Origin of the sequence: Streptomyces sp. PU-14G, assembly GCF_041028275.1 — a bacterium.
GTDB lineage: Bacteria > Actinomycetota > Actinomycetes > Streptomycetales > Streptomycetaceae > Streptomyces.
The window spans coordinates 1-56,417 of sequence record NZ_JASKYT010000002.1 but is presented as its reverse complement, the minus strand read 5'-3'; the positions used below and the strand labels follow the sequence as shown (position 1 = coordinate 56,417).

49 protein-coding genes and 5 pseudogenes (1 of these 54 running past the window's edge) are annotated in these 56,417 nt (G+C 70.4%); 33 read left to right on the top strand and 21 right to left on the bottom strand.

Annotation, left to right across the window (positions count from 1 at the left end):
• Positions 1-1,426, bottom strand: partial view of an ABC transporter substrate-binding protein gene (locus AB8Z75_RS00685; protein ID WP_369199333.1) — the 5' portion only. Its footprint begins 113 nt before the window's first position; the window shows 1,426 of its 1,539 coding nt (coding positions 1-1,426); its start codon is at positions 1,424-1,426; its stop codon lies off the left edge, out of view.
• 190 nt (positions 1,427-1,616) lie between these two features.
• On the opposite strand from AB8Z75_RS00685, the gene AB8Z75_RS00680 reads away from it, so the two are divergent.
• The gene (locus tag AB8Z75_RS00680; RefSeq protein WP_369199332.1) at positions 1,617-2,084 is read left to right on the top strand and encodes a GNAT family N-acetyltransferase; all 468 of its coding nucleotides are present in this window, start codon (positions 1,617-1,619) and stop codon (positions 2,082-2,084) included.
• 192 nt (positions 2,085-2,276) lie between these two features.
• Here the strand turns inward: AB8Z75_RS00680 and AB8Z75_RS00675 are convergent, their stop codons facing one another.
• A complete protein-coding gene (locus AB8Z75_RS00675) occupies positions 2,277-3,401 on the bottom strand; it encodes an FAD-dependent oxidoreductase (protein WP_369199331.1) in 1,125 nt (374 codons plus the stop codon).
• 335 nt (positions 3,402-3,736) lie between these two features.
• Here AB8Z75_RS00675 and AB8Z75_RS00670 point away from each other — a divergent pair, with 335 nt between their 5' ends.
• Positions 3,737-4,288: a putative immunity protein gene (locus AB8Z75_RS00670; RefSeq protein WP_369199330.1), complete on the top strand. Its 552-nt coding sequence runs from the start codon at positions 3,737-3,739 to the stop codon at positions 4,286-4,288.
• Positions 4,289-4,847: 559 nt separating this feature from the next.
• Here AB8Z75_RS00670 and AB8Z75_RS00665 read toward each other — a convergent pair.
• Positions 4,848-5,999 (bottom strand): cytochrome P450, encoded by a 1,152-nt coding sequence (locus tag AB8Z75_RS00665; protein ID WP_369199329.1) that lies wholly within the window; start codon positions 5,997-5,999, stop codon positions 4,848-4,850.
• A gap of 849 nt (positions 6,000-6,848) precedes the next feature.
• Here AB8Z75_RS00665 and AB8Z75_RS00660 point away from each other — a divergent pair.
• Complete coding sequence (locus AB8Z75_RS00660) at positions 6,849-7,385, top strand: hypothetical protein (protein ID WP_369199328.1); 537 nt, start codon at positions 6,849-6,851, stop codon at positions 7,383-7,385.
• Positions 7,386-7,782: 397 nt separating this feature from the next.
• Here AB8Z75_RS00660 and AB8Z75_RS00655 read toward each other — a convergent pair whose 3' ends face one another.
• Positions 7,783-8,463, bottom strand: a complete 681-nt coding sequence (locus AB8Z75_RS00655) for a TetR/AcrR family transcriptional regulator (RefSeq protein ID WP_369199327.1) — start codon at positions 8,461-8,463, stop codon at positions 7,783-7,785.
• Between the two features lie 110 nt (positions 8,464-8,573).
• Between AB8Z75_RS00655 and AB8Z75_RS00650 the strand changes: the two genes are divergently transcribed.
• From AB8Z75_RS00650 to AB8Z75_RS00625, 6 genes are all read left to right on the top strand, one after another.
• Positions 8,574-9,248, top strand: coding sequence for a peroxiredoxin-like family protein (locus AB8Z75_RS00650; protein ID WP_369199326.1), 675 nt, complete (start codon positions 8,574-8,576; stop codon positions 9,246-9,248).
• Between the two features lie 268 nt (positions 9,249-9,516).
• The gene (locus tag AB8Z75_RS00645) at positions 9,517-10,158 is read left to right on the top strand and encodes a glyoxalase (protein WP_369199325.1); all 642 of its coding nucleotides are present in this window, start codon (positions 9,517-9,519) and stop codon (positions 10,156-10,158) included.
• A gap of 143 nt (positions 10,159-10,301) precedes the next feature.
• Entirely contained in the window at positions 10,302-11,327 is a 1,026-nt protein-coding gene (locus tag AB8Z75_RS00640; protein WP_369199324.1) for a P1 family peptidase, read from the top strand.
• A 416-nt stretch (positions 11,328-11,743) separates the two neighbouring features.
• On the top strand, positions 11,744-11,890 hold the full coding sequence (locus tag AB8Z75_RS00635; protein ID WP_369199323.1) for a hypothetical protein: 147 nt from the start codon (positions 11,744-11,746) through the stop codon (positions 11,888-11,890).
• 76 nt (positions 11,891-11,966) lie between these two features.
• Entirely contained in the window at positions 11,967-13,466 is a 1,500-nt protein-coding gene (locus AB8Z75_RS00630) for a sensor histidine kinase (protein WP_369199322.1), read from the top strand.
• A gap of 20 nt (positions 13,467-13,486) precedes the next feature.
• Positions 13,487-14,140 (top strand): response regulator, encoded by a 654-nt coding sequence (locus AB8Z75_RS00625; protein WP_369199321.1) that lies wholly within the window; start codon positions 13,487-13,489, stop codon positions 14,138-14,140.
• A gap of 43 nt (positions 14,141-14,183) precedes the next feature.
• Here AB8Z75_RS00625 and AB8Z75_RS00620 read toward each other — a convergent pair whose 3' ends face one another.
• Positions 14,184-14,708: a hypothetical protein gene (locus tag AB8Z75_RS00620; protein WP_369199320.1), complete on the bottom strand. Its 525-nt coding sequence runs from the start codon at positions 14,706-14,708 to the stop codon at positions 14,184-14,186.
• A 504-nt stretch (positions 14,709-15,212) separates the two neighbouring features.
• Between AB8Z75_RS00620 and AB8Z75_RS00615 the strand changes: the two genes are divergently transcribed.
• Positions 15,213-16,310, top strand: coding sequence for an ArsR/SmtB family transcription factor (locus AB8Z75_RS00615; RefSeq protein WP_369199319.1), 1,098 nt, complete (start codon positions 15,213-15,215; stop codon positions 16,308-16,310).
• A gap of 158 nt (positions 16,311-16,468) precedes the next feature.
• Here AB8Z75_RS00615 and AB8Z75_RS00610 read toward each other — a convergent pair whose 3' ends face one another.
• Complete coding sequence (locus AB8Z75_RS00610; RefSeq protein ID WP_369199318.1) at positions 16,469-18,148, bottom strand: class I adenylate-forming enzyme family protein; 1,680 nt, start codon at positions 18,146-18,148, stop codon at positions 16,469-16,471.
• A gap of 1,498 nt (positions 18,149-19,646) precedes the next feature.
• Here AB8Z75_RS00610 and AB8Z75_RS00605 point away from each other — a divergent pair.
• The 10 genes from AB8Z75_RS00605 (at position 19,647) to AB8Z75_RS00560 (ending at position 32,142) form a co-directional block, all read left to right on the top strand.
• Complete coding sequence (locus AB8Z75_RS00605; RefSeq protein ID WP_369199317.1) at positions 19,647-21,008, top strand: cytochrome P450; 1,362 nt, start codon at positions 19,647-19,649, stop codon at positions 21,006-21,008.
• 105 nt (positions 21,009-21,113) lie between these two features.
• A complete protein-coding gene (locus tag AB8Z75_RS00600) occupies positions 21,114-22,160 on the top strand; it encodes a methyltransferase (RefSeq protein ID WP_369199316.1) in 1,047 nt (348 codons plus the stop codon).
• Positions 22,161-22,375: 215 nt separating this feature from the next.
• A complete protein-coding gene (locus AB8Z75_RS00595) occupies positions 22,376-24,085 on the top strand; it encodes an NAD(P)/FAD-dependent oxidoreductase (protein WP_369199315.1) in 1,710 nt (569 codons plus the stop codon).
• A 114-nt stretch (positions 24,086-24,199) separates the two neighbouring features.
• Positions 24,200-25,294, top strand: a complete 1,095-nt coding sequence (locus AB8Z75_RS00590; RefSeq protein WP_369199314.1) for a hypothetical protein — start codon at positions 24,200-24,202, stop codon at positions 25,292-25,294.
• Positions 25,287-26,750: an acyl-CoA reductase gene (locus AB8Z75_RS00585; RefSeq protein ID WP_369199313.1), complete on the top strand. Its 1,464-nt coding sequence runs from the start codon at positions 25,287-25,289 to the stop codon at positions 26,748-26,750. Before AB8Z75_RS00590 ends, AB8Z75_RS00585 begins: the two co-directional genes overlap by 8 nt.
• Entirely contained in the window at positions 26,747-27,997 is a 1,251-nt protein-coding gene (locus AB8Z75_RS00580) for a LeuA family protein (RefSeq protein ID WP_369199312.1), read from the top strand. Before AB8Z75_RS00585 ends, AB8Z75_RS00580 begins: the two co-directional genes overlap by 4 nt.
• Positions 27,994-29,268 carry an aconitase/3-isopropylmalate dehydratase large subunit family protein gene (locus AB8Z75_RS00575; protein WP_369199311.1) on the top strand — a complete coding sequence of 425 codons (1,275 nt, stop codon included), beginning with the start codon at positions 27,994-27,996 and terminating at the stop codon, positions 29,266-29,268. The genes AB8Z75_RS00580 and AB8Z75_RS00575 overlap by 4 nt, the downstream gene beginning before the upstream one ends.
• Positions 29,265-29,771 carry a hypothetical protein gene (locus AB8Z75_RS00570; protein WP_369199310.1) on the top strand — a complete coding sequence of 169 codons (507 nt, stop codon included), beginning with the start codon at positions 29,265-29,267 and terminating at the stop codon, positions 29,769-29,771. Before AB8Z75_RS00575 ends, AB8Z75_RS00570 begins: the two co-directional genes overlap by 4 nt.
• 2 nt (positions 29,772-29,773) lie before the next feature.
• A complete protein-coding gene (locus AB8Z75_RS00565) occupies positions 29,774-30,778 on the top strand; it encodes an extracellular solute-binding protein (protein ID WP_369199309.1) in 1,005 nt (334 codons plus the stop codon).
• A 74-nt stretch (positions 30,779-30,852) separates the two neighbouring features.
• Positions 30,853-32,142 (top strand): cytochrome P450, encoded by a 1,290-nt coding sequence (locus AB8Z75_RS00560; RefSeq protein ID WP_369199308.1) that lies wholly within the window; start codon positions 30,853-30,855, stop codon positions 32,140-32,142.
• A gap of 175 nt (positions 32,143-32,317) precedes the next feature.
• Here AB8Z75_RS00560 and AB8Z75_RS00555 read toward each other — a convergent pair whose 3' ends face one another.
• On the bottom strand, positions 32,318-33,004 hold the full coding sequence (locus tag AB8Z75_RS00555) for a ribonuclease H (RefSeq protein WP_369199343.1): 687 nt from the start codon (positions 33,002-33,004) through the stop codon (positions 32,318-32,320).
• A 479-nt stretch (positions 33,005-33,483) separates the two neighbouring features.
• On the opposite strand from AB8Z75_RS00555, the gene AB8Z75_RS00550 reads away from it, so the two are divergent.
• The gene (locus AB8Z75_RS00550; protein ID WP_369199307.1) at positions 33,484-34,104 is read left to right on the top strand and encodes a DUF3592 domain-containing protein; all 621 of its coding nucleotides are present in this window, start codon (positions 33,484-33,486) and stop codon (positions 34,102-34,104) included.
• Here the strand turns inward: AB8Z75_RS00550 and AB8Z75_RS00545 are convergent.
• Together AB8Z75_RS00545 and AB8Z75_RS00540 are read right to left on the bottom strand one after the other, a co-directional pair.
• A pseudogene (locus AB8Z75_RS00545) lies at positions 34,101-34,382 on the bottom strand (IS630 family transposase); the annotation flags it as partial. The gene AB8Z75_RS00550 and the pseudogene AB8Z75_RS00545 overlap by 4 nt on opposite strands.
• Positions 34,383-34,585: 203 nt before the next feature.
• On the bottom strand, positions 34,586-36,199 hold the full coding sequence (locus tag AB8Z75_RS00540; protein ID WP_369199306.1) for a tetratricopeptide repeat protein: 1,614 nt from the start codon (positions 36,197-36,199) through the stop codon (positions 34,586-34,588).
• Positions 36,200-36,389: 190 nt separating this feature from the next.
• Here AB8Z75_RS00540 and AB8Z75_RS00535 point away from each other — a divergent pair.
• A pseudogene (locus AB8Z75_RS00535) lies at positions 36,390-36,623 on the top strand (winged helix-turn-helix transcriptional regulator); the annotation flags it as partial.
• 9 nt (positions 36,624-36,632) lie between these two features.
• Here AB8Z75_RS00535 and AB8Z75_RS00530 read toward each other — a convergent pair.
• Both AB8Z75_RS00530 and AB8Z75_RS00525 read right to left on the bottom strand, forming a co-directional pair.
• Positions 36,633-36,815, bottom strand: a pseudogene (locus AB8Z75_RS00530) (IS5/IS1182 family transposase); the annotation flags it as partial.
• A gap of 224 nt (positions 36,816-37,039) precedes the next feature.
• A complete protein-coding gene (locus AB8Z75_RS00525) occupies positions 37,040-37,438 on the bottom strand; it encodes a cupin domain-containing protein (RefSeq protein WP_369199305.1) in 399 nt (132 codons plus the stop codon).
• Positions 37,439-37,600: 162 nt separating this feature from the next.
• On the opposite strand from AB8Z75_RS00525, the pseudogene AB8Z75_RS00520 reads away from it, so the two are divergent.
• Together AB8Z75_RS00520 and AB8Z75_RS00515 are read left to right on the top strand one after the other, a co-directional pair.
• A pseudogene (locus tag AB8Z75_RS00520) lies at positions 37,601-38,031 on the top strand (Rrf2 family transcriptional regulator).
• A gap of 511 nt (positions 38,032-38,542) precedes the next feature.
• A complete protein-coding gene (locus AB8Z75_RS00515; RefSeq protein ID WP_369199304.1) occupies positions 38,543-38,860 on the top strand; it encodes a hypothetical protein in 318 nt (105 codons plus the stop codon).
• A gap of 260 nt (positions 38,861-39,120) precedes the next feature.
• On the opposite strand, the gene bla is transcribed toward AB8Z75_RS00515, so the two are convergent.
• Both bla and wrbA read right to left on the bottom strand, forming a co-directional pair.
• Positions 39,121-40,062: a class A beta-lactamase gene (bla, locus tag AB8Z75_RS00510; RefSeq protein WP_369199303.1), complete on the bottom strand. Its 942-nt coding sequence runs from the start codon at positions 40,060-40,062 to the stop codon at positions 39,121-39,123.
• Positions 40,063-40,447: 385 nt separating this feature from the next.
• Positions 40,448-41,059, bottom strand: a complete 612-nt coding sequence (gene wrbA / locus AB8Z75_RS00505; protein WP_369199302.1) for an NAD(P)H:quinone oxidoreductase — start codon at positions 41,057-41,059, stop codon at positions 40,448-40,450.
• Positions 41,060-41,216: 157 nt separating this feature from the next.
• On the opposite strand from wrbA, the gene sigJ reads away from it, so the two are divergent.
• Complete coding sequence (gene sigJ / locus AB8Z75_RS00500) at positions 41,217-42,194, top strand: RNA polymerase sigma factor SigJ (RefSeq protein ID WP_369199301.1); 978 nt, start codon at positions 41,217-41,219, stop codon at positions 42,192-42,194.
• 272 nt (positions 42,195-42,466) lie between these two features.
• Here sigJ and AB8Z75_RS00495 read toward each other — a convergent pair whose 3' ends face one another.
• Positions 42,467-42,940, bottom strand: a complete 474-nt coding sequence (locus AB8Z75_RS00495; RefSeq protein ID WP_369199300.1) for a hypothetical protein — start codon at positions 42,938-42,940, stop codon at positions 42,467-42,469.
• A gap of 309 nt (positions 42,941-43,249) precedes the next feature.
• Here AB8Z75_RS00495 and AB8Z75_RS00490 point away from each other — a divergent pair, with 309 nt between their 5' ends.
• Entirely contained in the window at positions 43,250-43,879 is a 630-nt protein-coding gene (locus tag AB8Z75_RS00490; RefSeq protein ID WP_369199299.1) for a hypothetical protein, read from the top strand.
• 197 nt (positions 43,880-44,076) lie between these two features.
• Here AB8Z75_RS00490 and AB8Z75_RS00485 read toward each other — a convergent pair whose 3' ends face one another.
• Complete coding sequence (locus AB8Z75_RS00485) at positions 44,077-44,463, bottom strand: VOC family protein (RefSeq protein ID WP_369199298.1); 387 nt, start codon at positions 44,461-44,463, stop codon at positions 44,077-44,079.
• Positions 44,460-44,753: an ArsR/SmtB family transcription factor gene (locus tag AB8Z75_RS00480; RefSeq protein WP_369199297.1), complete on the bottom strand. Its 294-nt coding sequence runs from the start codon at positions 44,751-44,753 to the stop codon at positions 44,460-44,462. Before AB8Z75_RS00480 ends, AB8Z75_RS00485 begins: the two co-directional genes overlap by 4 nt.
• A gap of 452 nt (positions 44,754-45,205) precedes the next feature.
• On the opposite strand from AB8Z75_RS00480, the gene AB8Z75_RS00475 reads away from it, so the two are divergent.
• Positions 45,206-45,463, top strand: coding sequence for a hypothetical protein (locus AB8Z75_RS00475; RefSeq protein ID WP_369199296.1), 258 nt, complete (start codon positions 45,206-45,208; stop codon positions 45,461-45,463).
• Between the two features lie 612 nt (positions 45,464-46,075).
• Positions 46,076-46,648 (top strand): hypothetical protein, encoded by a 573-nt coding sequence (locus AB8Z75_RS00470; RefSeq protein ID WP_369199295.1) that lies wholly within the window; start codon positions 46,076-46,078, stop codon positions 46,646-46,648.
• Here AB8Z75_RS00470 and AB8Z75_RS00465 read toward each other — a convergent pair.
• Together AB8Z75_RS00465 and AB8Z75_RS00460 are read right to left on the bottom strand one after the other, a co-directional pair.
• Positions 46,621-47,805 carry a serine hydrolase domain-containing protein gene (locus AB8Z75_RS00465; RefSeq protein WP_369199294.1) on the bottom strand — a complete coding sequence of 395 codons (1,185 nt, stop codon included), beginning with the start codon at positions 47,803-47,805 and terminating at the stop codon, positions 46,621-46,623. The two genes, AB8Z75_RS00470 and AB8Z75_RS00465, sit on opposite strands and share 28 nt — an antisense overlap.
• A gap of 136 nt (positions 47,806-47,941) precedes the next feature.
• Entirely contained in the window at positions 47,942-48,634 is a 693-nt protein-coding gene (locus AB8Z75_RS00460; RefSeq protein WP_369199293.1) for a haloacid dehalogenase type II, read from the bottom strand.
• 81 nt (positions 48,635-48,715) lie between these two features.
• On the opposite strand from AB8Z75_RS00460, the gene AB8Z75_RS00455 reads away from it, so the two are divergent.
• On the top strand, positions 48,716-49,270 hold the full coding sequence (locus tag AB8Z75_RS00455) for an ABATE domain-containing protein (protein WP_369199292.1): 555 nt from the start codon (positions 48,716-48,718) through the stop codon (positions 49,268-49,270).
• 135 nt (positions 49,271-49,405) lie between these two features.
• Here the strand turns inward: AB8Z75_RS00455 and AB8Z75_RS00450 are convergent, their stop codons facing one another.
• A complete protein-coding gene (locus AB8Z75_RS00450; protein WP_369199291.1) occupies positions 49,406-50,464 on the bottom strand; it encodes a DUF3048 domain-containing protein in 1,059 nt (352 codons plus the stop codon).
• 546 nt (positions 50,465-51,010) lie between these two features.
• Between AB8Z75_RS00450 and AB8Z75_RS00445 the strand changes: the two genes are divergently transcribed.
• Complete coding sequence (locus AB8Z75_RS00445) at positions 51,011-51,949, top strand: D-alanyl-D-alanine carboxypeptidase family protein (protein ID WP_369199290.1); 939 nt, start codon at positions 51,011-51,013, stop codon at positions 51,947-51,949.
• 306 nt (positions 51,950-52,255) lie between these two features.
• A complete protein-coding gene (locus AB8Z75_RS00440; protein ID WP_369199289.1) occupies positions 52,256-52,927 on the top strand; it encodes a chitinase in 672 nt (223 codons plus the stop codon).
• A 340-nt stretch (positions 52,928-53,267) separates the two neighbouring features.
• Here AB8Z75_RS00440 and AB8Z75_RS00435 read toward each other — a convergent pair whose 3' ends face one another.
• Positions 53,268-53,867, bottom strand: a complete 600-nt coding sequence (locus AB8Z75_RS00435; protein WP_369199288.1) for a hypothetical protein — start codon at positions 53,865-53,867, stop codon at positions 53,268-53,270.
• Between the two features lie 211 nt (positions 53,868-54,078).
• On the opposite strand from AB8Z75_RS00435, the gene AB8Z75_RS00430 reads away from it, so the two are divergent.
• Positions 54,079-54,345 carry a hypothetical protein gene (locus AB8Z75_RS00430; protein ID WP_369199287.1) on the top strand — a complete coding sequence of 89 codons (267 nt, stop codon included), beginning with the start codon at positions 54,079-54,081 and terminating at the stop codon, positions 54,343-54,345.
• Positions 54,346-54,527: 182 nt separating this feature from the next.
• On the opposite strand, the gene AB8Z75_RS00425 is transcribed toward AB8Z75_RS00430, so the two are convergent.
• Positions 54,528-55,817 carry an MFS transporter gene (locus tag AB8Z75_RS00425; RefSeq protein WP_369199286.1) on the bottom strand — a complete coding sequence of 430 codons (1,290 nt, stop codon included), beginning with the start codon at positions 55,815-55,817 and terminating at the stop codon, positions 54,528-54,530.
• A 442-nt stretch (positions 55,818-56,259) separates the two neighbouring features.
• Here AB8Z75_RS00425 and AB8Z75_RS00420 point away from each other — a divergent pair.
• Positions 56,260-56,417: pseudogene (locus AB8Z75_RS00420) on the top strand (MBL fold metallo-hydrolase); the annotation flags it as partial.

Sequence of the window (56,417 nt, the reverse complement as noted above, 5' to 3'; positions counted from 1 at the left end):
GCACCAGTCCGCCCTCGTCTCGGATGGTGCGTTGGAGCGCGCCGTAGGCGCGGCTGCGTTCGGCCTCCCTCTTGATGCCTTGGGCGTGCACGAATTCCTCGTCGAAGTCGGGGTGCTGCCAGGCGCTGGCGTTCTGCGGAGACCCCTTCAACAGCCGCTCGGAGATGTAGGTGGGTATGGGCATGGCTCCGCACCTGTGGTTGCCGATGTCGCCGGTGGTGAGCTGGTCGGTGTTGTACGTTTCCGGCGGCCCTGAGACGACCTCGACCCTGAGCCCTGCCTCCCCGGCCATGTCGGCGAACAGATGGGCGGCGTTGACGAACCCGTCGACCACGGTGGAGGTGTAGAAGGTGAGCCGCCGGTTGAGGAGGCCGCTGCGGCGGGCGAGCCGACGCGCCTGGGCGAGGTTCTGCTCGCGCTGCGGCAGGTGGGAGGGGTAGTAGGCGTAACCCTTGCCGTACAGGTCGTTGCCGGGCTCGGCGCGGTTGCCCGAGACGACCTCGATGAGCCGCTCGCGGTCCACGAGGAGCTTGACCGCCATGGCGGCGTCGGGGTCGTCGAAAGGCGGCCGGTCGGTCTTGAGGGCGAAGCCGTCGACGCCGCTGAGCGGGGTCGACACCAGTGTGACGCGGGAGTTGCCCTCAATCAGTCGTGCGAACGTGGGGCTCATCTCGTGTGCGTAGTCGATCTCACCGGCTTGGACGGCGCTGCCGCGCGCCTCTGACGCGGCCGACAGTATCCGCAACTCGTCGAGGTACGGCGCGCCGGCCCAGTGGTCGTCGAAGCGGTGGGCGGTGAAGGAACGGCCGGCCTGGAAGGACCCGAACCGGAACGCACCGGTGCCCACCGGCTTGCGCGGGTTCTGGTAGCCACGCCGGACGATCAGCGCGCCGGTGACCGCGAGCAGCGAGGGGAACTCGGCGCTGGGTTTCTTCAACCGCAGCTCCACGGTCTCCTTGCCCACCGCGCGGCAGCGTCCGAGATCGAGGGTGGACAGCGAGTTGGCCGCGAGATGGTCGGCGGCGTTCGGGTCGAGAATGCGGTGGAGGCTGTAGAGCACGTCCTCGGGCTCCAGCCGGTGGCCATCGTGGAAGACGGCCTCCCGCAACCTGAAGCGCCACACCGTCGAGTCGCCGCTGGACTCCCAGCCGCGGGCCAGTCGCGGCACGGGGCGCAGCGTCGGACCGAGTTCCACGAGTTTGTCGAACATCGCCTTGTGGCGGGCGATGTCCACGAACTGCCGCTGCTTGTGGGGGTCGAGTGTCTCCTTCGCACCGGCGCCGGGGAAGGCCGCGCGCAGCACGCCGCCGCGCCGCGGACGGGTGGCCCCGGCCGACGCTGACCCGTCACAGCCCGACAGCAGCACCGCCGCGCAGCCGCCGCCCGCCAGCCCGAGCAGGTGCCGACGGGTGCGCTCCTCGGGCACGGAACCGCCCCCCTTATTGCGCATCATATGCAAGTGCGGATTCTGATCATTGCATCCCGCACGGACCGGGGCAAGGTGCCCAGGCCGGCGTCGTCCGGATGCGTCACGCCCCGACGGGACGCCGTTCCACGCCGTTCCACGCCGTTCCACGCCGTTGGCACGCTGCGTCCCATGGATCACGATGCATCCCATGGATGACGAGAACCCCGGCGCGCTCCACGTGGGCCGCGCGGGCGCAGCGGACTGGGCCGCGCTGGCCGCGATCGATGCCGTCGCGGCAGCAGGCGACCGCGCACGACGAGACAGCATCCCGCGCTGGTGCGAACGCGGTGTGGTCCTCCTGGCCCGTGACTCGTCCGGGCCGCTGGGATACAGCGTGCTGGAGTACAGCTTCTTCGAGCAGGGCTTCGTCACCATGCTGACGGTCGCCCCCCACGCCCGCCGAAGGGGCGTGGGAGCGCATCTCCTCGTGGCCGCCGAGGCCGCGTGCTCCACCGAGAAGCTGTTCACCTCGACCAACGTCTCCAACCACCCCATGCAGCGTCTGCTGCGACGCGCAGGGTGGCTCCCGGTCGGTCTGCTCCACGGCCTCGACGAGGGAGACCCCGAACTCTTCTACCTCCGCCCGAATACCCGACCGCACGCGGCAGGCAGTTGAACGCCGTCGGCGGCGGGCAAGCCGAGGACGTGTGCCTGCCTGGTGGAACAGCAGGCAGGGCCGCGGCCGGCCGCGCGAAGAACGCACGGCCGTGCGAGGGACGGTCGCGGTGACCGTCCCACGCACGGTGACCGAGCCGCTGAGGCGCGCAGAGCGGGTATGACCGTCACCGCGGTGGCCTCGGTCAGCGGGTCACGGGGTCCGCTCGCCCTGGGCGAAGAAGTCGATCACCTCCTGGAGCGCGGGATTGTCGGGGGTTTCGGCCTCGGCTTCGGCGACCGCGGCGCTACGAGAGAACATGGCTCGCTCATATACGGTCACGGCGGTATCGATGTCGTCGGGGTGTGCGGCGAGGGCCTCACCGAGTTCGGCACCGTCCAGCATGGCCAGATTGGCGCCCTCGCCGTTCGGGGGCATGAGGTGGGCGGCGTCGCCGACGAGGGTCACTCCCGGCACCCGTTCCCACCGGTGCCCGACCGGCAGCGTGTAGAGGGGGCGCAGGACCGGTCCGGTGTCGCTGTCGGTGATCAGGGCGGTGAGTTCCGGGGCCCAACCGTCGAATTCCCGCACGATCCGCGCGGTAGCCGAGGCGGGGTCCGTGAAGTCGATGCCCGCGAACCAGCTCTGCGGCTCGGACAGCATCACGTAGGTATGGAGGTTGCCGTCCTTCTCCCGGTGGGCCCCGATCTGCCGCTCACCCGGCTCAAGCGCGAACATCGACCCGCCACCGACCGTCTTGGCGACGGCGGGGTGCCGTGTGTCCGCGTCGAACAGGTAGGTCTCGACGAACGAGGCGCCGGTGTACTCGGGCACGGCGTCGGAGAGCAGCGGCCGGACCCGCGACCACGCACCGTCCGCACCGACCAGCAGGCTTGTGACAGCGGTGCTCCCGTCGGCGAAGGTCACCTCGTGACGGCCCGCTCCCAGACCACGCACACCGCTGACCTTGTGGCCCCATCGGACGGTGCCGTCCGGGAGCCGGTCGAGCAGCAGTTGCCGCAAGTCGCCGCGCTGGACCTCAGGGCGTCCGCCCGTACCGTCGTCGGCTTGGTCGAACAGGACCTGGCCCTCGCGGTCGAGTACCCGTGTCGCCTGCCGGCCCTCCAGGACGATGCCGTGGAACTCCTCCATCAGGCCGGCCGCTTGCACGGCCAGTTGGCCGTTGTAGTCGTGGATGTCGAGCATCCCGCCCTGCGAACGCGCCGCCGGTGAGGATTCCGCCTCATAGACGGTGGCCGGTATGCCGTGTATGTGGAGGACCCGGGCGAGCGTGAGGCCGCCGAGCCCCGCGCCGATGATCGTGACGTGACTGGTCATGCTGATCTCCTCGTTTGCCGTAGCCCTGCCGGACGGACACTCAGCAGGCTCTACGGCGAGGTTCCGCTGCCCGGTCGACAAACCTCCGACGCGCGGCCGACAGCCGGCCGACAGCCTCGACACGCGACCGACACCGCGGCGACGGCGCACACGGGGCGGGCCGTGGCCGCCGTCGTGCCGACTTCCGCCGCCACCGCCTGCACGGACGTCCGTGACAGCTCGCCCGCCCAAAGCTCCGACGCGGTCGCCCCTTGTACGCGGGCGAGCTTGGCGGTGGCAGAGGGGTGGGTGGGAGCGTTCTTCGTGTCGCGCGCACCCGTGCGATGCTCGACGCCATGACGGGAACCGTGTCCGGTGACTTCGAGCTGACCATGGACGAGCTGCGGGTCGTCGCACGCTACGTGGCGCAGACCGCCCACGAAGTCCTCCCCGTGTTCGAGAAGACCGCCCCCGGAGATTCCCGGCCCCGCGCGGCCCTCGATGCCGCGTGGGAGTTCGTCAACGGCGCGAACAGGACGAAGCTGCAGCGCGTCGCCTCCTTGGACGCACACCGGGCAGCGAAGGAAGCTCCCACCGAAGCCTCACGCCTCGCCGCGCGTGCCGCCGGAGACGCCGCGTCTGCCGCGTACCTCCACCCGATCGCGAAAGCCCACCAGGTCGGTCACATCCTGCGCGCCGCCGCGAGCGCGGCACGTATCGCCGAAATCGGCGCGGGTGGCGATCCCGAAGCCGGGAACAGGGCGATCGAGCAGGCCCGGCAGCGCGCCACACCGGCCTTGACCGAGGTTCTTCATCGGTTCCCCCCGGCACCGGCCGGCACGAACCGTGTCGCACGGCTGATGGCCGCACTGGACGCTTCACTGCGCGCCGGGCCGGGCAAGTCCTGAACGGTCTCCGCGGGCCTTCCGGCAGCGGGTCGACGCATAGACCCAGGCGCTGGAGGAGCGCCATCCAGGCGCTGGAGCAGTGCCCTTCGGCCATCGCTTCGCAGGTCGGCGTCTGCCCGAGCGCCACGCCCTCGACGAGACCGGCGCCCTCGGGGATCCGACGGCCCGAGCCGTGTCAGCGCCGGCGGCGGTGATCCGGCCCTCCGGGCGGCGGCCGAAACGCCGTGCCGGTGCGCCGGCGGGCCACCCGGATGCCGCGCATGACGAACTCGCAAGGGGCCAGGACGTACCGCCCGTCGGGCGGGCGGCTTCCTGCCCGTTCACGGGCGGCTTCCTGCGCGTTCAGTGCACTGGCTGCCGGTCCTCGCGCGGACCGGGGGCTACTCCGGCGCGTGCGCACGGCGCGGTGAAGACGGCCTCCACCTTCTGCCACAGGGCCCGGCGGGGGAAAGGCCCGGACGCCCGAGGCGTCCGGGCCGGTGTGCCCTCGTCAGTACCAGTACCAGCGTCGGGCTGGCTTGTTGGTGAAGACGCGTCGCATCGTCGCGGCCATGGCTGATCACCCCCTTCTCGTGTCGTGTGCGGGCGGGTGGTCCGGGGTGCGGTGCAGGATGAACGGTCGCGGCACGTTGCCCTCCGACATGGCGGCGCGTGTGTCACCGCCGGTGACAGCGAGGTAGGCGTGGTCGGTGAGGGCGGCCAGCGACTCGGTGAGCAGCGTGTGTGCCACCGCCGCGCCGGCGCAGCTGAAAGGCCCCATGCCGAAGGGGACGTACGGGCCGTGCTCGCTGTCGCCGGCCCAGCGTTCAGGCCGGAAGGTGTCAGGGGAATCCCAGTGGCGTTCGTCATGGTGCAGCAGGTATGGGCAGACGGAGAGCAGCTCACCGGGCGGGAAGACAGTGCCGCCGAGCTCCACGGCGCGCGGGAGGGTGCGTCCGAGCATCCAGGGCACCGGGCGGTGCCTCAGCGCCTCGCGCACGACATGATCGATCGGCCAGGGCCACGGGGCGGGCCTGGTGTGGTGCAGGCAGGCCAGCAGCACGGCCCATGCCAGCGCGGCGCTGACGGGTGCCATGATCGCCCGGAACATCATCAGGTGCAGGTCGGCCACTTTCCGGTCGGACATCTCCGCTTCCGGGCACACCGCGAGCACCGCGTCCAGCATGTCACGCGGTTCGCCGGCAGTCTGCCTGCGGCGGCGATGTGCCTCCTCGGCGACGGCGGTCACCAGCCGGGCCCGCACCAGCTCCGCACGGGCCCGCTGCCACACATGCGGCGGGCGCACCGCCACGCCCCCGTGGGCGGCCTGCCGCATCAGCTCACGGCTGCCGCCCGGTGTGCCGGGGTGCAGCAGCACGTCCGCCAGGCAGCGGTAGACCAGCCGCGTGCCGGCGTCCGGCCACCGGCTGCCCGGCGGCAGAGTGGCCACCGCCTCAGGCAACGCGGCACGGTAGCGCGGCAGGCCGGCTCGCAGCAGGCCGCGCACCGCGCGGCCGAGCTCCACCTGCGCACCGCGGGCGGGCAGCAGCTCGCCGAAGAAGACCGACCCACCCGTGTGGTACTCCGGATCCCGCAGCAATGTCTGCGCCAGCCCGCTGTCGCGGACACACCAGCCACCCCAGGGAAGCCGCATCACCTCCGCCGTGCTGTCGCGGCTCAACTCCTCGATGCAGGCGAGGGGGTCCCGCCGCAAGCGGGTCCTGTATCCCATCCTCATCCCCCCACCTCCGGAGGCGCTACGCACACACCCCACTCGCGACGCCTGTGCATCGCTCCCACTGCACCGCCGAAGGGTTCCGCACAGCCGCCGCACCAAGTCCGGTGATCGTCTTCAGGCATAACGACAGTCCCTTGCAGCAGAAGTCCGTGTACCGCGAGCGCAACCGGAGCGCCCCGAGAGGAGCGAACCGCTCCCGGGTGGGGCCCCGCTGACGCCTCTCGCTCAGCCCCATGGCCGACTGCACTCACGTTGGTAATTCCACACGGTTGTTGAGCTATGCCCGCATTGCCCCGATGGTGTAAGCGCACGCCGGTACCCCGACCTGCCGCATACCGCCCCCATGACACGAGGTCGCGCCTGCGGCTACGCCCGGCGCACGCCGCCTTCCTCGGCAGCGCCGTCTCCGTCGGGCGCAGGGTCGGACGGCGCCCAGCGGGCCGGATCGGAGACGGGTGCTGAGGAGGGCCGCGTCGCCTGCCGTCGGCAGAAGTTGCTGCCGTTCGGCGCCCCGGCCCGAAATGCCTCTCGAACAGGGGTGCTCGCCTGAGTGATCGCCGCCGTTCACAGGGCACATGGGGCGGCCTCGCCCCGAGCATGTGCTCCGGCCGGGACACATCCGGCCAGACAGAGGCCGTGGAGGTGAGTGCGCTGCGACAGAAGACCGACAACCAGCAAGCACGGTGCCGTCCCCGGCCGGTGCTCCATGAGCCGGCAAACGGTCACCTGGGGAAATTCGGGAGTTTGCCGACGAGGGGGGACGCAGACCCTAGAGTGAACGCGGCACCCCACAGCAACGGAATGACGTGGTCGCGTACCGCGGCCCGCACGCGGAGGAATCCTGTGTCATCGTCCTACGACCCCCAGTTCGCTCCCGCCGGCGACGTGGGTGCGGCGCTCATGATGGTCGACTCCCGCCTCAAGAGCATCCACGAAGGAAAGGACGCGAACGACCCGGAACAGAAAGCGCTCGTCGAACAGTTGACGGCGTCGCTGGGCCGCAAGGGGGCCAGGGACCTGCTGGATGGCGCGTGCACGCTCATCTACATGTTCATGAGGTGGCTGCGGGAGGCCCACGAGGACCACGACAAGGACGTCATCGAGTACGTGGTGCCCAACCTCGTGGCCACGATGCGCATGATGCCCAAGAGCGTACGCCCCGAGGCCATCCCCACCATGGCCGGCCTCGTCATCGCAGCGGGCACCGGCCTGAGCCCCAACCTGTGGCGCAAGCAATACGGAGAGTGGACGCCGGAGGAGATGAACCCCCTGGAAGTCACCACCTTTCTCCTCGCGGAACACATCAACCGCATCACCGACGACCCGGACTTCGCCACCCGCATGATCGCCGAAGCCCTGTCCGCCGTGGACGAGGAGTGACGGCATACCGCACTTCGCGGCCCCGCGGTCTTCGCGGCCCCGCGGTCTTCGCGACCCCGCGGTCTTCGCGAGAGCACCACCGGGCTGGACCGCCCGGTGGGCTCCACGTCCGCGCGGACGGACCAGCACTCGGCCGGCGCTGGAGGAAGGGGCCCAGAGGAAGGGGCCCAGAGGAAAGGCCCCGCATGAACGGCCCCGCATGAACGGCCTCGCATGAACGGCCTCGCTCCGGGCCGGACATGCTCCCGTTCCGGTTGGACGCGGGTTCACGGTGAGCGCTGTTCTCAAGTCCGGGCTCACGCCGACGGCCGAGGAGACCACCGGCCGCCCGGCGCGTACGTTCGCACAGCGGGCCGGGAACGCGGCGCTTCGTCGCTCCGCGAGACGCTACGGGGCCTCACCGCTCAGCAGCCGCCTGGTCCGCGCGCGCATCCCGGTCGGTGGTGAGCGACTCGATACGGTCAAGGACCGTATCGAGAGCCGCCCGCATGGGAGCGGTGTCCCGGCGCAACTGGGAGAGCAGGATGCCGCCTTGAAGGGCGGACAGGAGCGCCAGCGCCAGCTCTTTGGGATCGGCGCCGGGACGCAGCTCCCCGCGTTCGTGCATGGTGGTGAGCCCGGTGCGCAGGGCCATCTCCCAACGGGCGAACCCCGCAGCCAGCTGCGCGCGTGCGGAGCCGCCGGTTTCGGCCAGTTCGCCTGCGAGAGAGCCGAGCGGGCAGCCGCCCTCGCAGTCGTGCGCGCGCTGCAACTCCACGACGTGGTCGCGCCATGCGCGCAGGGCTGCCATCGATTCCAGCCGCCCGAGAACGGGCTGCTGGGCCTCCAGGACGAGGTCGGTGGCGTGCCCGATGACAGCCCGTACGAGCGCGGGTTTGTCCTCGAAGTAATGGTAGATCTGCGACGCGCTCACACCCGCTGCCGCGCGTACGTCGTCGGTACGCGTACCGGCCACGCTCGTCTCGGTCATCAGCCGTGCGGCAGCGTCGACAATACGGGCACGGGTGGCCTGCCCCTTCCGGGTGAGCCGCGCGGGCGGGCGGCTCAGGGCAGCTGAGTCATCGTCGCGGGCGTTCATGGCACAACGGTAGCGGGGAGCGGCTGCGGGGCACCGAACTCACCGCGCGCGATTGACACTTCGCTCCGTACGACCCCAGACTGGAATCACCACTCCAGAAAGGGCGAGCCATGACCGGCCGGACCTACGCAGAGCAGGTGTCCGAGTTCCACGCACGTGCGGGCGAGCGGATCCCCGAGGAGCAACGTCCTGCCTACGCCGTTCTCCGCGCCGAACAGGAACGACTCGACGCCGAAGGCGTACCGGCCGGTGCCGCGAAGCCCGGCACGCCGTTGCCCGACGGCGCGCTCATCGACCCGGCGGGCGCGCCCACCACACTGGCCGCGGCGTGCGGCGGCCGACCCGCCGTACTGGTGCTCTACCGCGGCGCCTGGTGTCCGTACTGCAACCTGGCGCTCCGCACGTACCAGCGGGAACTTCTCCCCGAGCTCACCTCACGCGGGATGGAGCTGATCGCCGTCAGCCCCCAGCGGCCGGACGGATCCCTGACCACCCAGGAGGTCAACGAACTCAGCTTCACGGTCCTGTCCGACCCCGGTAACCAGATCGGACGTGCGCTGGGAGTCATGAACACCTGGTCCCAGCAGGCCCGGCAGGCCGTGACCGCTGTCGTCACGGAGGTCTCGGCGGCCAACGGCGACGGTACCGACGACGTCCCCATGCCCACTGTCGTCCTGGTCGACGCACGCGGTGTCATCCGCTGGCTCGACGTCCACCCGGACTATTCACGCCGCACCGAGCCCGCCGACATCATCGAGGCGCTCAAGGTGCTGGACCGAGGGTGAGCCGGAGGCGGCCGGCAGCGGACAACCGCGTCGCCTGCGGGGTTCCCGGCCTCCGCGCCGCCGGCCTCCGCGCCACCGGCCTCCCGCAGGGGTGCGACGGCGCGCTCGCGGTACGCGGCGGACGTGCGCTGCCGGCCGGTCCCGCCCCGAATGGCGGCGGGCGTGAGCGGCGGCCCCGACGTGCGGGGTGAGCGGCGGCGAGGCAGGCGACGAGACCGGTCAGGAATCGAGAAGCCTCCGGTCGCCGGGAGAACCTAGCGTGAGGGCCATGACAACCACCGCATCCCCCGTGTCCCTCACATCCGTCACCCTCGAGGTGGACGACACCGAGGCCGCCCGGCGCTTCTACACCGCTTTCGGTGTGGAACCCCACGTGCGCCTGCGGGAGTCCGAGACGTCCTCCGCCGGCTTCCGCGGTTTCACGCTGGCTCTCACGGTGTCCCAGCCGGCCACTGTCCAACGGTTCTTGGGCGCCGCCGCGGACGCCGGTGCCACGGTGGTCAAACCCGCCGCGAAGTCGCTGTGGGGCTACGGTGGCGTCGTCCAGGCCCCTGACGGGACGCTCTGGAAGGTGGCGACCTCGGCGAAGAAGGACACCGGCCCTGCCACCCGCGAGATCGACGACATGGTCCTCCTGCTCGGCGTCGAGGACGTGAAGGCCAGCAGACAGTTCTACGTGAGCCGGGGCCTCACCGTGGCGCGGAGCTTCGGAGGCAAGTACGCCGAGTTCGCCTCCGACGAGGCCGGCCCCGTCAAGCTGGCGCTGTACAAGCGCCGCGGGCTGGCCAAGGACCTCGGCGTCGCCGCCGACGGCACCGGGTCCCACCGCATCGTGCTCAGCGGCACCGCCGGCCCCTTCACCGACCCGGACGGGTTCCGTTGGGAGGCCGCCGCCGCGTCGCTCACATGAGGGGCGGCACAGCGCCCGGGCCGGACAGCCCCCGGGCCGCACAGCCCCCGGGCGGCACAGCCCCCGGGCCGCGCAGCGCCCGGGCGGCATAGAGTGCGGGCCGCCGTGCGGACGGCCCGCACGGTCGGGCGAAGGGCGGACAGATGGAGGGCCAGAAGCGACGCGGACGGGCGCTGCGGCTGCGGGAGACCGGGCGGGCGGTGGGGCGGATGGCGCCGGGAGTGCTCAACTCGATCACCGACGTGCCCGGTCTGCTCGTGGGGCAGACCACGCTGGAGGACGACGAGCGGGGCGTGTACTCGGGGGTGACAGCGCTGGTGCCGGAGGCGCTGGAGGAAGTGCCCGCGGTCCCCGCCGGTTTCCACATGGTCAACGGCTATGGGAAGTTCGTCGGCGCGACCCAGCTGATGGAGCTGACGGAGCTGGAGACGCCGGTACTGCTCACCTCCACGCTGTCGGCGTTCCGCGCGGCGGACGCGCTGGTCGGCTGGGTGCTGGAGCGGGCCACCGCTCCTGTCACCTCACTCAATCCGGTCGTGGGAGAGATCAACGACTCCTGGCTTTCGGCGGAGCGGCGGCCGGTGACCGAAGCACACGTACGGGCGGCACTGGACGGGGCCGACGAGGGGCCGGTGCCGATGGGCAACGTCGGGGGCGGTACCGGGGCCTGCGCGTTGGGTTTCAAGGCGGGCATCGGCTCGGCGTCCCGGAAGGTGCCGCTGTCCGGCGGACCGGCGACCGCGGGGGTACTCGTGCTGGCCAACATGGACGGGGACCTGCGGGTGGCGGGGCGGACCGTACGGCCCGAAGAACTGGGGCTGGAGCGGGCCGGACACACCTCACCGCGCGGATCCTGCGTGGTCGTCGTGGCGCTGGACGTGCCCTGCACAGGACGCCAGTTGGAACGGGTCGCGGCGCGGGGAGTACTGGCGCTGGGCCGGGTCGGCGCCGCGTTCAGCCATGGCAGCGGCGACTACGGACTGGCGTTCTCCACCCGGGTCACCGAGGCCCCGGTGCCACTCTCACCCGCCGATCTGAACCTGGTGTTCACGGCGGTTCTCGACGGTGTGGAGGAGGCCGTGGTCGACGCGCTGCTGGCGGCGCGGACCGTGCGGACACCCGCCGGGCGCACCGCTCACGCTCTGCCGCACGAGGTACTGCGCGACTGATGCCGTCCGAGGGGAACCAACCCCGCGGCGAACAGCGCCGCGCGGCCCACACGGCGGGCGAGCACCCGGCCGCGTGCCCGTTCACGACGTGGGCGCGCGTACGGGCCGGGACGCGAACGGTGTGTCGTCCAGGCCTGCGAGAGGACGGCCCGGCGAAGTGGCTCGTCGAAGCGGTCCCGCGCCGCACTCTGCGACCCGGCGTCGAACAAGAGACGCGGCAGGGCAAGGCCGCGCTGGAGACCGGCACCCGAGGAGAACTGCCGGCCTTCCTGCCTGCCGTGCAGCGGCCGTTCGTCGACGGGCCATCGCCGGTGCGCCGATCGGACCAGGAGTGTGGCCGGTCGGCCGAAGCGGTGCGGCGCGTCGAGTGCCTAGCGTCTTGCTGACCAGATCACCACGCGACGAGGAGCAGGTTGATGGTGCGGCAAGTGAGGACCGGAGCCCGGGCAGGGGGCACGGCCGCGGCCGGGACGTCCGGTGGCGGGGTCGCCCGGCTGCCGGCTGCCTGCCGGATGGACGTGGCCGCGCTGCGGGCGGAGCCGCGTCTGGGGCTGGGCTCGTGACCGCCGGGGGCGGCTGCGGCGCGATCATCGCTGCGGATACGGTGCGTTGCGACAGGGCCACGGTGGCGGAGCAGGGATGATGACGAGCCAGGTGCACGAAGAAGCCAAGCCACCGCGTCCTTCGGCGGGGCTGAGGCACAGACTGAGCGAGGCGCCGCGGTGGGTGCGCAGGGAGGGGGCCGAGAGTTGGGCCGCGGTGCGCGCCACTCCACGCCGTACGGTCGTCGTCGAGGGGCTGCTCAGTGTCCTGGCGGCGGTGTGGGGCCTGGTTCCGCTGTCGCTGGCGCCTCCCGAACGGCCGGTGTGGGCGGTGCTGGAGGCGTTGTGGTCCGGGTTGCTCGTCCTTGCTCGGCGCGGCCGGCCGTCCGCCGCGATCCTGGGGGTCTCCCTGCTCGTCGTGGGCAACAACGTGTGGACTCTGGCGACGGCGCCGCTGATCGTCCTGTCCGCCGCCCGTCGTATCGCACGGCCGCGTCGGGTGTGGCAGGCCGCCGGGGTGGCCTGCGCCGTCGTCGGTGCGTTGACCGTCGCCGCACACGCGGTACGGCCCGCGACCCTGCTGCCGAGCCTGGGCCAGAACGCCGTCTCCGCGGCGCTGCTCTTGCTGATGCCCGCTCTGGCCGGGGTTCTGCTGGGCCGGCGCCGCCCCCTGGTCAGCCTGCTGCGGGAGCGCAACGCCTACCTGGAGCAGGCGCGTGCGTCGACCGCCGCGGCGGCCCGGATGGAGGAACGGAACCGGATCGCGGGAGAGATGCACGACCTCCTCGGCCACCGGCTGAGCCTGATATCGGTGCACGCCGGGGCCCTCGAACTCGCTGTCACGCGGCAGGCGCCCGCCCTCGCCGAAAGGGTCGAACTGCTGCGCACGACCAGTGGGACGGCCCTGGAGGAGCTGCGCGAGATCCTCGGTGTGCTGCGCCATGGGGACATGGCGGACGTGACGGATACGGCCGAGGACGAGAAGGGCACACGTGCGGACATCACCGCGCTGGTGCAGGAATCCCGACGGACCGGCAGCACCGTCGAGCTGGACTGGTCCGTCCCCGATACGGCCGAGATCGGTCTCCGTACGCGGCAGGCGGTGCACCGGGTCGTCCGCGAAGGGCTGACGAACGTGCTCAAACACGCCTCCGGCGCCTCCACGCAGGTGGTGGTGCGGGCCACGGGCCAGGGTGTCGAGGTCTTCGTGACCAACGGCGCACCGCAGATGGAGCGCCGCTCCCAGGGCGGCAACCGGAGCGGGCTGGCCGGCTGCCAGGAGCGGATCACTCTGCTCGGTGGCACCTTCGAGGCAGGCGCCCTGGCCGGCGGCGGTTTCCGCGTGGCTGCTCGGCTGCCCGCGCACGGGGGCGGCCCCCCGGAGTCCGCCGTGGCTGCCGAGAGTTGCGCTGGGCCCCTTGCGGACAGGGCGGCTTCCCGGAGCGGCGCGGCCTCAGCGAAGGGGGCGCACGCTCCGTTGCCGGACGAGATCCTGACCTGGCCGCGCATCCTGGGGTCGGGCTGCTTGACACTGCTCGTGGTCCTGCCGACGGTCGTCTTCCTGGTCGTACTGCTGGTCGGCTCGGCCCTGAGGTGACGCTGCCCTAGGATGAACCGATGATCCGCATCCTGATCGCCGACGACGAGGCGCTGATGCGCGCGGGGATTCGGCTCATCCTGGAAGACGCGGAGGACTTCGAGGTGGTCGCGGAGGCGGGCGACGGCCGGGAGGCCGCCGCCGCATGCCGCACACATGATGTCGATGTGGCTCTGCTCGACATCCAGATGCCGACCGGCGACGGCATCGCCGCCGCCGGGGAGATCGCCCGTCTCTCCCCCCGCACCTGTGTCGTGATGCTGACGGCGTTCGGCGAGGAGGCGAAGGTGACGCGGGCTCTGCGGGCCGGGGCAAGCGGTTTCCTCCTCAAGGACACGGGCCCGGCCGAGCTGATCAGTGCGGTGCGGCGGGCCGCCACGGGTGAACCGGTGCTGGCGCCCCGGATCACCCGGCAGTTGCTGGACCGGCACGTGCGGTCGGGTCGGCACACCGACGAGGCCCTCCGCAGGATCAAGGAACTGACCCCCGCGGAACAGGACGTCCTGCGCCTGCTCGGCCTGGGCTTGTCCAACACCGAGATCGCCGACGAGCTCCACCTGAGCGCCGGAACGGTCAAGGCTCACATCAGTCGGATCCTGTCCCGCACCGGCTGCGCCAACCGCGTACAGGCCGCCGTGCTCGCGCACGACGCGGAGCTGCTCTCCGACCGTTGAGCCGGAGCGCCCCGCCCCCGTGCCGCCCGCCGCGACCGGCACTCTACGGTTTCAGCGTCTCGCACAGGTTCTCGTACGGGCCCTCCAGAGTCAGCAGCTCACGGTGGGTCTCGCCGGCGCTCTTGGTGAGCCGGACGGACATGAACCCACGCGAGATGAGCCACTTGTTGTGCGCGGGCCGGTCGCTGGTGTGCAGGCCGACGCCCCAGTCGCCGCCGCTGAGGACGTAGGTGTCGGTGCGGCCGGGCTCCGGGTACGAAAGGGACCCGGTGCCGGACAGGTCACGACGTACGGTTTTCCCCGTGTCCGTGTTCGTCACGTCCATGATCAAGGGGCCGCTGATGACGGCGTAGACGGGATCGCCCGCATCGTTCGTCCAGGTCTTCTGCACCATGTCGACGACGGGGAATTCGGCGTGCGTGGGAAACGCACACACCTCGCCGCGCGGGTAGTCGATCTCGGGCTGGCCCGGATGGGAGATGACGGGACCGTGCCAGCCGCCCGAGCGGGGCGCCGGGCCGTTCGCCGCGGCTGTCCTCACCTCAGCGAGGTCCGCCCCGCTGGGCACGCTCCTTCCTTCCTCCGCCTGTGGCACGCTCCTTCCTTCCTCGGCCTGTGCGCTCCCCGAGGAGACCTGAGCCCTCCCGGGAGACGCCTGGGCGCCGGCCGAGGCGCACAGCAGGGCCGAGACCGCGCAAACGGCCACGGTCACGACACCTGACCTCCTGCCGCCCGCCGCCCCGGCTCTGCGCCTCGGTTGCGTTCCCGTGGCTGCCGCATCCCTCGTCCTGGTCGCCCGCATCCGCGTGCTCCTCCCTCTCGCCCGGCCCCGGCTCCTCGTGGCGTCGTTCCGGCTGCTGGCCTGCCGGCCTGCCGGCCATCGTGCACGCCCCCGTCCCCGACCGGTGGACGATTCGGTCCTGCCCGAAGCGACGACGGAACTCGGGCCGCTCCGCGTACGCACGTCACCGCCCGCCCCCACGACGGCGCACCGCACGGTGACGGAAGGACACGCTCCGGGGAAACATGGGCTCGGCAACTGTGCGGAAGACGACGAGCGAACAGGTCTGGCATGCGTATCCACTTCACCGTCCGCGACCTGGCCCGCGTCCGTGTGGCCGAGGCACCCAGCCCGCTGGCCACGACGACGTTCAGCGCGTTCCGCCTCCGGTACGGCCGCCGCGGCAGCCCGGCACTCGACATGTGGCGCCGCACCACGCAGGCCGCCCGGCGCGCCGCGTCGGAGGCCACCGCACCGCCCGGCGCGCCACCGCTGGACAGGCTCGTGGCCACCGCGCCCTCGCAGCCCGTCCCCCGGCTGCTGCGCCCCCACGTGGCTTTACCCACGCTCGACGAGGAGATCGAGCGGTTACTGTCCACACCGCGGAGCGAGCTGCGCGCGGACTGGGGGTACGTCGCCGCGCACCGCCCCCTGCCGCGCTGGGCCCGCGCCCTGTTGGAGGGGGACGTGGTCGCGCTGCGGTGGCTCGCCGACGGGGTGAGAGCCCAGCACAGCGCGGCCGTGGCCCCCTACTGGCACGGGCTGCACACCGCCCTCCGCGCGGACCAGACCGAGCGCGTGCGCCAGTGGCAGGAGAGCGGTGTCGAGGGGGTGCTGGCCACTTTGCATCCCCGGATGCGCTGGCGTGCTCCGGTACTGGAACTGCCCGATGTGGCCGGCCCCGACTACCGCCTCGGAGGCCGTGGTCTGCTGCTCGCTCCGGCCGCCTTCACCAGCTACGTCCCCTGCGATCCCGGCGATCCGCAGCCCACACTCCACTACGAGGTCCTCCCCCACCCCGGTACCGCGGCGACGGGCGACCCGTACGGGGCGCTGGCCGCGCTGCTCGGGCACAGCCGCGCCGCGGTCCTGGAAGTCGTCGCCGAGGGCGTCTCCACCAGTCGGCTGGCGCGGCGCGCCGGGCTTTCACCGGCGTCCGCCAGCGAGCACGTGGGCGTACTGCGCCGTGCCGGGCTCGTCACGACCCGCCGTACCGGCCGCACCGCCCACCACTCCCCGACGCCCCTGGGCGCCCAACTTCTGCTGCACGCCTCGTCACACGGCGCGGAGCACGGCGCGGAGCACGGCACAGAACGTGGCGCCGACCGTGGCACAGACCGTGGCGCCGACGAGAGCTGTACGGGCGAGCGCCTCCCCCACAGTGGCTGACCCGCGCGCGAGCCGGGACCCTTACCGGACTCCCGTCGGATGGACGCGGACCGGCCTCGGACTCACCTCTCGTGGTGCCGGCCTGTCCACCGCCGACGTCCGCTCCTGGGGTCGCCCGTCGGCGCCCCGCAACACGGCCGGACCGGAAGGGGAGCGGCTCACGCGCTGCTCGGCCGCACCCGCTCGAGCAAACCGGCGGACGCGTCCTCAGCCGCCTGGGCACGCACCTGGTAGTGCACCTTCTTGCCCGTCGCGGTCAGCGGCAGCGCGTCGGTGAAGCGGTAGGCGCGCGGCCTCTTGTAGGCGGCGAGCATCGGATCAGCGCGGCAGTGCTTGTCGAGGTCCGCGACGGTCACCTCCGGATCGTGCCGCACCACGTACGCGGTGACGAGCTGCCCCCACTCGGGGTCGGGGGCGCCCACCACCGCCGAGTCGGCGACACCCGGGTGCCGGCTCAGCACCTCCTCCACCTGCACCGGGTGCACGTTCTCCCCGCCGGAGAGGATCATGTCGTCGCGACGGCCCATCAGGGTCACGTACTCCTCCTCGTCCCAGGTGGCGAGGTCACCGATGTAGAGCCACCCGTCGCGGAAGTTCTCCGCCTCCTCGTCCGGCCGGGCGGTGTAGGCGTACGCGGACTTCACGGACCGCACGATCACCTCACCGACCTCCTGCCCGTCCTTCGCCGCCAGGTCGTCGGGCGCCGCCCTGCGGTCCTCGTACACCTTCACCACGGCGACGTCGTCGTCCGTGCAGGCCCGACCGGCGCTGCCCGCGTGTTCCGGCAGATCCGCGGGGCGCAGGAAAGTGTTCCAGAACGCCTCGGTAGTGCCGTAGCCGTTGAAGATCCGCGGGGTGAGCGTCGACTGGTGGCGCAGGCAGGCCGCGCGGTCCAGCGGCGCGCCCATGGTGACGATGCCGCGCAGTGTCGACAGATCGCGAGGGCGTCGTTCCTGCGCGTCGGCGAGACGTTCCAGGTTGGTCGGTGCGCCGATGAGGAAGGTCAGTCCCCGCTCCTCGACCAGGTCCAGCACGGTGTCGGCGTCGAAGTGGCGGAGCGGCACCACTTCGCCGCCCACGTAGAACACCGGGTTGGGCCCGCCCGAGTAGAGCCCTCCACGGTGGAACCACGGCGACATGTTGAGCGTGCGGTCCTGCGGCGTCAGCGGGAAGTGCATGATCACGTCATGGGCGGAGAGCACTTCGGTGGCGTTGTTGAGCGGTACGCCCTTGGGGAGCCCGGTGGTTCCCGAGGTGTAGAGCCGGGTGGTCTCCGCGTAGATGCCGCCCGACGGCTCCGGCAGCGGCGGATGCCCGGTACCGCGAGCGGCCAGTTGCCCGAACGGCACCGAGTCCGGCAGCGGCCGGTCCTTCTCCTCGCCCGAGTCGACATGGACCACCAGGGCGGGGCGGTGCCCGGCCAGCGCCAACGCCTGCCCAGCGCCCTCGGCCACCGCCGTGTCGTAGACGAAGACGGCCGGCCTGCCGGTATCCAGCACATGAGCGGTCTCCCCGGGCGCCAGCCGGAAGTTCACCGGCGAGCCGACCGCGCCGATGCGCTGGGCCGCCAGGTACAGGAGCGCGAACCCCGGCCCGTTGAAGAGCTGGTATGCGATCAGGTCACCGGCGCGGACCCCGGCCGCGGCGAGGCCGGCGGCGACCCGCTCCACCTCCTCGCCCAGTTGTGCGTACGTCCACGAGCGCCCGGTGGCCGGGTCGGAGAGCGCCGGGGAGTGGGCGTAGCGGTGTGTGTTGCGGCTGAACCCCGCCCAGTAGGTGAATTGCTGCTCGAACACGGCGCGGAACGCGCCTGGATCGTAGGCGGGCGTGCTGTTCATGTACGGACCTCCTTGCCTGAGGGCGCGTTCTTGCTTGAGGCGATTTCTTGGTTGAGGGGCGTTCTTGGTTGAGGGGCGTTCTTGGTTGAGGGGGCGTTCGGTTGTCCCGCAGGGCGGCGGCTGTCCCGCAGGGCGAGGACTGTCCGGCTGGGCGAGAGCTGTCCCCGCAGGACGGCGGTTGTCGGTCCCGCTCGGGACGGCGGCGCGGAGCCGGGTGTGCACGGGCAGCCGATGGCCGAGGCGAGGAGGGCGCCGGACAACGCGGTGCGCTACTCCCCTGCGCCTGCGATCCGCTGGCGCGGGCCGCGCCACCGCCTGGTGGTCCTGCCCGCGCCGGCACCGGTGGTCCTGCCCGCGCCGGCGCTCCGGACCCGGCCCGCCGTGTCCGAGACGCGACGGCGAAAGGCGCCGGGACGGTACCGCAGGCGGGCCCGGGCAGCGCGCCGCCGAGGCCCGGGCCGGAACGACTGACAGGGCGCGGTCGCGCCGGACGGAGGAGCGGTGGCCGGGCTGGTTTACGGCCGTCGGTGTCGTTCGGCGCCCGGGACGCCGCGTACGCGCCGACGCGGACGGTCGAGTACGCGGTCGGCGCCGGGCCGGATGGCGCGGGGGCTGGTCGGCGTGCGCGGGCTGCGACATCCGATGACGCCTGGAACAGATCGGACGGCTGTCATGGCGCGGGGACCCGACGAGGAGCCCCACTGGTCGTGGCAGTAGCCGAGGTGCGCTCGTGTGCCGCTGGCGGCGACGCACGGGGAAAAGCGTCCGGATGACGGGCCCGCCGGGGTCCGCGCCCTGAGGCCCGGACACAGCAGCGGTTGCTCAGTCACACACGCTTTATATCACTGGCATATGCATCTAGGTGGCGGGACCCCGCCGGCGGGCCGACACGAGGAACAGACGCGAACCCCATCGGGCACTTCATGGAACCGGGCCCGGGCCTACCGTGGCGCGAGCTCGTGGCGGCCGGGCAGATTCCCTCCAGGTGGACAGAGCTGCCAACCGGCGCCGGGGCAGCAGGCCGGCAAAGCCCGGACAATGATTGGCCACTCCTTGGACACACTCGTGAAATCATCCGAGTGAACGAGGCGGCAGGCCTGAACTCATCCGTTGCTGTCTCATTATCGACACCGGGCGTGGAGCCGGACGAGCCGCCGATGCGGTCTGCCCAGCTCCGAAGACGGCAGACCATTCGTGGCCGCTTGGTGAGCGGTAAATGAAATCCCAACTGGAAGATCAGGTTACGGTAATCGAGGGTTGCCGACCTCGCACGCCTTTAGTAGGGTCACCATTCTGGGGTCCCACCCGATGGGTGACGAGGACCCGCCTCTTCTGCTGTGCGAGTACACACATGTCGAAAAGAAGAACTTACTGAGGTGGCGGCGGTAACGCGTGGCGAACACGCGAACCGCGCCCATTACTTCCGACAGGCATATACTCTTCCGTGCGCTCTGCCTATACAAAGCAGTGACCAGCGCACGTGTCCACGGCGCCGCCCATGCCGCGCCGTTCCGAAACTCCCGCGCAGAACGGGAGTGGAAAAGACCCGAAAAGCGCTCTGCCGATAATTCCGGAACAGAGTGTGAGAACGTATCGAAGCTCCGTACCGTTGAGGGAACCGGGGGCCATGTTACACGCGCTGCCTGATCCTCCTGATCTACTGTCCGAAGAATTCCGGCGCTCTCCCTATCCGACTTTCGAAACCCTCCGCAGGCACTATCCGCTCTTTTATGACGCGCGGCTGGACGCATGGGTCATCAGTAGGTACGAGGATGTGACGCGCGCCTTCCGGGACGCGGATGTCTTCTCCAGCCGGAGTTGGGACGACCAACTGCGGCCCCTCGTCCGTCACAGCCTCATGGCAATGGACGGTGAAGAACACACCCGTCACCGCCGGCTCATCTCACCGGCGTTCCACCGCAAGCGATTGACCGAGCGGATGTCCTCCGCCATCGAGGCGTCCGCGCGGCAACTCGTCCGGGCAATCGCCGCCGACGGTTCGGCCGACTTCGCGGAGCACTTCTCCCGGCGGCTCCCCGTCAAGGTCATCATGCGGCTGCTGGGAGTGTCCGAGGACAACGAGGACTTCCGCAGGTGGTACCGGGCCATCGTGGACTACAGCGGCAACTTCGACCAGAATCCGGAGGTGGCCCGCGCCGGGCTCGCAGCAGGCGAGGAACTGGCGGGGTTCCTCGACGAGCAGATCCGACGACGCCGCGCCGACCCCGGCGACGATCTCATCTCCTTGCTGTGCACAAGCGAGGTCGACGGGGCGCGGATGGCAGACGACATGATCAAGAGTTTCGGTCTCGTCCTTCTCGCGGCCGGCGGTGAGACGACGGAGAAGGCGCTCAACCTGACCGTCTGCCATCTGCTCGCGAACCGCCTCGGCGCGGCGGTGGCGGCCGAGGAACGGCTGATGGACCAAGCCCTCGCCGAGACCCTGCGGCTCACCCCTCCCGTGCAGGTCATCACACGCGAGACGCGCGAGCCAGTCACGCTGTCCGGTGGGAGTCTGCCCGCGGGAGCCCTGGTTTTTCTGCTTGTCGGCGCCGCCAACCGCGATCCCTCGCGATTCGGCTCTCCTGACACCTTCGACGTGTACCGCCGCGACTCCGAGGCGGACCGGGCGTTCGCGGGCGCGGCCCAGCACCTGGCGTTCGGTTCCGGACGGCATTTCTGCGTCGGTTCCTCCCTGGCCCACATGGAGATCACCACCGCTCTTCGGGTGCTGTTCGACACCCTGCCCGACCTCCGGTTCTCTCCCGGGTTCGCCCCTCAGGACGTCGGCTTCGTCACTCGCGGCCCGCGGCAGGTCCTCATCGATTTCACCCCCGTGCCCGCCCACGCCACCCGCTGAGAATCCCTCGGTTCCCGGCCGCCGTCCGCATCAGTGGTCCGACGGCCGTCGGCCGGCAGCTGGCCCACGAGTTCCGACCCGTCACAAGACGAGGAGCAGTCCGCCATGACAGAAGCCGCCCCTTCGCCCGTGCCGCTTTTCGAGCTTTCGACCGGGTACTGGGCGTCCAAAACCCTGGCGACCGCCTACGAACTGCGGCTGTTCGCTCGCCTGTCCGGCACGCCCGGGATGACCTGCCGGGAGGTGGCCGAGCACTGGGAGATCGACGAGCGCCCGGCTCGTATGCTGCTGACCGGGTGCGCCTCACTCGGCCTGCTGGAGAAGACGGGCGACCGATACCGCAACAGTCCGCTGTCCGAGGCGTATCTGGTTCCCGGGAAGCCGCACCACTTCGGCGGGCTCATCACCATGCTCGACCAGCGTCTGTACGCGGCCTGGGGCCGGCTGACCGAGGCCGTGCGCGCCAATCAGCCGGTCACCTGGGACAGCGATCGCGTAAGGTCCCTTTTCGAGAGCCAGGACCCCGTGGTGACCGACACGTTCTGGGAGTCCATGCACACCCTGTCCTCCTTCACCGGGGAGGCTCTGTCCACCGCGGTCGACCTCGGAGGAGCCAGACGCCTGCTCGATGTCGGCGGCGGGTCGGGCGCGCTCGCCATGGCCCTGTGCCGGCACTGGCCCGGCATGAAGGCGACCGTCTACGACCTGCCGTCGGTGACGGGAATCGCCACGAGACACATCGAGGCCGCGGGGATGACCGGAAGGGTCCGCACCGTCGACGGCGACTTCTTCGCCGACGCCTCGCTTCCCGAAGGCCATGACGTGCACACCTTCAGCAACGTTCTGCACGACTGGCGGGAGGCGGACGCCGCGCTGCTGCTCAAGAAGTCGTTCGACGCGCTCGCGCCGGGCGGCCTGTTGGTCATCGCCGGCTACTTCGTCAACGAGGAGCAGACCGGGCCTCCCCTCGCGGCGCTGATGGGGCTCGCTCAACTCATCGAAACGGAGGGCCGCGCCTACACGGCCTCCGAATACGCCGGCTGGGCAGCCGAAGCCGGCTTCGTCGATCCGCGGACGGTCTCGCTGCAGTCGGTCGGTGCGAACGGTGTGCTGACTGCCCGCAAACCAGCAGCCGAGCACCGCGACGCGTAGCGGCCCCGATCCTCTGCCCACAGGTCTCTCCCCCCCCAAGACGCAGCGGCAGCACCTTCCGTACGCGCTGGTGCCGCCGGCCGGTCCGAGCGGTACGGCACGACGCGTCCGCCCCGGCGCGGCCGGCTCTCGCACCTCGTCGTGTGGCGTGAGTGGCCGCGAAGACGTGCACACCCCGGAATGACGACTCACCCGAGCGAAAGGCTCCAGGTCACGTGACTGAGGAACAACGCCTTGGCCGTAGCGCGGCGACGACGGAACTCACCGCCGATGTCGTCGTTCTCGGCGGCGGCCTGGCCGGACTCACCTGTGCGCTCCAGATCCTCCGCGCACGGCCCCGCACCGAGGTCGTGATCGTCGAACGCGCGGTCTTCCCCCTCCCCGAAGCCGCGCACAAGGTGGGTGAGTCGACGGTGGAGGCCTCGGCTCACTACTTCGAGACCGTGCTGGGGCTGAGGGACCACCTCAAAACCGCGCAGCTGCGCAAGGAGGGCCTGCGGTTCTTCGGCCCGCACGAGGGCAACGAAGACATCGTGCCGCGGCTCGAGGTCGGGTTCTCCCACACGTTGCCCACGTGGACCTACCAGCTCGACCGAGGCCGTTTCGAGAACGAACTCGCGGACCGCGTGCGCGCGTCGGGAGCCACCCTGCTCCAGGGCACACACATCGAGGACGTCGAGCTCGGTGCGGAGAAGCACCGGGTCGTCCTGCGGGACTCCCCGTACCGCGGCGTTTCCGGCCGGTGGCTGGTCGACGCCACGGGCCGACGTGGTCTCCTCAAGCAGAAGCTGGGGTTGCGGGAGGCCGTCGATCACGACGTCAACGCCGTGTGGTTCCGCATCGGCAAGAGGATCGACCTCGAGGACTTCTCGGGTGCCGACCCGGCGTGCACGGATCCGGCGGTCAGGAAGTCCTGGTCGGACCGTGTCGAGGGCAACCGCTGGCAGAGCACCAATCACCTGATGGGGCCGGGCTACTGGACGTGGCTGATACCGCTGGCCTCCGGGTCCACGAGCGTGGGCATCGTGGCGGACGAAGACCTCGTCCCCTTCCGCACCCTCAACAGGTTCGAACGGGCCCTGGCATGGCTGCACGAGAACGAGCCGGAGGTGGCGCGGGAGGTGGCCCGGTCGCGCGACCTCCTGCAGGACTTCCACGTGTTACGGCACTTCGCACACGGTTGCACACAGGTCTTCTCCGCGGACCGCTGGTGTCTGACCGGGGAGGCCGGCGTGTTCCTCGACCCGCTGTACTCGCCGGGCAGCGACTTCATCGCCTCGGCCAACTCGTACATCACCGACCTGGTCGTGCGGGAGCTGGACGGCGAGGACGTCGGCCGGCGGGCGAAGAGTTACGACCAGGCCTATCTGGGCTCCTTCAGAGGGGCTCTGCCCACCTGGCAGCAGCAGTACGCCCTGATGGGCAACGCGCAGGTGTGGGCGGCGAAGGTCGTGTGGGACACGCTGGCGTACTTCGGGGTGAACAGTCTGCTGTTCACCAGCGGTGCCAGTCTCGACCTGACGTTCATGGAGTCCCTGGGAGAGCCCTGGCAGCGGCACCGACAAGTGGCCGACCGGATTCAGCGCTTCTTCCGCGAGTGGGCCGAGGTGGACGAGGGGGTCGTGGACGCCATGTCGTTCATCGACCTGAGCGCGCCGCTCTACCACCGGCTCAACGTGGCCATACTGGCGACCGACGCCCCTGACGCGCTGCGGGAACGCTTCCACGAGCACTTCCGTGCGCTGGAGCGGGTTGCCGTCGAACTCATGCGAGGGGCCGCCCTGCGGCAGGGGGTCGACCTGCGCGCGCGGGACATCGACCCGCTCACCTTCGACCTCGGGTCGGAACTGGGGAAGGTTCCCTGCGACGTGCGCGCCGAGAAGCGTACGACGCGCCTGGTGGGCGTGGAGCTCGCCGAAGAGTGACCGAGGGACGTCCCGCGCGAGGGGGCCGAAGACCGGGCCGGAAGCGCCGCGCGCGGGTCCCGATACGACGCACCGACGGTCCGTCACCGGACAACCCGGGGGAACACTGTGCCAGTGCATTGCGCATCGAAGCGTGTCGCCTATCGCGACACTTTCGTCGACGAGCTGTACCAGGACATCGGACGCCTCATCACCGGAGACTCCGTGGACGCCCGCCAGGTGGAATCCCGCCTCCGGCTGCTCGCGCGAGAGAACTCCGCGGTGACCGCCGCCTACTGGGACCGCCACGAAGCGGGCGTGGGGATCCCGGACGGCGCGTACAAGTCGAGTCCGCCCTATCTCTTCCCCGACCAGGAACCCGAGCGGACCTTCGTGACCAGCAACACCACGGGCACCGGTACGGGCCGGGTGGCCTACAGCCCGCGCGGCATGGAGCTCATGGACCTGTCCATCGTGACGAACGCGGATCGGCACGTCATGCACGGTCTGGACGAACCGGCCGTGATCCGGCTGGTCCCGTCCGAGCGGGCGGCCCCGAGCATGATCATGGCTCATGGCATGGAAGTGATCGCCCGCCGGTTCGGAAACCCGCGGCTCAACTCCTCCGTGCTGGGAGGATCCGGGGTGGACCACCACGCCTTGCGTGCTCTCCTCGGCCGCTCGGTGGCGGAGGAACGCCCCGTGGTGCTCATCGGTGCGACCTCGGTCTTCGTCAACCTCTGCCAGTCGTTGCGGGAAGGGGGAGAGTCCTGGCGGCTTCCCTCCGGTTCGCGCCTGGTGGACGCCGGCGGCCACAAACGGAACCGAGGGGTGAGCGTCGGCGAGACACGCGCCATGGCCGCGGAGGTGTTCGGCATCGGGCCGCGCGGGCACCGCAACCTGTTCGGCATGACGGAGCTGGCCAGCCAGCTGTACGACGGGGAGGACACGGCGGTCGGCCCCTTGGGCGAGCGGCCCAAAGCGTCCGAGACGTTCGTGCGGGCACAGGTGCGTGCGCCGGATGACCTCAGAGTCCTCGAACGCGGCGCCGGGCTGCTGGAAGTGGTCGATCTGTGCGTGCTGGACCGGCCCTGCACGCTGCTCACGGGTGACTGGGGCCTCGCGGGCCCGGCCGGAACGGCGGTGACGGGCCGAGTGACCAAGGCACGCCAACGGGGCTGCTCACTGGCTCTCGACCAGGTCACCACGGAGCGGGGCGGCCATGTCTGAGCCGAGCTGTGTGGCGTGGCTACCGCCGTGGGCCGACCACGGAGGGCTGGAGCGTGCTGCCGTCGGCGGCGACGGCGTGGGCGGGCGGTACTACGGTCTGAGGCCCGCGCCGGGACAGTGGCAGCACCTGGGAGAGGGGCTGCGCGCGGCCCACGAGTCGCTGCGCGCGATGCCGGTCGCCCGGATCGTCGAGGCCCTCGACGAGACGTGCTCGCGGTGGGCGGACCATGGCTTCGCCCACCGGGTCCGGGCTCGGGCGGACATCGTCACCGCGACCGGGTTCTCAGCACAGGCGGTGGACCGCGGCCTCGATGTCGAGCTGTCCAACTACCGCGCGGAGACGCTGTACCGCGTCCTGCGCCGCGAACTCGGCGATCCCGGAGTTCTGGACGGCTTCAGGGAAGACACCGAACTCGGCGGCCACACCCTGGCGCTGGGACCGCGGGTGACCATGGCGGTGTGCAGCGGAAACGTTCCCGGGCTGCCGGCGCTGTCCCTCGTGCGCGCCCTGCTGGTCAAGTCGGCGGTGATCCTCAAGGTCGCCAGCGGCGAGCCCACCTTCGCCGTGCACTTCCTGCGCTCCCTCGCGGAAGTGGACCCCGCTGTGGCCGACGCCGTGGTCGTCACCTACTGGCCGAGTGAGGACCAGGCCGCGCTGCGGAGCGCGATGGAGCAGGCAGACGCCGTGATCGCCTACGGCAGCGACGACGCGTGCGCGGCCGTACGCGCCCACCTGCAACCGCACCAGCGCTACGTCGAGCACGGCCACAAGGTCTCGGTGGGCGTGCTCACCCGGGACTACCTCGCCGACGTCGGGCTGCGCGAGGTGGCCCGACGCGTCGCCGAGGACGCGTCCACCTTCAATCAGCACGCCTGCGTCGCCCCCCAGGCATACCTTGTCGAAGACGGCGACCCGGGTCCGCAGGACGTCGCTGAGGCGCTCGCGAGTGCCATGGCCGAGTACGCGGCGGAGGTCCCTCTGGGCCTGCTGCCCTCGACGGACGCCGCGGCACTGCAGCTGCGCCGGGCGAACATGGCATGGGCCGCGGCGAGCAGCCCCGAAGGCGGCTTCTGGCGCTCCCCCGGTCTCGACTGGACAGTCACCCTCGCACCCGACCTGCGCTCCGTCCAGGGCGCGGGAAACCGGACGGTCGGGGTGGTGCCGGTCCACGACGTGCGGCACATCCTGAGCGAGCTGCGACCGCTCGCCGCCCGGTTGCAGAACATCGGACTCGGCGCGACCGCAGAGCGGTTCTGGACGTTGGCGTCCGCACTCGGGCGGCTCGGCGCCAGCCGGATCAGTGAACCCGGGCAGATGGCAGGGCCCAGCGTCGTCTGGAGACATGACGGCATGCCCTGCCTGTCCCTGCTGCTGCGCTGGTGCGACATCGAGATGCACCAGGAAGCGCGGCACCGCGCGAAGACCCCAGCGAAGGATGATGTGACGCAAGCATGACAGAAACCACACTCAAGGCGAAAGAGCTCCATCCGCACCTGCCGGCTTCTGTGGAGGTCATCGACTGCACTCTGCGCGACGGCGAACAGGCACCGGGTGTCTGGTTCACCACGGAAGAGAAGCTGCAGCTGGCCACCGCTCTGTCGGACGCGGGCGTCTCGGCGCTCGACGCGGGCTTCCCCGCCTCGTCCGGCAGCGAGCTGGAAGCCCTGCAGGCCATGCACGAGCTCAACCTCAGCGCGTCCATCGCGGCGACGGCCCGCCCACTGGCGCAGGACGTCGCCGCCGCGGCGAAATCCCACGCGGACGAAGTGTTCCTGTTCATGCCGACCAGCGACCTGCGGCTGAAGGAGACCCTCGGTATCACCCGCGGCCAGGCCACGACCGTCTTCCGGTCCGGAGCGGAGGCCGCCACGGCGCACGGCCTGGCCGTCAACCTGGTCTTCGAGGACGCGACGCGCTCCGACCCGCGGGCCCTGGTCGACACGGCCGTCGAGCTCCGCCGGCACGTCCCGCTGCGCCGTCTGGTGCTGGCCGACACCACCGGGTGCGCCCATCCGGCCGTGATGCACCAAATGATCCGCGACCTCGCCGACGCCCTCGGCCCCGAGACGACGCTGTGCACGCACAACCACAACGACTTCGGTCTGGCTGCGGCGAACACCCTCGCGGCGGTCGGCGCCGGGGCGAAGGCGATCACCTGCACGGTCAACGGGCTCGGCGAACGCGCCGGCAACGCCGATCTGGCCGAGTGCGTGGCCGGTCTGACCCACCTGTACGGAGTCGAGCACGGCGTCGATCCGTTGGCGCTGCCCTCGCTGTCCGCCGCGGTGGAACGGGCGAGCGGCGTCGCCACGAGCCCCATCAAGCCGGTGACCGGGTACAACGTCTTCCGGCACGAGTCAGGCGTGCACGTCGACGCGATGCTCAAGGACAGCCGCAGCTACGAGTTCCTGCCGGCCGCCTGGGCGGGACGCAGCAGCGAGTTCGTCCTCGGCAAACACAGTGGCACGGCACTCGTGCGCCACATTCTCGCCTCCGTGGGCGTGCCGTGCGACGACGATCTGGTGGCGCGCGCCCTCGACCACGTCAGGGAAGCGGTCGAGCAGCGGGACAAGGCCACGCACCGGCAAGCCCACGCCGACCTCCAGGCGATGTACCGCACGCTGCTGTCGGGGTACGACTCGGCGGCACTGATCGAGCGATACCGCGGCCCTCGGTCGTCCGGCGGGCAGGTGGGGCGGTGAAGGCGAGCGGGCGCACCATCAGCGACAAGATCATCGACGCGCACACCGTCGACCCCGACGACACCGGGTTGTACCGCGAGGTACGCGTGGACGCGCTCCTCGGCCACGACGCGACCATCGCGCTCCTGGTGGACGAGTTCGAGCGGCGCGGCCTCGAGATCTGGGACCGCGACCGGGTCATCTTCACCAACGACCACTTCTCCCCACCGGCGACCATCGAGCGCGCCGACATCTCCAACAAGTTCCTGCGCTTCGCCCGGAAGCGGGCCGTCACCCACCTCATGCTCGACCGCGGGATCTGCCATCAGTTGCTCGTGGAGAACCCGCTGTGCACGCCCGGCAGCCTGATCGTCGGAGCCGACAGCCACACGGTCATGGCCGGCGGTCTGGGTGCGTGTGCGACGGGTATGGGCTCCACCGACATCCTCTACGCCCTTGCCACCGGGACGACGTGGATGCAGCGGCCCGCCACCGTACGCGTCAGGTTCCACGGCTCGCTCGGCAGGTACTGCAACGGCCGGGACGTCGTCCTGGAGCTGCTGCGCCTGCTGGGTGAGCGGGGCGCGCGGTACCGTTCCCTGGAATTCCACGACCTCGCGGACCGTGCCCTGAGCCAGGACGACCGTTTCGCGATCTCCAACATGGCGGTGGAGCTCGGCGCGAAGTTCGGCGTCTTCGTACCGGACGACGTGACGGCCGCCTACTGCGCCGAACGTGACGGCCACCGGCCCGCCCTGGTCACGCCGGACCCCGACGCACCGTACGAGCGGACCGTGGACATCGATCTGTCCGCGCTGGCCCCGCGGATCGCCAAGCCGTGGTCGCCAGGGAACGTGGTGTCTGTCCAGGACCTCGAACCGAGGCCCGTGTCGGTCGCCTTTCTGGGGTCCTGCTCCAGCGGCCGTCTCACCGACATCCGGGACGCGGCAGAGGAAGTCGAGGGCAAAACCGTGCACCCCGATGTCAGATTCGTCGTCATACCCGCCTCGGTGCACGTCTTCCAAGAGGCGCTGCTGGCCGGCTACGTGACCACGCTGACGAACGCGGGCGCTGTCTTCAACCATTCGAGCTGCGGGCCGTGCGGAGGCATCGACAAGGGAGTTCTCGGCGCCGACGACGTGTGCGTCTCCACCTCGAACCGCAATTTCCGCGGCCGCATGGGCCACTGGGAGTCCCGCACCTACCTGGCAAGTGCCCGCACCGTGGCACGCGCGGCGCTCGCCGGACACATCGGCCCCGATCTGTACGAGGCGGGGAGCTGGGGATCATGACCACGATCACAGGCCGGGTATGGCTGTTCGGCGACGACCTCAACACCGATGTCATCCACCCTCCGCAGTTCTTCAGCCTCGACGAGGAGAAGGTGAAGAGCGGACTGTTCCACGGCCTCGACCCCGGCATCCAGCCCAGCCTTCGCCCGGGAGACGTGCTCGTGGGCGGGCACAACTTCGGCTGCGGCTCCAGCCGCGAGACGTCGGTCAGAGCGCTCAAGCTGAACGGGATCGGTGCCATCATCGCGATCGACTTCGCGCGGATCTTCTTCCGCAACTGTACGAACAACGGCATACCCTGCCTCACCCCGTCCCGCGCGCAGGACCTGGACGTGCTGCGCGCCGGGCACGTGGTGGAAGTCGACCCCGGGCGAGCGCGGATGACGACCGAGACCGGGGAGGAGATCCCTCTCGATCCGCCGGGGCAGTTCGTCCAGCGCATCTGGCAGGCGGGCGGTCTGCTCTCTCTGCTGCCGGACCCCCGGCCCGAGAGGGGTGTGTGACCGTGCACGCGGGACCCGACGCCCGCGAGATGACCCTGCGCGTGCAGACCTGGGGCGGCCGGTGGGGCAGCGCCCTGCGCAGCGCCGTCTCACGCCCCTTCGAGCAAGCCACCGGTGTGCGGGTACGGCACGAACAGCGCGTCGGGCTCGCGTTGTCGCCCTCGCTGCTCGGCGCCCTCCGCACCGGGAAGCGCCCGCCCGTCGACGTCGTCTGGTCCAACTCGGTGCCCGCGCTCAACGCCGCGCTTGCCGGGCACTGCGAGCCGCTGGATCCGGACCGTATGCCGGTCCTGGGCGCGCTCCGGGACCGGTCCCGCCCCGACGGTGCCCCGGCACGGTCGGTGGTTCACCCCTACGTCGTGTACTACGTGCTGGGCTACCACGAAGAGGCGTTCCCCGAGGGGCCGCCCCGTTCCTGGCACGTCCTCCTCGACGAACGGCACCGCGGCAGGATCGCCCTGTATCCGCACGGAAACGGCCTGCACGCCATCGCGCAGACACTGCAAGGCGGACGCGTCGAGGACATCCCCGCGGACATGGAGGCGTGCTGGAGTTTTCTGCGCCGCCTTCGCCCCCAGATCGCCGAACTCGAGTACAGCATCGGCATGGAGGAGCGGTTGCGCGCTCGCCACCTCGATCTGTGTTTCCGCGCTCTGCCCAACGTCCTCGCCTTCCAGACCGACCTGCCCGTCGGGTGGTGCGTGCCTGCCGAGGGAACCGCGGACACCACCGACGCGCTGTGGATTCCGCGCGGCACCCCGGAGGGAGTGCGCGACATCGCGATGCGGTACATCGCCTTCGCGCTGCGTCCCGACGTGCAACAGGACTGGTGCCGACGGCTCGGCGTGATGCCTGTGCATCCGGCGGCTCGTATTCCCCCGATGCTTCACCGCTCGGACCTTCCCGCGCACGCAGACGATTTCCGTGGAATTCTCCACGTCCCGGAAAGCGTCAAGGCGAGACGGCAAACCGAGTGGGAGGAAAAGTTCGCTGAGATCTTCGGCTGACCACCGAGACCTCACCGCGCCGCTCCGAGAAGTACCCGGTACGGCGCCGCATCGACTCATGGGAGAGAAACACCATGTCAGAGACCGAGGGAGCCACCACGGACATCGGCTCCGCACCCCGCGTGGGCGGCTGCCCGTTCGGCCCGAACGGGGCAGGCTTCAATCCGTTCGAAAAGCCCGGCTTCGCCGACCTCTACCAGCAGTTCGAGACGGCACGCAGCGCGTCCCCCGTCTTCTACAGCGAGCCTTTCCGCATGTGGATCGTCTCCCGGTACGACGACGTCCTGGGAATACTCAAGGACGCGGACCGCTTCTCGTCCTCCACCAGGCCGATCATCCTGTCGAGCTTCCCCGACGAGATCCGGGCCGCGCTGGTCAGGACGCACACCTTCGCCGCACCGAATCTGGCCTTCGACGGTCGTCCCGCGCACGACCGCCTGCGCGGCCCGGTGGCGAAGTACTTCTCCGCCAAGGCCATGATCCGCCGCGAGGCCCGCATACGCGACATCATGACCCGCTGTCTCGAAGAGATACCCGAGGGCTCCCCTTTCGACCTCGTCGAAGCGTTCGCGCGGCCCGTCGCCAGCCGGGTCATCATCGACCTCGCGGGCCTTCCTCCGGGGGACCACGAGCGGATCATGCGTTACCACGAAGCGGTCAACGGATTCTTCTTCGGAAACCCGCCGGTCGACAGGCAGCCGGGCTACGCGCAGGACGTGCAGGAACTCGAATCCTATCTCGCCGGCGTCATCGAACAGTGCCGGACGACCCCGCGGGACGGCCTGATCAGCTACCTTCTGGAGCTCGTGGCGAAGGGGGAAGCCGACTACAGCGACGCGGAACTCATCAGCCTGATCAGTTTCGACGTCCTCGCGGCGGGGATCCGCCCGGCCGGTTTCGTGATCGTCAACCTCTGCCGTGAGCTGCTGCGGGACCCGCAGCACTGGGACAGCGTCCGCGCTGACCCGTCCCTGTTCGACAGCGCCTTCAACGAGGCACTCAGGCGCTCCGGCATCGGGCTCGGTGTCTTCAGGACGACCACTACCGACGTGGAGGTGGCCGGCACCCCCATACCCGAGGGGTCGGTCATCTGGGCCATGGTGTCGTCGGCGGACTACGACGAGAGCCGGTTCCCCGACCCCGGGGTCTTCGACCCCTCCCGGACGAATCTCGCGAGCAGCCTGCACTTCTCCCAGGGGCTCCACTACTGCCTCGGCTCCTACCTCGCCCGGACCATCGCACGGGTCGGCATCGATCTGCTGATGCAGCGACACCCCGGTCTGCGCCTCGTACCGGACCAGACGGTCGAGTACGAACCCAGCATCAACCTCATGATTCCGGCGGGGCTCCTCGTGGAGCGCTGACCGCACCCGAGGGCCCCGGGCCACCTCCCCGCGGTCCCAGCAGGCCCGGGGAGAGGCGGCCCGCCCGGTCACGGTCCCGACGAGCCGCCGTCCGTGCCCGCGACCGTCCGTGCCCGGCGACCGTCCGTGCCCGCGACCGTCCGTGCCCGCGACTCGGCCGCGTACGCGCTCACCCCTACACGGCGGCGCCGTCACGGCAGGCCCGGTGGCCCCAGCCCGTCGCGATCTTGCCGATCTCCTCGCCCACCTCGTAACGGGACTTGCAGTGGCCGCAGCGGCCCGGGAACTTGGCCTTGATGACCGGGCCCGCTCCGCCACCCGGCCGGCGGGGCGTCCGCGCCTTGCGCGAGCGCGTCGCACGCGGCTTGTCCTCGGTGGCGGGGCTCGGCTGCGGGACGCCGGTCGCGCCGTGCGCGGTGCCCGCGGGGGCCTGCTCGGTGGCGGCGGTGCTGGCGGCGGCATCCGCGATGGCGTTGAGCGGATCACCGTTGACCTGGTGGGCCAGGACGTGCTCGAAAACCACGTCGCGGCCTTCGAGGAGGGCATCGATACGGACCACCAGGTCCTTGTTGGCCACGGGTTTCTTCGACGCGGTCAACCAGCCGTTGCGTTTCCACCCCGCGATCCACTTGGTGACCGCGTTCATCGCGTACTGCGAGTCCATCCGGACCTCCAGCGGCACCGCGGGGTCGGTGGCCTCCAACAGCTCCGCGAGCGCGGTGAGCTCGGCCACGTTGTTCGTCGTACGGCCGAGCGGACCCGCCTCCCAGCGCTGCGGGACGCCCGCGGAGTCGGCGAGCACCCAGGCCCAGCCCGCGGGACCCGGATTGATCTTGGCGGCACCGTCGCAGGCCGCGACCATTCGTTCTGGCATCCCTCGATCATGCCAGGCCGCACGGAACCCCTGACCCGTGACGTCCGTCCGGCAGCCGGACGCGCCGAGGCCGGTTCGACCCGGTGTACGGCACCGGCCTGTTCGAAGACACGTGCGGCCGGGCAGCGGCGGCAACCGGCCCGCAGGGCACACACCCCGGGGCGCGCCGAGGGACGATGGGTCCCTCCCCGCGGCGGATATGGGCGCTGTGCTCCATGGGCGTTTCCGCCCGTGTCGGCCAGGCTGGCGGGCGAGTCGGCTCCGCGCGTCCACCCCTCGCAGCCGGCAGGTCCGTCCGCCCCGCACCCGAGGAACGCCCATGCCGTGCCCGACCGCCTTGGCCGCCTCCGCTCTTTCCACGCCGGCGGGGCCTCCCGCGCACCGCAGGCCCAGCCGTGCTCCAGGCCTGCCCGTGCGCCTCCGCGCCCCCTCACCGACGGCCTGCGCCGCCCCGGGAGGGCTGTGAGATGACCGGCGGGACACCGCTCGCCCAGCCGCCTCCCCCACCGCGCCGCACCGTGTGGTGGAGGTGGCGGCGCAACCCGCTGCGGCGCCCCACCGACCAGCTGCAGGCCTGGATCGGACTCTGTCTGCTGCTGGCCGCGCTCTCGGCCACCGCCGTCACCGCCCTCGTGGCCGGTCGCGCCGCACATCAGCAGTTGCAGCACACCGCGGAGGCACAGACCCGCTCCCGGCACCAGACGCCCGCGGTCCTCGTCCACGACGCGCCGGCGCATCCGGAACCGGGTTCGGACGAGGAGCAGGAGACCCGGTACCCGGTCACGGTGCGGTACGCCGAGCCCGGTGGTGGGCAGCGCACCGGGCGGACCGAGGTGAGCCCCGGCCTCCCGGCCGGGGCCCGGGTACGGGTCTGGGTGGACGGGGACGGCTCGGTCACCGACCCGCCCATGACCCGCGCGCACGTCCGCCGGCAGGCACTCGCCCGAGCGCTGCTCGCAGCCGCCCCCGTCCCCCTTGCCGCCGCCGTGCTCCGCACTCTGGTCGACCGCGGAATCCAACGCCGCAACCTGGCCGCGTGGGGCACGGAATGGGCCCGGACCGCTTCTCGATGGACCGCTTCCAGCTAGTGATCCGAGTCAGAGATTCGTCCGCAGTAGGCGGCGACTTCGTCGAGGATCTCGTCGGCGGTTTTGGTCCAGTGGAAGGGCCTGGGGTTCTCGTTCCAGTCGGTGAGCCAGGCGCGGATGCCGCGTTCGAGGGCTTGGACGCAGCGGTGGACGCCGCGTTTGAGTTTCTTCTGTGTGAGCTCGGCGAACCACCGCTCAACCAGGTTCGGCCAGGACGAGCTGGTGGGGGTGAAGTGCAGGCGGAAGCGTGGGTGGGCCAGCGGCCACTTCTTGACCGAGGCAGCTTGAACGTCTGCGACCGGTGAGGTGCCAAGGCGCGTGCACGCCAGATCCGCGAGATCGCCGGCTGTGACATCCCCGTGGCCGCCGCCATCGATCTCGTCGACCAGTGGGGCGCGTTCTTCGGCTTCTCCTTCAGCGTTTTGACGACGATGCGGTGGTGATCTGTGCCGGCCCCGGACCAATTCGCCGAGCGGAATCATCAGGAATATCTCACCCGGGAAATGTTCCAGGCGAGTTCGTTACGGCTGTGCAGGGTGTCGGGATGATCTTGCCCCAGCACTCGGGCCCGGTCGGCGGCCACCCGCTCCACCAGCTCCGCTGCTTCCGCATGACGCCCAGCCCGACCGAGGTTCATGGCGTGGTTGTGACGGCTCTGGAGCGTGTCGGGATGATCCTGCCCCAACACTCGCGCTCGGTCGGCGGCCACCCGCTCCACCAGCTCCCCTGCCTCCACTTGACGCCCAGCCTGACCGAGATACAAAGCGTGGTTGTGACGGCTGTGCAGGGTGTCGGGGTGATCCTGCCCCAGCACTCGGGCTCGGTCGGCGGCCACCCGCTCCATCAAGTCCGCTGCCTCCACATGACGCCCAGCACCACTCAGGTTCATGGCGTGGTTGTGACGGCTCTGGAGCGTGTCGGGATGATCCTGCCCCAACACTCGCGCTCGGTCAGCGGCCACCCGCTCCACCAGCTCCCCTGCCTCCACTTGACGCCCAGCCCGACCGAGATACAAAGCGTGGTTGTGACGGCTGTGGAGGGTCTTGGGATCGTCCGGCCCCAAGGTGCGCTCCTGGTCAGCGGCCAGTTGCTCCATCAGCTGGGCTGCGGCCAGCGGGCCGGCGGTCTTTGCCGTCTGCTGTGCCTCGGTGTAGCGGCGGGTCGACTCCTGTGTGGTGGAGGCGGCCGGGGCCGTGACCGTGGTGGCGCAGGCTGGTTGAGGGCCGGAGCTCGGAGGTGCGTGGTGCGGCAACAGGAGTGTGATCGTGTTCGACCAGGGCGTGGTGGTCGGCCCCTGCTCCGGCGGGCTCCAGGCCGAGTCGATGGTCTGGAGGATCTGGGTGAGAAGGGGCCGGTGGCCTGGCTCCTTGGCCAGGCAGGAGCCCACAAGATCGCGCAAGCCGTCGGGGACGTCGTTCAGGCGGGGGGCATCATCCACAATGCGGCGCAGCAAGGCCAGGGGCCGGCCTTCGCCAAACGGGCCCATCCCCGTGGCCGCGAAGGTCAACACGGCACCGAGTGCGAAAACATCGCTGGCAGGCCCTTGTGCGGCGCCGTCGACCTGTTCGGGGGACATGAAGCCGGGGGTGCCCGTGACCATGCCGGTGGTGGTCAGTGCGGTGCCGTCCACCGCGCGGGCGATGCCGAAGTCGATAAGCCGCGGCCCGTCGGCGGCCAGCAGCACATTGGACGGTTTGATGTCGCGGTGCAGCACCTTGGCTGCATGGATAGCCTGCAAGGCTTCGGTGAGCCCGGCGGCCAGCGGCCACAACGACTGCAGCGGCAGCGGCCCGGTCTTGGCCACCGCCAAGGCCAGGTCGGGCCCCGGCACGTAAACCGTTGCCAGCCATAGCGGGTCGCCTTCAGTTTCGGCGCCGACGATCGGGGCAGTGAAGGCCCCGCTTACGGATCGGACGGCCGTGACTTCCTGTCCGAACCGCCGCCTGAAGCTGGCCTGGCAGGCCAGGTTCGGATGGATGACCTTCACCGCCACCGCCCGGCCGGAGGGAGAGCGACCCAGGTACACCCGGCCCATCCCACCCTCACCCAACCGCCTGCGCAGAACATAGGGGCCGATCTGCTGCGGGTCGTCCACCGTTAACGCTTCCATACCGCCTGCCCCCTGGAGCCGTGAACCGCCGTGCCCAGACCGATACCGCCGGGGGTCCTACCCGCTTCCTCCCCGTGCTCAGCCTACCCACACCCCGGCGGATCCCGCGCCACCACCTCCGATTCCAGGGGTTACCGGGGACAGTTGACGGTGTGCCTTCTGAAGTTGCGGGGCACGGGTGCTGCCGACCTTGCGGGCGACCATCACGGCGCAGTACCTCCTACGTGAGCTGGAAGCGGACGGCGTCGTGCAGCGTGTCTCCTACGACGAGGTGCCGCCCCGCGTCGAGTACTCGCTGACCGCGGACGGGATGCGCCTCAACGACGCACTCCAGCCGTTGGCCGCATGGGGACGCGAGCGGCCGACCACGCGAGGGCTGGAGGAGAAGGCAGGCTGGGTTCCATTGTGAACGTGCGGGTCACAGCCACTCGTTGAGGGCCGCGACCAGCACGGTGGCTTCGTGGCGGACGGCGAGTCCGACGTATCGGGTGGCCACCGCCCGGTGGCGTTTCAGCCGGTTGATGCCGCACTCCACGGCATGGCGTTGTTTGTGGTCGTTCTTGTCGAACTTCGGTGGCCGCCCGCCGTGGGAGCCGCGCCTTTTGCTGATCCTGGACAACTACCCCAGACCGTTCGTCTGGACGAAAGCGGCCGACGAGATCCTCGACAAAGTCGCCGCCTACTGCCGACGAATCTCTGACTCAGATCACTAGCGCGGCGATGCCCCCGCGGCGGGGCGCCGTTCCGCCTTCGGCCCCGCCGCACCCGCCCAGCTGACTGTTCGGAAACCGCACACCACCGGTTCGGGGACTGGGCGCCGGCGGCTCAGGGCCCGGCGGGCCTGCGAATGCGCATGCCTGGACGGCGACGGTGCACCGTCAGGTACGACACGCCGTCCTCGCCGGCTGTGACGCTTCGGCTGGAGCCGTGGGGAAGCCACATCAGGCCGCCCTCGCGCAGCGGTCGGGCCTCTTGCGCCGTGCCGAGGGTGCCGCTCCCGCGCACGACGAGGAGGAGCACGTCCAGGTCCGGTTCGACGTGGGGCTCGATGTGCCTGCCGGGCGGTACGTGCACGAGGTTGGCGTCGAGCTGCCGCCCCGGCTCGGCGAGCCGCCACACCGCACCGGCCGGCGCGTTCTCCTCGGCGGCGAGCCCCTCGACATCGCACAGCGGCTTCGGCACCGGGACGTTCGAGGAGTGGGAGCCCGGGTCTGCGTCCGCCATGAGGTGTCACCGTCCGATGTGTGTACTGCGAGGTCGGTCCTTCACCGCCCCTCGCCTCCAACGCCGGGGCGGGTCGCGGATCCGGCGGGCGTGACGAAGCCCACGCGGTCGACGGTTCGCTCCAAATAGGAATCTAACATGCGCATTTGTTAACGTCCGCGCGTGCGGCTGACGAGATTCACCGACCTGGCGCTGCGTGCCGTGTGGCGGTCAACGAGCAGGGCGGGCCCCTGGCCACCCGCGACGTAGCCCGGATGATGGGCGTGCCGTACACGCACATGGCGAAGGCGATCACCAGGCTGCAGCACCTCGGCGTGGTCGAGGCCCGCCGCGGTCGCGGCGGTGGGCTGGAGCTGACCGGGCTCGGACGCCGCGTTTCCGTCGGCTGGCTGGTGCGGGAGTTGGAGGGCGAAGGCGAGGTCGTCTCCTGTGAAGGTGACCAGCCGTGCCCTCTCCACGGTGCGTGCCGTCTCCGCCGTGCGCTGCGCGACGCGCAGGAAGCGTTCTACGCCTCTCTCGAACCGCTCACCATCTCCGACCTGGTGGCACCGCCCGCAGGCCCGGTGCTTGCCGGGCTGGTCGGCCGGCCTTGACGCCACACACCGGCACGGCGCGTGGGCTCCTCGCGCACGTGAACCGGATGGGGGCCGCCACCCGTTCGGATGCGCCGGTGCCCCCGGCAGTCGGCCTCCGTCTGGCGCGAGCCCCTGCCCCTCGTCCGAGCGGTCGTCGAAGGGCTCGCCGGGCGGCGGACGAGCACCTTCGCACCCGAGTTGCGGCCATGGTGAGGCGCTGGTGGAGCTGCCGGCCGAAGACCGTGTTGCGGGCGATTCCGTAGCCTGCCTCACCCGGCCGCCGAGGGAGACACCGCCCTGCGGGGGACGCGCGGCCCGACGGGGAGCGCTACGGGGCGTGTTGTGCAACGCGAGCGGCGCGGTGGGGCTTGCGGCGGGGTGTGCGGTGGGCAAAGATCTGGGGCAGGTGGCCGATGCCGCGCCGCAGGTGCGTCGCGCGGTGGGGAAAGCCACCGGTGAGGGCGCGTCCGGGGGTGCGTGCGGGCCGGTCGATGACGCCTGCTACCGCACTGCTCACGGGGAGACTGCCATGTTTCGACTGCCACGCGTTGTGGGTGTGCTGGCGGCCGGCGCCGCTTTGATCGTCGTACCAGCTCAGGCCGCCGCGGCGGTCGGGCCGGCCACGCAGACGGGCGCACCGGGTGTCCTCGGCGCCTGTGCCGAGCTGACCGGCCAGGGACCGGGCTGGGCCTCCCTGCGCAACGACTGTGGCGTGGAGATCAGCGGTTCCGTCCAGTTGAGCTCCGGCGCGAGCCCCCAGTGCGTGTCGATCCCCGCGCACGGGACGAGCACCGTGCGCTGGGCAGGCACCGGGACGGCCGAGTACGCCTACGACTGCCTGACGTAGGAGACGGGCCCCGAGGCACGGTGCTGGACCGGTACGTGACCAGAGCGACCGGTAGGTGGCCGGAGCGACGGGACGTAACGAAAGCGACCGGTACGAGGCCGGAGCCCGGCAGGGACACGCTCATGAGGCGGGGCCCTCGTGGGCGGCTACGGGGGCGCGCCGGCGCACACGGGTACCCAAGGTGCCACAGGGGTGCCCAAGGTGCGCGGAGAACCTGAGGCGCTGGTTCTCGTCGGCCCGGCGTGTGGGCGGGCAGTGCGTCAGCGCACGACGCCGGGGAGCGCCGCCTTGGTGGCCTCTGCCAACAGGGCCTTGTCCGACTCGGATTCCCGGTCGTGGCCGCGGGACATCAGCGCGATGATCACCGGCGCTCCGTGCGGGCGCCAGGCCACCGCGATGTCGTTCTGCGTTCCGTAAGTGAGGCCCGACCCGGTCTTGTCCGCGACTTTCCAGCCGGCGGGAACACCGGCCCGGACGAGGTCATCGCCCGTGGTGTTGCCGCGCATCCACGTCGCGAGCAGCTTGCGCCGGTCCGGCGCCAGGGCGTCGCCGAGCAGAAAGCGACGCAGGTCGTCTCCCAGCGCGCGAGGGGTGCTGGTGTCGCGCGTGGTGCCGGGCGGTGTGTCGTTGAGATCCGGCTCGGTGCGGTCGAAGACGCTGGTCTCGTCACCCAGGTCGCGCATCTTCTGCTGCAGCCCCGCGGGGCCGCCGAGCTGTTCGAACAGCAGGTTGGCGGCCGTGTTGTCGCTGTACTGGAGGGCGGCCTTCATCAGGTCGCGCACCGACATTCCGGTGCCCAGGTGCTTCTTCGTGAGCGGAGCGTGGTCCAGCAGGTCATCGCGTTCGTACGTGACCACCTGGTCCAGTTCCGCGTCGTCGGCGTGCTCGAGCAGTGCCGCGGCCTGGAGGACCTTGGCTGTGGAACAGAACCCGAACCGCTCATCCGCGTGGTACTCCACCGTGCGGCCGGTGCCGGTGTCCACCACGTACAGGCCGAGCCTGCGGTCGTGCCGCTTCTCCAGTGTCGCCAGCGCGCTGGTGATGCGTGCCGGGGTGCGCGCCCCGGCGGAGGCGGACGGTACCGCTGAGGCCGCCGGCGGCGCCTCGGCGCCGGCGGTGCGCTCCTCACCGCACCCGCTGATCAGGCCGGACAGGAGCACGGGCACCGCGAGCAGCGTGACTCGCGTCTTCCTCGTTCGCATACGCGGCATCCTGCTGGGCGCCCACCCACGCGGGCAAAGACGGAAACGCTGCTGTCCATGCCGTTTCGGCATGAGTCCGGTGAGAGCCGAACCCATGTGCGGTCGCGGCGGGTTCACAGGCGCGCGCTGGCGGTTCTCAGGGCGTGCCGAGGCGCCGCCGCCGACAGCAGTCGGCGGCGGCAAGCGCTCGCATCGCGGCGGTCGGCACCCCTCGGCATCACCGTCCCGCGACTCGGTAGCCGACTCGGCGCGCGACTCGGCGCGCGACTCGGCGGGCGACTCGGCGGGCGACTCGGCGGGCGAGGCAGGGCCGCAAGGGGCCCTGCCCGGTTTCACGTGGAGGTCTGAGCGATCCGTGGCCTGCCGGAGACGTGCCGCCGAGAGGTCAGGCGGTGCTCCCCGCCTTGATTGCGGCCGCGATCTCGACTGCGCGGTGGGCCTGGTGGCGTGCCGCCTGCAAGGTCACGTCGCCGGGTGCGCCCTCACCGGCCACGTGGGAGGTGCCGTAGGGGTTGCCGGACCGGAACTGGACGGGGTCGGTGTAGCCGGGGGGCACGATGACGCCACCCCAGTGGTAGAACGTGTTCGCCAGCGCCAGGATGGTGGATTCCTGGCCGCCGTGGGGGGTGTTGGAGGCGGTGAAGGCCGAGTACACCTTGCCCGCGAGCTTGCCCTGGAACCACAGGGGGCCGGCGCTCTCCATGAACACCCGCAGCTGACTGGCCGGGTTGCCGAAGCGGGTGGGGGTGCCGAAGAGCACCACGTCGGCCCACTCCAGGTCATCGAGGTGCGCTTCGGCGACGTCTGCGGTGTCCCGGATGTGCCGGACCCACTCGTCCCTGGTGTTGATCACCTCCTGCGGAGTCGTTTCCACGACCTTGCGCAGCCTTACCCGCGCACCGGCCTTCTCCGCGCCCTCGACGGCTGCCTGCGCCAAGGAGTGCACGTTGCCCGTGCTGCTGTAGTAGATGATCGAAACGTTCACGGATGCCGACATCGGTTCCTCTTCCTCGTCATCGGGCTAGTGTTCCCTTCATCAGTTACGACGACGCAGCGCTGCGGAATGTGAGGCGACGCGCTCACCCCGTACTTCGCTCAGCCATCTCGTCGGGCTGGGCGGCGGGGACGAAGCGATCGAGGGAGCCGGCGAGACCATGACCGACGCATCGGGGTCGTCCGAGCGCGACCGACCCGATCCGGGCCTGAGCGCGCTTGTGAGCGAGCGGCACCAGCTGATCAACCTCACGTACCGGCTCCTCGGCTCACTGACCGAAGCCGAGGATGTCGTACAGGAGACCTACACCCGGTGGTACGCCATGCCGTCACAGCGGCGGGAGGCCATCGAATCGCCCGGTGGCTGGCTGACGACGGTCGCCAGTCGCATCTGCCTCGACCAGCTCGGCTCGGCACGTGCCAGGCGCGAGCGCTACGTGGGCGCTTGGGTCCCCGAACCGCTGCCCGCGAACACGGAGTGGGTCAGCGGACGGTGGGGCGGCGGTACCACGGCCGACCCGGCCGACCGGGTCACCCTCGACGAGTCGGTCACCATGGCCTTCCTCGTCGTGCTCGAACTGATGACCCCGGCCGAGCGTGTCGCGTTCGTTCTGCACGATGTCTTCCGCTACTCCTTCGCCGAAGTGGCCGCGATCGTCGGCCGGACACCGACGGCGTGCCGGCAGCTGGCCTCGTCGGCCCGCCGCCGCGTCCGCGCGTCCGAGTCGACCGCGACCCCGGCCGCCCAGCGCGCCGACACCGTCAGGGCGTTTCTGCAGGCGTGGGAGGCCAAGGACATCGACGCCCTCATCGGCCTGTTGGCTCCCGACGCCACGGCGACCGGTGACGGCGGCGGCCTCGTGCCGGCCGTGCTCCGCCCGGTCGAAGGCGCCGAGGAGGTCGCGCGCTTCTTCGCGGGCCGGATCGACGTGGTGCCCGACCTGACCCTGCTGGAGAGCATGGTCAACGGACAGCCCGGGCTGGTCGCCGAGAGGGGCGGTGTCCCCGTGTCGGTGATGGCTTTCGACATCGCGGGCGACCGGATCAGGCAGATCTGGTCGGTGCTCAACCCCGACAAGCTCCGCTTGTGGAGGGCGGGCTCGTCCCTTTCCGAGGGGCGGGCGGACGCGGCCGGCTGACGACGGCCGAGTTGCGCCGTCTCGCTTCCGGACCATCAGCGGAGGCTCGTGCGACCGGTTCGTGCGCACCGGATCCGAACCGGTCCGACTCGCTTCGCCTCCCTGCTCAGCCGCCGTCAAGCCGGCGCCAAGCCGACAGGCAGTGGCACCCAAGCTCTGTGAACAACACTGAAGAACGTACCCAGCGCCGGAATGATCCGGGCCGGACCAGACGGATTCCGGCACGGAATACGTGGAGGATCGATGTCCGAGACAGCTGAGTCGCCGGAACCTTACTCGGCCACTCCCGACTGGCGCGTCGCTGTCTCGAAAGCCGCCGCTCGATGTCCCGCCGCTCGATGTCCCGCCGACCCGGTGAACGGTCTCCATGCCGCCCGGCCGCCCCCGTGGCCGCCCCAGGACGCGCGCGGGTCAGCGGGGGATCTGCGAGTGCCGGGCGGCCTTTGTGCGCGCGTCTCGTAGATGCGCTTGTGGTCGCGCAGCGCCGCCAGCCTGAAGGGGCCCGTGGTCTCAGCCGGGGTGCGGTGTTCCTCGCCGTCGGACGGGAAGGAGCGCTCGTGCAACGCCCGGTAGCGGGCGTGACCGATCGGCTTACGCCTCTCGACCGCCTCCCGGTGTGCCGCGGTCCGCAGGTGTTCGCGGTGACCGGCAACGACGGTGCCGGCGAAGAACTCGGCGACGTTCCCGGAACCGTAGCTGAGGAAACCGATGGTCTGGCCGGTCAGGTCGTCCGCCTGGTCGAGCAACGCTCCGCGTAGTCCTCCCAGCTGCCTTCCACCGTCAGGAGATACGCGGCGATGGACTCCTGTCCGTCAACCAGGGCAGCGCGCGGTAGTTCGGCCGCCAGAAGCCCACGACGTCGGCGGTGTGACCGCCGGCACAGCCGAGGCGCTCCAGTCCATGAATGCCGGCGCCGGTGGCCTTCCCCAGGGCGGTCGGGGAGCATGAAACCGTTTGACTGCCCAGTCCGTTGGAAGGTCCGGTGCGGTGCCTCGGCCAGCGAGTCCAGGGGTCGCACCAAGGCACATGGCGTATATGAGAAGGATGACCGAGAGATGAAGTCAGGCAGTTACAGGAAGAGGTCCGTCGGTTGGATAGCCGGCGCCGCGCTGGCGGCGATGGCCGTGGGGGTCACCGGGTGCTCGGGCGACTCGGATTCCGGAGAGAAGAAACCGGCCGCGGACAGCTCGGCCGCGGACCAGCCCAAGGAGGAGAAGAAGGACGGTTCGGCGACGCCGCCGTCCTCGGACACCCGCCGGTCCTCGGCTGAGGGGGCAGTCGCCGCCTGGGTCACCGCGATCGTCAAGGGTCAGCCGAAGAAGGCTTGCCTGGTGATGGCGGAACCAGCCGCCGGCTCCTCGCCCGCGAAGGTCGGCACCCCGTCGAGGTGCAACAGTGACGACCCCGACGTGCGCAAGATGCGGGAGAACCTCGGGAAGTTCCGCGCGTCGTTCTCGCCCAAGCCGCCGCCGAGCGACCCCCAGGTGGACGTAGCGCGGACCCCGGCCACCGGTAACAAGACAGTGGTCCCTGCCGACAAGGTCACCATCGACGGAGAGACTCTCGACAAGGTCATCCTCTCCAACTCCTCCGGTGTGAAGGAAGGGCAGTTGGACGTCAAGATGACGTCCTCGAAGATCGAGGGTGCTTGGTACGTGACCGACTTCGCTCTCGACATCGGCTAGCGTCGCCTGTGGCAGGTGGGGGCGGCCTGGTTCTCCGCATCGACAGCGCTCCCGGCCTCTCACGTGCGGCGCTGACCGCCGTCGCCGCCGTCACCACCTGACGCACGCTGTCCCGAGCGACCGTGTCGACACCCTGCGACCCCACCGGTCGAGGGCGTCGGCACGGTCGCGTCGCGACTGGTGCACGAGCCGCATGCTCAGCTGCTGTGCACGAGCTGAATCAGGTTGCCGACGGTGTCGTCCAGGACCGCACTGGTGACCCCGCCCATCTCCACAGGCTCCTGCGTGAAACGTACGCCGAGCCCGCGCAGCCGGTCGCACTCCGCCTGTACGTCCTCCACCGCGAAGGAGGCGGCCGGAATGCCGTCCTGGACCAGCGCCGTCTTGTACGGCTGGACCGCGGGATGACCGGACGGTTCAAGAAGCAACTCGGTCCCGTCCGGGTCTTCCGGCGAGACCACGGTCAGCCACCGGTCCGAACCCAGCGGAACGTCGTGCTTCACTGCGAAACCCAGCACCTCGGTGTAGAAGCGCCGGGCTTTTTCCTGGTCATCGACGAAGACGCTGGTGAGATGGATCCTCATGGCTTGCTCTCCGGTGCATCGGGCCTGAGCCATCGGGTGACGATGCACTCAAGGGGTTCGGTGTTCAGCTCGTGGAACTTGTAGCGGCCCTGGCGCCGAGAGAGGACCAGGCCCGCGGATTCCAGCACGGCCAGATGCTGACTGACCGCTTGGCGGGACAGCCCGAGACCGTGTTTGGTCACCAGCCGCGCGCAGATCTCGAACAGGGTCTGACCGTCCCGCTCCACCAGCTCATCGAGGATGTGCCGGCGGGTGGGGTCGGCCAGCGCCTTGAAGACATCCTCCGCCATGACCCCTACCATAGGCAAGCAACGACTTGCCTATCAAACGCAGTGCTCCACGGCCGCCTGAGCCATGAGACACGCCCTGGTCAGATGGCCGACACGCGCGCGCCCGCCTCCGTCGGGGCTGCGCTTTTCCGGCCAGCGATCTCGCCCACCCGGGGTGGTTGGGCGGGTGCGTGCGACACGTCACCGGCTCAGGGGGTGACGTGTGCGCACACCCCCCGGCTGCCCGGCGGAGAAGGGGGGTATGAAGCCCTGCCGAAGTGGCCCCCCGTAGCGTGGCTGGTGCCTTCGCTTCCTGACACCGCAGGGTCCGTCTCCGGCGCCGAGTGGACCTTCTCTTACCCGGGAGAGGTGGCACCGGGACGGGCGGCACCGGCCGGATCGACGCTAGCGCGGCCGGGAACTCCTCCGCCGCCTGCCGTACGAACGGGTACAGGTAGGACATCAAGACGTCCTTGCGGGCCAACTCCATGACGGCGGCCGTGCTGCCGTCGACCATGCGCGCCCCGCACATCGGCATGCCGAGGTGCACCCGCCAGGCGGGCAGGCCGTTCATCGGCAACGCGGCGGCGAACGCGGCGTCCGACCTCGGCGCGTCCAGCATGTGCCAGGTGACGACCAGCGGCGCGGCTTCGTTGTCGGCCGGTGGCAGGGCCGTGAACGGCACGCCGGCGGCCGTGCCCGTCATCGGTGAGTCCATACGGCCACGTTAGGTCGGGGGCCGCAGCCAGGCTTCGGTTATCGCCCCCAGCGGAACCAGCACGGGCGGAGTATCGCCTTGCGACGGGATGCCGTCCCCGACAGCTTTGAGCTGCCCCTGCCCTGACTCGCACGAGCGCCGGCGCGGGACACGGAGCGCATCCGCACGGCGCCTACGCTGTTCGCCTCTCAGGCGTTCCCGATCTGGTGGAACCGATGCCGAGCCGGCCTCGTCACATGAGCGGACGGTGTGCTCATACCCCTCTCCTGGAGGCCGTATGCGGGCCAGGACTTCGCGTTCCGTCAGCCTCTTTGCTGTGGTCGGCTTGTCCGTCGCCAGCCTGGGCACCCTGTCCGGTTGCGCTGTACAGACAACCAGCGGTGGCAGCACGGGCGAGGCCGATGACGACAGTGGGAAGGCACGAGCGCACCGTGCCCGGCAGGTCGCCACTGCCTGGGACGGATCGAGCGCGGCTGCCGCGTGGCGCGCCGGCTACCACCCGATGGGCAAGGCGGTCCAGCCGCCACGGGGAGGCCTGCGCACGAAGGCCGACAGGCGGGCCTATCGGAACCGGAGCTTCGACCTGCGAGGCAAGTTGCCCACTACCGGGCCGAGGGACGGGCGGGTGACCTTTGTCAAGGGTGGATCGCTCACCCGACCGTTGAAGGGAGCCGAGGAGTCCTTCGAAGCCCTGGTCCGCTCCAGCGCCCAGCCGCGTCTGAGAGTGACCGGCGCGAAGCTGGGCGAGATGAGCGTCACCACGAGCCGCGGAACGGCGAAGGTCCCGGCTTGGCTGTTCAGTCTGGAGGGCTACGACACTCCGCTCAAGCAGGCTGCTGTCATCCCCTCCGGGCTCCCCAGGTCACCGGTCAGGCCGGTCGCAGGCGGCCCCAGTCGGCTCGACGGTCTGGTGCGGTACTCCGTCGACGAGCGAGCGGTGACCGTGATCTCCTCCCACGGGGACTGCGATGACGGCTCCGCGGTGGACGTGCTCGAAACGTCCCGCAGCGTGGTGCTGTCAGCCTTCGTCAAAGGCCGACGGGGTGGCCTGTGCACCAAGCAGGCGAAGCTGCAACAGGTGACGGTGCGGCTGGCACAACCTGTGGGCGACCGCGTTCTGCTCGACGCACACACCGGCCAACCGGTTCTCTACAGCACACGGGGCGCACCTCAGACGGACGACGCGACTGCCTCGTAAACAGCGTCTACCAGGGCCATCTTCCGCGGGTCATCGGCGATGTGCGTGCCCATGTGGTTCATGACGTAGCCGATGCTGATACCCGCTTCGGGGTCCGCAAGCCCGAAGGAGCCGCCGAAGCCGTCGTGGCCGAAGGCCCGCGGGTTGGGGCCGTACGAACCGTGCCGGCCGCTCAGCCAGAGACCGAGGCCGATTTCCGTGTCGTGCCCCAGGCCAGTACCCAGTATCAGGTCCCGGCAACTGCCCTGGCCTTCGCGTACGCGTTCCGCTGCCTGCGCCGACAGGACTTGGTAGCCGCTGTCCACCCGCCGCCGGCCGGTGAAGATCTCGTACAGCGCCGCGACTCCTCGCGCTGTTCCGTGGCCACCGGCGGCGGGAATCTCGGCGGCGCGCCATGCACGGGTGTTGGCGTCGGCTGCTCCGGTGACGGGGTTGGCCAGGGCGGCGAGGACGACCGGCGCCAACTTGCGCGGTGCGGCCCCCCGTTCGCCGCCTCTCGCGGCCGGCATGGGCACCAGCTCGGCGGCGCGCCGGGCCTCCTCCTCGGGCAGGCGGATGGAGAAGTCGATGCCGAGCGGTCCGGTGACCTCCTGGTGCAGGAACGTGGAGGGAAGCTGTCCGGTGACGCGCCGCACGACCTCGCCCACCAGGAAGCCGTAGGTCAGCGCGTGGTAGCCGGAGCAGGCGCCCGGCTCCCACCACGGTTCGGTGGCCGCGAGGCGTGCGGTGGTCAGCTCCCAGTCGTAGAGCTGGGCCAGCGTGTGCGGTACCCGCAGGCCGGCCAGGCCCGCGCGGTGCGAGAGCAGATGACGTACGAGAACGTCCTGCTTGCCCGCTGCGGCGAACTCGGGCCAGTAGGCGGCGACTGGCGCGTCCGGGTCCAGCAGGCCTCGGTCGATCAGCAGGTGAGCGCACAACGCCGTGGCCCCCTTGGTGGTCGACCACACGTTGACGAGGGTGTCGCTCGCCCACGAGCGGGTGCGCGCGGCGTCGGCCCAGCCGCCCCACAGGTCGACGACCGGCTCCCCGTCCAGCAGAACGGTCACGGCGGCGCCCAGTTCGCCGCGCTCGCGGAAATTCTCCGCGAAAGCGGTGCGGACGCCTGCGAAACGCGCGTCGCAATGCCCGCCGATCTGTGGCGTTGTCTGCTCGGCCATGGAGCCTCCGGCTTCTCGGACCGGGTGCCCGCACGGGCCGGTACCCGGCTCTGCCTACGCATACCGACTGGTCGGACTGGTAGGCCGGAACATACCGGCAGATCACCCCGACGGGAAGGGGCACTTCGCGCGTCGGCTACCTTCGTGTCAGTGCCGTGACCAGGTCGTCCAGCCCGTTGAAGCGACCGTCGAAGGCTTCGGAATCCTTCGGTGGGTCTCCGGCCGGCCGGTGGACGTAGGCGGTTCGCATTCCGCTCATCCGGGCGGCGCGCAGATCCCAGGCGTGAGCGGCCACCATGAGGACGCGCTCCGGTGGGCAACCGGCGGTGTCGACGGCGAGTTGGTAGACCTCCGGCGACGGATTGTAGGCCAGGACGGCCTCGGCGGACAGGACTTGGTGCCAGCGCAGCCCGGCGTGCGCGTTGAGGCGTAGCAGAGCGGCGCGACTGGCGTTGGAGAGCCCGAGGACGGGAAACCGCTGCGCGAGCCGCGCGAGTCCGGCGACGGAGTCGTCCCAGGGAGGCAGGCGCTGACCAGCCGTGGCCAGCCGGGCGATCACCACCGGGTCGGCGAGCCCTGCTCGGTCGGCCACCAGCCGCGCCGCTTCGGCGTCGATGACCTCGGTGCTGGCGTACGGGCGGTCCCCTTGGCCGATGCGCTGCTCCTCGCGTTCACGATGCCGCTGCCACCGGGTGAACAGTTCGTCTGCCGACGCGTCGTCGGCCGCGGGTACCGCGTCGCGAAGGGCCGCTCGGATTCCGCTGGGTTCGTCGACGAGTGTTCCGAGGACGTCGAAGACGACGACCTCGATGTCGGACGACTCGGCCACTGCTTCCCCCTGCGTGTTGGCGTCACCGGTTCAACCGGTGACGAGCTTGCCGTCGGCTTCGTCACCGGTCAAGATGGTGACGTGTACTTCGCGTTCGTGAGCGGCAACCCGGCCCTCGATCTGGCCGCCACCGTGGGGACTCGTCGCAGCGAGCCCATCGATGTCCTGGCCACGCCCGCAGACCTCGAACGGTGGGTGGCCCGATGCGACGAGCTGCCTGACCATGTCACCGCTGACTCCGGCACCTTCCAGTCCGCACTGTCGCTGCGGGAGGCCCTCTACCACCTTGCGCTCGACCGGGTACTCGGGCGTCCCTTCGGCCGGGAAGACCTCCGGATCGTCAACGCCGCGGCCACCGGGCCGCTCCCCGCCGTCGAACTCGGCAACGCGGGGCTGCGCATGTCGGGAGACCTCGTCGCAGCGCTCTCTCACATCGCCAGAAGCGGTATCGCCCTGCTCGCCGATCCCCACGCCCGCATCAAGGAGTGTGGCCGCGCAGAATGCACTCGTCTCTATCTCGACCGCTCCCGGGGCGCCCGGCGCACCTGGTGCGGGATGGACGAGTGCGGCAACCGCGTCAAGGCCGCGGCGTACCGAACTCGCAGACGAACCGCTGAGAGGCCCGCGTGCTCCTGAAAAGGGCGGGTGCCTGACCGCGGACGAAGCCGCAGGCGGCGCGCGGGGCGGGCGCCGCGCCGGAACGCCCCGCGCGGCGCCCCGCGTGGTCCGGGCCCGGGCGAGTCCGCTGGTACGGCGGCCCGGCGTGCCGCCTCAGCGTTCCTGGTAGACGAGCCACACCTGCCCGCGGTCGAACGGCATCCGCTTGCCGTTCGAGAGCGTGTAGGTGGTGTCCCCCGTCGCGCTCTTGCGCTGCCACTTGGTCTCGAACGCCTTGCCGTCACGCAGCACGGTCGCCTCTCCGCTGCCCACCGTCTCGATGTACGGCGTCTTACCGCTGGAGTCCGGTGGCATGTCCGTCTTCTGGATGATCACCGTTTTGCCGCCGAGCAGCTTCCCGGACGTGCCCTTCGCCGGTTCGCCGTCGAAGGAGGCCAGCCAGCGGTCCTCCTCGGTCGACCAGTCGAAGGAGACGCTGGAGGATCCGTAGTCGACGCTCCGCCCTTCGGCCGGCGTACCGCCGCCGGGTTCCGCATCGAAGCGGAAGCCGATGTCGTCGGCCTCGCTCGCTCCCTGTGCCTTGTCGAGGAGTTTGTCGGGGCGGCCGTAGAGGTTGTGTGGAGGCTCGTTGTCGCCGCCGCGCTCGTAGGCGTCCGGGTGGTCGTCGTGCGAGACGCCGTACAGAGGCGATTTCTTGATCTTGTCGACGACCCCCTCACGCGCACCCGAGTAGGCGAGCGCGGGCCGCTGGAACATGCGCATCTGCTCGACGTTGTACTCACGCGCGCTGCGCACCGGGCCCAGGGTCTCGGGGTAGTGGCTGGAGTAGATGGCGAACAGCCGCCCCAGCCCGCCCTCGACCTTCTCGACGCCGACGATGTCTGCGTCCTCCAGCGCCGTCTGCGGACGTGCGTCCCTGTGGTTGTCGATCTTCACCGCGAGCACGGGGTTCTTCTCGGCGGGAAGACCCGTGAAGGGGGAGGTGAATGCGGCTTCCTGGCGCGTCGGGAGAGTACTGGCGTCGTCGGCGGCGGCGAACGAGGCCGGTGAGGCGACGGTTCCCGTCAGCCCTCCGACAACGGTCAGCGCGGCGACCACGCGGAGTCGTCGGCTGCGGGCGCGCACCGCCCTCCTCGCGCTCTTCGGCCTCTCGGGGGCGGGCGCCGGATCGGGGGCGGGCGCCGGATCGTGTGCGGTGGAGCTGTCGGTCATGAACAGACCTCCCGTGGGGGGAAACCGTGGGGAGGCCCAACCTCCTCTCGCCCGTGTCGCGTCGTCAATACCGGAACCCGGTCGCATTCGTTGAACAGTTGAACATCAGCTACTGTGTACGACTGGTGGATCAGCGCTTCGAGAAGATCCTCGACGCTCGCCCACATCGGCGCAGCCGAGCAGTTCAGTGATGCCCCGCGTGCGGGAGGGGTCACGGGGGCGGGTCTTCCCCGCCCCTCGCTCGGCACGCCGACGAGGTCGACACGAGGGCATGGGAGACCCCCCGATGCCCGCAGAGTGTGGCCCGCGCAGGTCCTACGGGGCTCGCCGAACCCGACCTGGGGCACAGGGCACGCCGACCTTCTCCCGCGTCACCGTGAACTTTTCCGTGGGACCGGTCATCAACACGCGTGTCCGACACGAGCATCACGGGGGCACCAGTGCCCCACGGGTCGGGCGGCGCGGGCTCGGATCCGACACACAGGGCGCCCGGGCTCGCGTCCACATGACCACAGTTCCACAACACGTCCAACGGAGTATTTCTCCATGGCCAGTAGAATCCTGTCCGTACGCAAGACAGTCGCCGCCGCCGTCGCCGGTGGCACACTGCTTGCAGCCGCCCCGCTCATCGCCTGGGGCACCACCACGTCGAACGCGTCCGACACGCCACCGCCCGAGCTCACGGCCAAGGGTGCCTCCCTGATAAACGGCAAGGGCGAGTCGCTTTACGGCAAGAACGTGAACGACGACCGCAACATGGCCAGCACGGTGAAGATCATGGTCGCCTCCATGGTTCTCGACAAGAAGAACGTCGACCTGGACCGCAAGGTTCCCGTCCGGCAGGCCTACCGCGACTACGTCGCCGAACACCACGCCAGCACGGCGGACCTCCAGACCGGCGACAAGCTCAGCATCCGTCAGCTCCTTTACGCAGCGCTGCTGCCGTCCGGCGCCGACGCCGCCTATGCTCTCGCCGACACCTTCGGCCAGGGGGCCACCAGGGCGCAGCGCGTGCAGTCGTTCGTCGTGGACATGAACGCGAAGGGCCACGAGCTCAACCTCGGCAAGACGAAGTTCGACACCTTCGACGGCACGGGCGGTGACTCCAGCACTCCGAAGGATCTGGCGAAGCTCGCTCAGCACGCCATGCAGAACGAGACCTTCCGCAAGATCGTCAAGACCAAGGAGTACAAGGGCGAGGCGCCGGCAGCCAACGGCCGCACGCGCTACTACACCTGGACCAACACCAACCAACTCCTCGGCTCGTACAAGGGCGTCGTCGGCATCAAGACCGGTACGACCAGCAAGGCCGGCGAGTGCCTGGTGTTCGCGGGCGAGCGGGACGGCAAGACCCTCGTCGGCACGGTGCTGAACAGCAAGGACCGCTACAAGGACGCCGCGAAGCTGCTGGACTACGGCTTCGGCGCCGATGACGCGAAGGACATGAAGATTCGTCGCCTGCCGTCGGACGCCCAGAGCGACTGACACGCAGTAGCCGCAGTACGACGGGCCCGGTCGCCGAGCGACCGGGCCCGTCGCCATGACGGAGAGCCGGGGCCTCCGTACTCACCGCACCGCACGGCGCGCTCGTGCGTGCGGAGCGTCCGCGCGGCGGGACCAGCGAACGGCTTCTTCGGCCCCGCCCGGACCTCGCCACCGCCCTTGACTTGGTACAGACCAATGCGGTTGAGTTCCCCGCGCCCCCTACAAGCGAGGAGTGCGCCCGTGTCGAAGCGACGCATCACGGCGCTGCTGACCGCTCTGGCGGTCGGATGCGCCCTATGGTTTGTCATGCCCACAACTTCTCAGGCAGCCCCGGCGCAGTCGCAGCAGGGCTCCACGGCGGAGTTCGTGGTGAGCGAGGCCCAGTTCGACCAGATGTTCCCTGGCCGGAACTCGTTCTACACCTACAGCGGCCTCACGGCAGCGCTGGACGCCTATCCGGGCTTCGCCAACACCGGCAGCGACACCGTCAAGAAGCAGGAAGCCGCCGCGTTCCTGGCCAACGTCAGCCACGAGACCGGCGGTCTGGTCCACGTCGTCGAGCAGGACCAGAGCAACTACCCGCACTACTGCGACGCCAACCAGCCCTACGGCTGCCCCGCAGGCCAGGCCGCCTACTACGGCCGCGGCCCCATCCAGCTCAGCTGGAACTTCAATTACAAGGCCGCAGGCGACGCCCTCGGCATCGACCTGCTCAACAACCCGTACCTGGTGGAACGGGACGCCGCGGTCTCCTGGAAGACCGCGCTGTGGTACTGGAACACCCAGACCGGTCCGGGCACCATGACCCCGCACGACGCCATGGTCAACGGCGCAGGCTTCGGCGAGACGATCCGCTCGATCAACGGCACCCTGGAATGCGACGGCGGAAACCCCGGCCAGGTCCAGAGCCGGATCGACAGGTACAAGGAGTTCACCCAGGTACTGGGGGTGGCCCCGGGCGACAACCTGAGCTGCTGAGCCAGCCCCGCAGCGAACGGCTCGGCGGCTTCGGACACCTCACGTCCGTACACGGCCCAGGTCGGCACCTCCCGGCCTGGGCCCAGCCCTGCCGCTCGCGTCGGCTCCCGGTGGTCCGGGAGGGAGCGGTCGGGAGAAGAGCGCGACGCGTCCGCGGCGCCGCGCGGACGCGTTCCGTCCCCTCGACGCGCGCACTCATCTGGTGGCTGCGGCTGACGTCGGCTGTCTGTTGGCGGCTTCCGATGTCGGCTGTCTGTTGGCGGCGCCCGACGTCGGCTGTCTGTCGGCGGCGCCCGACGTCGGCTGTCTGTCGGCGGCGCCCGACGCCGGCTGTCGCCCGCTAGTTCTTCTGCAGGGTGCGGGTGACACCCGCGATGACGGCGGTCGTCAGTATCCAGCCGAAGGCGATCAGCAGGTAGGCCAGCCACTGGAGGCCGTCGTTCGACCAGTACCACCCCGTGCGCTGCCCCAGACCACCGATGGGGATCAAGAGGTCGAGTGTGTAGACGAGGGGCTGGAACGGACCGCCTTCGCCCGGCTTCATCGGGGTCGGAGACTGCGCGCCGAAGACCAGGGTGCCCAGCAGGGTCAACATCACGAGCCAGACGCCTGCCAGCCAGGGCCGGTAGCCGTAGCCCACGGTGACGTCGAGCAGGTGCCCCCACACACGCGCCGGCACGGGCAAGGTGAGGCGCCGGTGACGCTGTTTGGCCAGGAGCACGCGGCGGGCGTGGTCGTCGTGGCCGATTTGCCGGTACCAGCCCGCGAGTTGCTCGTAGGGCTGCGGGGCGTAACCGGGGTTCCGGCCGATCCACGCCAGACGACGGGCCACCTCGTCCGCCGCGAGCCGTCCGTCCTCGTCTGCCGCAGGCGGCGTGTCCCCGAAGCGGATGGAGCCGTATGAGCACCACCCACTCTCCTGGGCCCGAGATCCTGGCATCGGAGACAAGCAGGTTCCCGGCCATACGAGCGTTGACGAGTATGAGCGGGCCGCCTTCGACAGCCGACCGCCTCACATCCAGGTCGCCCCCGATCTGGGCGAGTTCGGCGTCGATCCCGGGCACCCGGCTGTTCGTGATCTCAATCGTCCGGGTCGTGGCACCGTACAACCGCACCGCCTGGTCCAGCCGACAGCCCTCCAGCGAAAGCGTGTGGCAGATCTGCGCCCCGGACAGGTCGAGACGGCCGGTGATATGCGCCCCGGCAAGCCGCAGGGCGGCGACAGCGCCAGACCGATCGTCGTTCGCGCCGAGCAGCAGCGCCGCCACGACGGCCGCGCGGACAGTGCGTTCGGGGCCCCACCGGGCGCCCACAGCGGCGTCGTCCGCCTCGGGCACGCCTGTGCGCAGATCGACTCGACGTCCCTCAGGGAAGGCGTCCCACAGCTCGCGCTCCGGCGGGGTCAACTCCTCGTATGACAGCACCCATGCAGAGTAATGACGTTGCTCGCCCAGCCGTACGCCAAGCGGGAGAGACTTCATTCTGTTGGGACTGGTGAGAACTCCTCACCAAATAGCCTACGAGGTGGTTGGATCGCTCCGGGACTGTGGGTCCGGGAGGGGCGGGGGTGGTGCGACAGCACTCCTGGCAGCGGTCGAAGTCAGCGGCGCCTCAGCCCCGTCCGGTCGTTGCGGAGCGGGCCCGAGGTCAGACCTGCGAGCCCCACACCGACGAGCATGACGGCAGAGGCGACCACGACGACGGTGGCGCCCTGAAGGTCGACGAGCGCGCCGAGCACATTGTTCATCAGCAGCAGGGCCAAACTCTGCACGAGTACCAGCACAGCCTGGATTCGCGACAGGTGGGAGTCGGGTGATGACGCGAGAACCAGCGGCGCGATGTGCGCGGAGAAGGTCCCGTTCCCGATTCCGATGACCAGGCCGGCGGCGACGGCTACGGTCGCGCTGGGGGAGAGACCGAGCGCGAGCACGCCCGCACCCGCCAGGATCAGCGCGCTCGCCGCCATCAGACCAGGCCGCCCCAGCGGGCCGCGTTTCACCACCGCCAGGGTCACCGCCACCATGCCCACGCCCTGCGCTCCGAGCACCAGCCCGGCGGCTCCCGCGCCCCACTCCTCCTCGCGTGCGAGCAGGGGGATCAGCAGGGTCAGCACGGGCAGCAGGAAACCGGCCGCTGCCCCGGTGAGCCACAGCCCCGGGCGCAGCACCGGATGGGAGAAGGCCACCTTCACCCCGCTCAAGGCGTCCTTGAGGAAACCGTCCTTCTTCGGAGCAGGAGGCACGTCGTGCTGGGGGCGGACGGCAATCAGGACAACCAGAGTGAGGGCGAAGGTGACCGCGTTGACGAAAGCGGCACCCGCGAACCCGGCCAGGCCGATCAGCACGCCGGCCAGCGGACCGCCTCCCATGTTGATCACCTGGCCGCCGACCTGTCTGAGGGACAACGCACGAGGCAACTGGGCCTTGGCCACCAGTCGGCGGGGCATGGAACCCGAGGCCGGCAGATAGAACGCGTCGACGACGCCGACCGCAACGCCCGTGGCGATGAGCAACAAGGGCGGGGCCCCCAGGGAGGAGGCGACAGCCACGAGAGCGAGCGAGAAAATCAGCATCGCCGCGTCGCCGGTGATCAGCACGCGGCGTGCGCTCACGCGGTCGCTGACCGCTCCTCCGACGAGGAGAAGCAGGACGCGGGGCAGCGTGATCGCGCTCAGGACCAGCGCCGCGATGCTCCCGCCATACTCACTGGCGGCCCAGCCCAGGGCGAAGGAGAAGACCTCATTGCCCACGAGCGACACCAGGATGCCGACGAGCCACAGCGTGTAGGCCCGAGGCAGCCGGTCCTGACCGTGTCTCTCGTCCCACACCTCCGGGACCGGGACGGCACCGGCTGCCACAGTCTCCTCGGCCGCCTCATCACTGGCTGCCATGCGCCCCCGCTCGATCCGACGATGCCGATGATCACGGAGCCGACAGTGCCACACGGCACTGACATCAGGGCCCGCTCACCGTGGTGCCCACCTCCGGTGCGGACCGCTGTACACCGCTGGAGATCTGCTCGCTCTGGTCAACCGCCAGGTCTCTTCCGCCAGGAGTTCTTACTGCTTGCCGGTGCCGACGGGGCCGACCGTGACCTTCTGGTCGGCGCCCTCCCGGACCGGGAGATTGATGCTGACCGGCAGGCTCGTGGAGTGGGTCTCGTGGGGCGGCACGTGGATCCGCCCGCGGCGGGAAATGTGCGCGACCGACCGCCCGTCTCACACGCCTGTTACCCGCGCCGCGCGGCCCTGCGCCCTCCCCTGCCCGACGGCCCGGTGTTCCGTCGGCCCAGCCGAAGTGATGGAATGAAGCGAAGATCCCCCAGGAGGTCCCGTGGCCGGCTCAAGTGCCCCGCAACCGCAGCGCTCGCAGCCGCGAAAGCTGCGAAGCCTGCGCCCCCTCGCTTTCGGTGCCGATCCGGCGGGGGCGCGGATGGAGCGGATTCGCCGCTCTCCCCATTTCGCCGACGGCGTGTTCCGGAACCCCGAAGG

Bases quoted from the DNA above. Each gene is read 5' to 3' on its own strand.
- AB8Z75_RS00680 (WP_369199332.1), top strand. From the start codon at position 1,617: ATGGATGACGAGAACCCCGGCGCGCTCCACGTGGGCCGCGCGGGCGCA.
- AB8Z75_RS00675 (WP_369199331.1), bottom strand. From the start codon at position 3,401: ATGACCAGTCACGTCACGATCATCGGCGCGGGGCTCGGCGGCCTCACG.
- AB8Z75_RS00670 (WP_369199330.1), top strand. From the start codon at position 3,737: ATGACGGGAACCGTGTCCGGTGACTTCGAGCTGACCATGGACGAGCTG.
- AB8Z75_RS00665 (WP_369199329.1), bottom strand. From the start codon at position 5,999: ATGGGATACAGGACCCGCTTGCGGCGGGACCCCCTCGCCTGCATCGAG.
- AB8Z75_RS00655 (WP_369199327.1), bottom strand. From the start codon at position 8,463: ATGAACGCCCGCGACGATGACTCAGCTGCCCTGAGCCGCCCGCCCGCG.
- AB8Z75_RS00650 (WP_369199326.1), top strand. From the start codon at position 8,574: ATGACCGGCCGGACCTACGCAGAGCAGGTGTCCGAGTTCCACGCACGT.
- AB8Z75_RS00645 (WP_369199325.1), top strand. From the start codon at position 9,517: ATGACAACCACCGCATCCCCCGTGTCCCTCACATCCGTCACCCTCGAG.
- AB8Z75_RS00640 (WP_369199324.1), top strand. From the start codon at position 10,302: ATGGAGGGCCAGAAGCGACGCGGACGGGCGCTGCGGCTGCGGGAGACC.
- AB8Z75_RS00635 (WP_369199323.1), top strand. From the start codon at position 11,744: ATGGTGCGGCAAGTGAGGACCGGAGCCCGGGCAGGGGGCACGGCCGCG.
- AB8Z75_RS00630 (WP_369199322.1), top strand. From the start codon at position 11,967: ATGATGACGAGCCAGGTGCACGAAGAAGCCAAGCCACCGCGTCCTTCG.
- AB8Z75_RS00625 (WP_369199321.1), top strand. From the start codon at position 13,487: ATGATCCGCATCCTGATCGCCGACGACGAGGCGCTGATGCGCGCGGGG.
- AB8Z75_RS00615 (WP_369199319.1), top strand. From the start codon at position 15,213: ATGCGTATCCACTTCACCGTCCGCGACCTGGCCCGCGTCCGTGTGGCC.
- AB8Z75_RS00610 (WP_369199318.1), bottom strand. From the start codon at position 18,148: ATGAACAGCACGCCCGCCTACGATCCAGGCGCGTTCCGCGCCGTGTTC.
- AB8Z75_RS00605 (WP_369199317.1), top strand. From the start codon at position 19,647: ATGCCGCGCCGTTCCGAAACTCCCGCGCAGAACGGGAGTGGAAAAGAC.
- AB8Z75_RS00600 (WP_369199316.1), top strand. From the start codon at position 21,114: ATGACAGAAGCCGCCCCTTCGCCCGTGCCGCTTTTCGAGCTTTCGACC.
- AB8Z75_RS00585 (WP_369199313.1), top strand. From the start codon at position 25,287: ATGTCTGAGCCGAGCTGTGTGGCGTGGCTACCGCCGTGGGCCGACCAC.
- AB8Z75_RS00580 (WP_369199312.1), top strand. From the start codon at position 26,747: ATGACAGAAACCACACTCAAGGCGAAAGAGCTCCATCCGCACCTGCCG.
- AB8Z75_RS00570 (WP_369199310.1), top strand. From the start codon at position 29,265: ATGACCACGATCACAGGCCGGGTATGGCTGTTCGGCGACGACCTCAAC.
- AB8Z75_RS00560 (WP_369199308.1), top strand. From the start codon at position 30,853: ATGTCAGAGACCGAGGGAGCCACCACGGACATCGGCTCCGCACCCCGC.
- AB8Z75_RS00555 (WP_369199343.1), bottom strand. From the start codon at position 33,004: ATGGTCGCGGCCTGCGACGGTGCCGCCAAGATCAATCCGGGTCCCGCG.
- AB8Z75_RS00550 (WP_369199307.1), top strand. From the start codon at position 33,484: ATGACCGGCGGGACACCGCTCGCCCAGCCGCCTCCCCCACCGCGCCGC.
- AB8Z75_RS00525 (WP_369199305.1), bottom strand. From the start codon at position 37,438: ATGGCGGACGCAGACCCGGGCTCCCACTCCTCGAACGTCCCGGTGCCG.
- AB8Z75_RS00515 (WP_369199304.1), top strand. From the start codon at position 38,543: ATGTTTCGACTGCCACGCGTTGTGGGTGTGCTGGCGGCCGGCGCCGCT.
- bla (WP_369199303.1), bottom strand. From the start codon at position 40,062: ATGCGAACGAGGAAGACGCGAGTCACGCTGCTCGCGGTGCCCGTGCTC.
- wrbA (WP_369199302.1), bottom strand. From the start codon at position 41,059: ATGTCGGCATCCGTGAACGTTTCGATCATCTACTACAGCAGCACGGGC.
- sigJ (WP_369199301.1), top strand. From the start codon at position 41,217: ATGACCGACGCATCGGGGTCGTCCGAGCGCGACCGACCCGATCCGGGC.
- AB8Z75_RS00490 (WP_369199299.1), top strand. From the start codon at position 43,250: ATGAAGTCAGGCAGTTACAGGAAGAGGTCCGTCGGTTGGATAGCCGGC.
- AB8Z75_RS00485 (WP_369199298.1), bottom strand. From the start codon at position 44,463: ATGAGGATCCATCTCACCAGCGTCTTCGTCGATGACCAGGAAAAAGCC.
- AB8Z75_RS00480 (WP_369199297.1), bottom strand. From the start codon at position 44,753: ATGGCGGAGGATGTCTTCAAGGCGCTGGCCGACCCCACCCGCCGGCAC.
- AB8Z75_RS00465 (WP_369199294.1), bottom strand. From the start codon at position 47,805: ATGGCCGAGCAGACAACGCCACAGATCGGCGGGCATTGCGACGCGCGT.
- AB8Z75_RS00450 (WP_369199291.1), bottom strand. From the start codon at position 50,464: ATGACCGACAGCTCCACCGCACACGATCCGGCGCCCGCCCCCGATCCG.
- AB8Z75_RS00445 (WP_369199290.1), top strand. From the start codon at position 51,011: ATGGCCAGTAGAATCCTGTCCGTACGCAAGACAGTCGCCGCCGCCGTC.
- AB8Z75_RS00440 (WP_369199289.1), top strand. From the start codon at position 52,256: ATGCCCACAACTTCTCAGGCAGCCCCGGCGCAGTCGCAGCAGGGCTCC.
- AB8Z75_RS00435 (WP_369199288.1), bottom strand. From the start codon at position 53,867: ATGCCAGGATCTCGGGCCCAGGAGAGTGGGTGGTGCTCATACGGCTCC.
- AB8Z75_RS00425 (WP_369199286.1), bottom strand. From the start codon at position 55,817: ATGGCAGCCAGTGATGAGGCGGCCGAGGAGACTGTGGCAGCCGGTGCC.